The following is a 49,123-nucleotide window of genomic DNA, read 5'->3' on the forward strand; positions in this document are numbered from 1 at the left end:
ACGTCAGACATTGAAACAAAAAGCACATTTTTATTATCAGCTACCATTTCTGTAACGGGCTTCAATTTAATTTCAAGGCAAAAGCGGCCAATTTCCATTGCAGGACAATCAGCATTTTTAGGTTGTGGACGAATTTGTAGATTCCAGGCAAAACGGCATGGCGCGGGTTAAGGCTATTGGCTCTGGTGTATATAACGAGGCTACACTAATTTATGCCGTTACCGATTTTTTTATCAGCGAGCAATTGCAGGCTTTTTGGTTTTTCAGCCATTGGCTTAGCACAAGCAGCTTCCATATTTGCGGATACCTGTTCCATTTGCCAGCCATATGCTCTGTAAGCATGTTGCCTACCTTTTGAATATCTATACCCGGTATGTTTTTTAATTCCGATGGCGAAAGCTGGTCGAGCACATATTCCTTCATTTCATTTTTAAACCATGCTCTCAATGGCACCTTGAACCCCGATTTTGGCCGCTTGAAAAAGTGAGAAGGAACATATTCAAATAAAATATCCTTTAATATCCTTTTCTGCCGCCCGCGGCCAAATTTGTAACTGTCAGGCAATCTTTGCGCGAACGATACAACCCTGTGATCCATTAATGGCGCCCTGGTCTCCACTGCAAACGCCATGGATGCCCTGTCGACTTTAGTATTGATATCGCCATTTAAATAGGTTTTAATGTCAAATGCCGACATTTTTTGCAAAAAGCTTCTTGTTTGTGCCGACCAGATGTCCATAAAAGGCACACGCAGTCCTAATTCTGGTTTCTTAAGCCACGAATATTCCAGACCGCCCAGCATGAGTGCGTAAAGGGACTCGATGTTGTCTGAAGATATACCCATCCCAATAAGTTTATGCCGATAGTCGGGCGATAACCTTAACAATCCTGATACGGCTTTCCGAAATTCAACAGGGCATTTAAAAAAGTAGTTTGTATTGTTTAACCACTTATATCGCGCATAGCCCATAAAACTCTCATCTCCACCATCACCGGTTAGTGCGACTGTTACGTGCTGTTTGGTGTATTTACTTAACAGCAGTGACGGAATAGCGCTTGAATCGGCAAAGGGCTCGTCATAGTATGCGCCAAAATTTTCTATTAATGATATTCCTTCGTTAACATTGCACTCTATAACGTGGTGATCAGTCTGTAAATGCTTCGCAATCTCTCCGGCAAACAGGCTTTCGTCAAAACCTTTTTCATTAAATTTAACGCAAAAGGTTTTAACCTGCCGGGTATTTTGGGCCGCAAGCGCTGCTATTAGCGATGAGTCGATGCCGCCGGAAAGGAAAACCCCCAGGTTAACATCGGCGTGCAGTCGTACTTTTACAGCATCGGCCAACAGGTATTTTAATTCGGTGCGGGCGTCCTGGTAACTACGTTTAAATACGTTTATATTGGTAAGATCAAGGTCCCAGTACTTTTCTGTGTTAAATCTGCCGGTTACTGTATTGAATGTAAAAGTATAGCCAGCCTGCAGTTTTTGTATTTCGAGCCAGGCTGAGCGTGGTTCCGGTACATACCCCCAAATAAAGTATTCGTTAATGGCCTGTTCGTCCGCAGTTACTATCCTGCCCAGGGTAATTTGCGATGGTTGGCTGGCAAATTCAAACCCACGGCCCGAATGGGCATAATAAAAAGGTTTTTTACCAAGTCTGTCCCTTGCGCCGAACAACATCTTTGTTTTACTGTCATAGATCACGAAGGCGAACATGCCGTTAAAATGATTTACACAGTAAACGCCATATTGAAGATAAGCGGCGGCTAGTACTTCTGTGTCTGAATCTGTGTAAAATACATGACCAAGTGCAGTCAGCTTTGCCCGTAACGGACGATAATTATATATCTCCCCATTGAAGACTATTTTTAGATGCCGGTAGGTTAAAGGCTGATTAGAGCGCTGATCCAAATCTACTATAGCCAGGCGATTATGGCCTAAAACCACACCGTCAATGCGCTCAAAACCCGAATGATCGGGCCCCCGAAAACTTACCCTCGCTAATTTTGCCCGAACTAAATCGTCGTTATAATAAATAGTTGATCCGTATATTCCACACATAATAGTTTTTATATAGTTGTATTTAGAGCAATAGGTTCTCGTAGGCTTTGCCAATTTTGTTCAAATCAAAACGTGAGGATATATCGGCTTTAATGGCATCGTGGGACCAAGACCGGGAACAGGCATGGATAATTTGGTTTTTAAAACTCAGCAAATCGCCCTGCTTTACAATAAAACCGTTAAACCCGTTACGCACAATGTCATCAACACCACCGACCCTGAAAGTTACCACCGGAACACCGACCGACAATGCCTCTAGGATGACATTTGGAAAACCCTCTGTAAATGAACTAAGCAGAAGCAGATCATGCTGTGCGATCCGGCTGGGGACATTTGTTATTCTCCCTAAAAAAGTTACACGGCTTTCGAGTTTTCGTAAGCTAACTTCAGCTTTTAAGCCCGCCATCAAAGGACCATCTCCCGCTATGGTCAAAACGTAATTGTCAGGCAGTTCCTGCATTACCGGCAGCAACCGGCATACACCCTTTTCTTCCGAAAGCCGGGCGACTATGATCAGGCGCTTTTTATCCACTACGGAGGAATCCTTTTTAACTACGGGCGTATAAAGCACCGGGTTAGGTATCACCTTCAACTTTGTTTTCCGGATGCCATACAAAGCATTCATCGATTTTTTCATCTCGTACGACTGGCAAACGATAAAATCAAACCGCAGCGCAAAAAACCTGGTAAAAAGGTTATAAAACCGGCTTTTATAGTCGTAATACTTTTTCATCTGGTGCGGGTTATTAGAGGCCCTGCAGATCAGCTTTGGTATCGGCAAAAAACAGGCTACCATCGCAGTTAAAATATTGATGTGGTCGGTTGTCGAAAAAACAGCGTATGGCTTTTCCGACCGGAGAAGATGGTAAATTTTAAAAAAAGCCTTTGATGCTTTTATGGTTTTAAGATCTATAAATTCAACGCCTTCAACATCTGAAGAGAAGCTTTGCTGACGGCCATCCAGCAAGACAACCGTAACTTTATATTTGCTTTTATCAAAGTATTGCGATAATAGCCAAAAAACACGCTCCGACCCTCCTGCACCGAGTGATGCGATGATTAAAAATACTTTTTTCATAAATGCCCGTAATAAGACGTTTAATTAGCTATTGCGATGTCATCAATCTCAAGCTTTTCACTGAGCCCATAAATCTTTGCTGCCTGCATTATGGCAAAAAAAAGAAATAACGTGGGGCCATCGGCCGTAACTAACCACGCATTATGGAACAATGCGTTTGCAGAAACCGCGAGGAAAGAAAATAACAGCGCCAAAAAGAGGCTTCTTTGTTTAAAACGGGTGTGCTTTATGGTAAGCCAGAAAAGTTTAGAAATACGGGAATAAATTCCGAATAACAAACCAATAGCTAAAAAAGGGCCTAAGTAGGTTATAAACATCAGGTAGGCATTGTGCGATGACAGCCCGAGCGGAAATGCCGGATTTCTGTAGCTAACTTCCTCCCAGGTTTTGCCATAAAAAATTAGCCCTAATGGATAATCAGCATATATCTTTAGGTTTTCGCTCGCCATTTCCGCCCGGTCAACCTCAACATCTTCCTTTGCGATATTTTTTGATAAGATATTGTTTTTGTCGTCCGTGTTATCTTTTAAAACATAAAAATAAACAGCGAAACCAATCAATACTGATGCAGCTACCAAAAACATGGCTTTATACCGGTAGTAAATAAACAGGAATAAAACTACTGTGCCTACAAAGGCAACAAACGCAGACCTGTTCATACCCAGGTATATAACCGCAAGGCAAACGAATAACACTAACACCCGTATAAAAATGGCCCGTTTGTAAACACATACCAGCACGAAAATAAAAACCGAGAATGCTGCAACTTGATACCCGAATGTAAATTGAGTAAAGGCCAGCCCTGAAGGGCTTTGCTTAATTTGATCGCCAAGTAACGTTGTGCGCAACGGGTCGATCATGTCCTGGTAACCATGATCCAGTGACATAATCACCATTGAAATGAGCAGCACTGAATAAAAAACGATAACCGACAGGTTAAATCTTAAGGTGTTCAGCCCTACAAAGTAATTGAAGTAACATGCGCACGCTACAATTACAATAAACGTAACAAAAAAGGTTTTACCGTCGTTCATCCCGATAACATAATACAGGAACAGGCTTATACCTAATAAAACAACCTCCTTAAGGTAAGTGAATTTTACCAGGGGCGTTTGAACAAATGGCACTAAACAGGCGCCAAAGATTACCGGTGAAGGTATGGGGAAATAAACCGTCAAAAACAAATTAAGCGTAAGCGTGTACAGATAAAAGGCTACTGCACTGAATACAATGATTTTTTTTATCAGCATTGGGCAGCTAGTTATTTTTTGTTGACGAGTTTTTTTAAAGTGCAGAACAATATTTTTACATCGGTAAGCATATCACGCTGATCGATATAATTCAAATTTCGCTCGATTTTTGAAGGCATTATCCTTTTTATGTAGAGCTTCTCAGGATCTTCGGAGCGGGCAAGCAATTCATTTTCGTTAAAAAATTGAATCGATGCCCAATCCGTAATACCGGGTCTCACACTTAATACCCTTAGTTGTTTAGGTGTATATAGTTTTACATATTTGCTCACCTCCGGCCGCGGTCCCACAAAGCTCATGTCGCCTATCAGCACGTTGAACAATTGAGGCAGCTCATCTAATTTATGCTTCCTCAGAAAATATCCGGTTTTTGTAATCCTTTTGTCTGCGTTTCCTATGGTTAGATAACCCAATCTGTCCGCCCCGACAAGCATCGTCCTGAATTTAATCAGGTTAAACACTTTGCCGTTAAGCCCGATACGTTTTTGAAAATAAAATACCGGCATGCCGGTGTCGGCCATTATCAGCAATGCAATAAGGATAAACAATGGGCTTAGTAAAAAAACACCGGTGAGAGCAAAGCATATATCGAAAATTCTTTTGGCAACCATATAACCAGTTTTTAAATAGCGTAGCCAATTTGTTGAACGGTATCAGTATCCTGTTGAATTGCCTGACCGTTTAGGTAGATAAATTGCTTTTGTACTGCAATTATTACTGTTCTGATAATAAAATTTATCTCAGCATCACTCAATTGCGGGTATATAGGCAGCGATATTTCTCTCGCGTACTGGTGATAGGCAACCGGGTAATTGGCTATCTGGTAACCCAATCCCTTAAAATAGGTGAGCATGGGCAAGGGTATAAAATGCACGTTTACAGCCACGCCCATTTTAGCTATGTCGTCAATTATCATGTCGCGTTGCCCTTCGGTGATGTCTTTAATGCGAAGAGGAAATAAATGATAGCTGGACTCCCGGTCTTTGTCAAACAAGGGCGGGGCGATAAACCAGGGAAGGCTTTTAAAGGCCTTAATATATCTCAGGGCTATAAGCTTGCGCCTTGGGAGAAGATCGTCATCATACTTGCGTATCTGCGCAAGGCCCACAGCCGCGCAAATATCAGGCATATTTATTTTGAGCCCCTGGAAAAGAATGTCGTATTTCCAGCCTCCGCCTTTTGATTTTGAGAGTGCATCCTTGTTTTGCCCGTTTAATGTATACATCCTCAGAAATTGGTACTCGGCCGCGGTATCAAAGTTGTCGGGCAGGTTTAAACAAATGCAGCCGCCTTCGGCGGTGGTGATATTTTTTACGGCGTGGAATGAGAATATAGCCACATCGCTTTTTTTAGAAGCCGGTTCATTGTCAATTTTTGCTCCCAAAGAGTGGGCAGCATCCGCAATTAATAATATCCTGTTGAGCAACTTTTGTTTTGACGTTGCCGGGACAAACATTCTGCGAACTTCCGGACTTGTAATAATTGCATTTAACTCATCGTAATTGCATGGCCAACCTGCAATATCTACGGCTATTATTGCTTTTGTTTTTGAAGTTATGGCTTTGCGGACTTGTTGATGGTCGATACAAAAATCATCGGAGATATCTACAATCACGGGGGTAGCACCGCAGTGCAACACACTCAACGCCGTTGCACAGTAAGTGTATGCCGGGATAATTACTTCGTCGCCTGGCTTAATGCCGAACCACTTTAGCATCAATATGGCGCCTGATGTCCACGAATTAACGCATATAGCTTTTTGGCACGATGTGGCTTTAACCATTTCCTGCTCCAGGGCGACAACTTTCGGCCCGGTGGTGATCCATTTTGAATCAAGGGTATGCATCACCTCGTCGATAACCGACTGATCGATGTATGGTGGCGAAAAAGGAATATTCATAATATTTTGAATTAAGGATGTAAAAAATAAGCTCTCACTTTCCGATTAAATGCTTTAGGGTTGCTAAATGCCTTTTTGCTTGTTTATGCAAAAGCCGCTTATAAATATTGATGTAGTCTTTAAAGTAGTCCAGGCCGGAGTAAATGCTATAGGTCAGGTCAGGCAGCGATACAAAATTTCCGTGGTGTTTTTCTATAAATTTTTCCAGCCTGCAAAATGCCTCCTTTGTGCAGGTCTCCGGGTGATAGTTGAATGTCCAGGTGCCGCGGGTTTTTAATGTAACTTCGGGCAGTTGGGCGGGAATCCATTTAAACCCCCATTTTATGTAAGGGGACGGCAAAAATCCGTCGCTTATAATTTTTATCTCCGTGCAGCGGGACAGTGCCAGCAGCGTATTACGATCGAAAGAGTGGGCTGGGGCTACAAATACAGGAGTATGTACATTTTGCTTCTTAAATATTGCCGATGCTGCCTTGATTTTCTCTTCCTGTATATTTAAAGGTAAACCGGCAAATTCTGACCGCGGGTTCCGTTTTAACAGACCGGAATTGCCGGTTTGATACAAGTGTTGAAACCCATGCATCCCGATTATATAGTTTTTTTCCTGCAGTTTTCTCACGATCGTCCAGTAACCGGGGTTATTATCGCCGCAGGCTTTTAATTTAGGGTCCCGGTTATCTGGGATAACTGCTATTATTGGTTTGATGCTATAGCGGTCAAACAGTTCGAAAAATCTTTCCCATTTTGGTAAATTGTTTGTTGGGCATAGGTCATCCAGGCGTATCAGAAATTGCACCATAGTGTTATCCTGCTAAGATTTGCAGATCTGCTGCGTGTAATTTATTTGTTATCTGCCGGGAGGTGGTTTAGCAGCCTAAGATCAGGCCGCTCCATTGTTTTAGAACTTTTTCGGCACTATTCGTATCGTTTATCTTTTTGGCATTATCTCTTAAAGTATCCGCAAGCGCTTTATCTTCAATTAGGTGTTTTATGCCACCAGCTAATGCCTCTATGTCGCCATTGCTAACTAATAATCCGTTCTGTCCATCAACTATAATCTCAGCCGGACCGAATTCACAATCCATTGCAATACAAGGGCAACCAAAACTCATTGCTTCTACAAGCGCATTGGGGTAGCCTTCATTTCTCGACGGCAACACAAATACTGCTGCCTGGCTATAAAAATCCTGCAGGTTGCTCTTTGCACCGGCAAATATTACCCGGTCGCGCAAGCCAAGGTTATAAACCTGGCAAACCAGCCCGGCCCTTTCAGGACCATCGCCTACAATCAACAAATCCGTGTCATACAGGTTCGCTACGCTGAATGCTGCTATCAGCTGGTCGAACCCTTTAACATGAGCCAGCCGGCCAACGCCAAGTATAAATTTTCTTTTATGGACTTTTACATCCGTTACCGGATCAAATTCCGTAACGGCGTTGGTTATCTTTTTAATGTTTTTAAGGTTCTTAAATGCCTTGTTCTGGCGCAGGCAATCTTCAACAGCTTGCGTGCCAACCACTACAGCTTTCGCTTTTCTGTATATTGAGCCAGTTAAGCTATTTACGATGAAGTTAAACTGGTTAATTGTTCTTTTTGGCGATGTCCTCTCTGATACAATGTAAGCCGTGCGTGTAATATTGCAGGTTATACCCGCCCAGATATTAGCAGAGGTTATGAATGATAAAACACATGCAGGGCGATGTTTTATCAGTAAAAACAGCAACTTATAAAAAGTAAGCAGCATATAATAAAACCTGTGAGGCAATGTGCTTCTTTTACGCTTTAATAAATTTATTACCATTATCTCATTATCGACGGGATAGGCCGGCACTCCATGGTTGAGTGCTATTAATATTACTTTAACCTGCTGTTTGTTAAAATAATTAGCCAGGTTGATCAGCACTCTTTCGGCCCCCCCGCCCAACAGCGATGGTACAATAAAAATTAAAGGTCTTTTTTTACCCAATCCGGATTTTAATTTCATTTTTTTCGTAGTCCGGTTTACAATAAATACTTAACCGTATTATAAGCCTTGCGGACCTGACGGCGCCGTAATTCAAACAACAGGTACTTTTTTAAATAGAGCAGCAAAAGCCGTTTTTTCTGAAATTTTGGATACGAAAAATTTTTAATAATCAGGTTAAAATCGCTTATCATTCTTTCCATTCGCACTTTTGCGTCAATCATGCTCCAAACGCCTCCCAAATGATTGCGGTAACAGCTCATAACTTCGGGCATCACATAAATTTTTTGTCCGGTGGACTGAGTAGCAAATAGTTTAAAAATTTTATCGCCGGCATAGCAGTTATAAAACCAGGCCCTGGCGAATAATTGATGTATTTCAGGCACATTGCGGTATAGTACAGTCGCAGTCTTGGTTTCTTCCTGCTTACCCGACAACAGGTCTAAATAAGAATGTTCTAACGGGATAGGGTTAGGATGAACATACAATGTTTTATCATCTTCATTTATAACCCTGGTATAGTGACAGCAGATTACATAGTCAGGGTTTGTTTCCAGAAAATCTACCTGCTTCTGCAGTTTGTACGGGTCTGTCCAAAAATCATCGCCCTCACACAACGCTATGTATTTGCCTTTGCATAAAGCCGTGCAACTGATCAGGTTGGCTATAGTACCCCCATTTTTTTCAGACGAGACAACCTTTATTTTACCGGGATATTTTTGCTCGTATTCTTTAATAATATCCGGGGTTCGGTCAGTTGAGCAGTCGTTACCGATCACTATATCGAATTCAAAGTTAGTCTTCTGCATCAAAAAGCTGTCGATAGCCTGGGCTAGAAATTTTTCATGGTTATAAGTTATACAGCAAACGCTTACCAGTAATTCAGGGGTAGTCATAGTAATATTTTAGATTGTATAAGGGGAGAGGGTATACCCGTCTTTAATTTTTTAAATTCATTAGCAACATGTAACAGTTAAGCAGGCGGTAGTCAATATTTAAGTTACTATTGATATTCAGGGTTCGCTTCTAGAAAATTCACTTGTTTTTGTAGCTTATCTGGTTCTAACCAAACATCCTCGCCGCTACAGAACGCTATATACTTGCCCCTGCACAGTTTGGTACAATTTATAAGGTTCGGCAGGGTGCCTTCCTTTCTTTCTGACGAAATCACTTTAATTTTACCAGGATGCTTTTGCTGATACTGTTGAAGAATCTGCGAAGTTCCATCGGTAGAGGAGTCGTTAGCAATTACGATATCGAAGTCGAAATCTGTTTTCTGCATCATAAAGCCGTCAATAGCTTTCGCTAACAAACGCTCGCTGTTGTTGGCGATATAGCATATACTTACAAGTAGTCCCTGGCTCATATCAATTTACATTAATGCGGTGGTTGTTTATTTTTAATGCAATCTGGGGTAGTTCTATATTGCTAAAATGAGCGGGCTCTTCTTTGCGGTTGCCATCGAAATTCTGAATTCTCATTAACATCCTGGCGATCAGGTCCAGATCAGAAGTTGCTAAACTATGGTACAATGGCAGACAAAGAATCCGGCTGGCAATTGATTCACAAACCGGCATTGCACAATTTTTTACGTAGGGCAAAGCTGAAAGTGAAGGATAAAAATACCGCCGGCAATAAATTTGAGCCAGTTCAAGCTTTTCCTTGCTTTCCAGCATTAGTTTTTCGCTTTTAAATACCACAGGGAAATAAGCATAATTGTAATCATCGGGGTATTCAATCTTTTGAAACCGCACCTCCAGCTTGCTCAAACGATATAGGTAATGCATGTACAATTTTTTCCTTTTTTGAAGCAGACTATCAATATGGGGCAGATTACACAGGCCCATAGCTGCGTGCAGCTCGCAATTTTTTGCGTTGATGCCCTGCTCAGAAAATGTGTCCACGCCGGAGTAGCCAAAATTCCGCATGATAGCCATCTTTTTCAGCAATTCCGGTTGTTTGGTAAAAACCCCTCCTCCTTCTATCGTATGAAACAACTTGGTGGCATGAAAACTGGTGACGCTTATATCGCCGTATTCAAAAATCGATTTGTTTTTGTAGCGAACGCCAAAACAGTGTGCGGCATCATAAATTACCTTAAGATTGTGCTTGTCGGCTATTGCCTGTATCGCTTCAATATCGCAGGGGTTACCAAAAACATGTGTGGCGAGTATTGCCGTGGTTTTAGGGGTAATTGCCGCTTCAATCTTGGCCGGATCAATATTAAATGTTTCGGCATCGATATCTACAAACACAGGCAAGCAGCCCTGCCAAACAATACTGCTGGTTGTTGCAACAAACGAAAACGGGGTGGTTATTACTTCTCCGCTCAACTCTAGTGCTTTTATGGCTAATTGCAGTGCAATAGTGCCGTTGGTAACATACAATAAGTGGTCGAGGCCCAGATACTCCTTAAGCTTCAGCTCAAGCGCATTTACCAGCGGGCCGTTGTTAGTTAGCCATTGCCGCTCCCAAATAGTTTTTACATAGCCTTTAAATTCTTTTTCGGCCGGCAAAAAAGGTTTTGTTACAGGTATCATCGTTTCAGGATTAGATATTTGAAATCATTTATAGCAGGCAATTTGGTCAGCCGGCTTAGCGCATAGTAAAGTATTGGGTAGATGGCGCCGATTATCGTGATACGGACCACATTTGATATTGAACGGACAGTAAGACCAGAATCAATAAAGTAGCAGATCGCACCCGCAATTGCCGCCATTATTATTATTGGTAATATATCTTCGATTTGTTCTTTTACAGGATATTGGATAAGCCGGCCACTGTAAAGCGAATTGATATAATAGGCCACCAGGTTAAAAAACAGCTGAAAGTACAGCAGCCCATAAATCCCATATGAAATAAAAATCATTATCCCGGCTATGCTAAGTACCTTTTTAATGATCTCCAGCCTGAGGAACAGGCCGCTTTTACCCATTACCTTTAAAACATTCAGGTTGTAGGCATGCAGCGGGTACATAATGCCGCTGATGCACAATATTTTAAAGTAAGGCACAGCCGGCAGCCACTTGTCGGTGAGCAAAAGGCTAAACAGCGGTTCCGCTATCAAAAACAGCAGGATTAAAATGGGAGCATTCCAAAAAAGCACCTGCTGCATTAGCTTTTTATAAACGTTTTTAAGTTTTACCGGGTCGGCAGCTATTTCGGCGAACATAGGATAAGCTACCTTATTAACAGCCGCAGAGATATTCCCTATAGGTAATTGGCTAATAGTATCGGCCCGGGAATAATAGCCCAGTTGCGCTGCCGAAAAATATTTACCTATAATAATCAGGTACAAATTTTGATAAACGGTATCCAACAGGCCCGATAGTGTCATTTTGTAACCAAAATGAATATGCTTGCTGAAACACTTACGGTCGAACAAAAGCCCAGGACGCCAGGGGGAATAATACCAGTGCATGACGGTTGACAAGAGTGAAGTACACAATCCCATCCATACCAGGCTCCAAACTCCGTAACCCATTTTGGCAAGCAAAATGCCTAATAGCCCTCCGCCAATAGCAGCCGGGATCTGGATATTTGTTTGTTTTCTGAATTTCAGACTTTTAATCAATAAGGTGCTTTGTACACCGTAAAATGCGTTGATGATAAGCGTGAGGCCATAAACTCTTACTATTTCTTTTAGCAGTAGCTGATTATAAAATCCCGCGATTAATGGCGCGGCGAAAAAAAGAATCAAATACAGCGCGATACTTCCGGCGAGGTTAAAATAAAATATAGTTGAGAAGTCACGCTCATCCGCATCAACAGTACGTATCAGCGAAACGGTCAACCCCCCGTCTAACAAAGTAGTGCCCACTGCGATAAAAAGCGACAGCATGGCGAGTAAGCCAAACTCCGCCGGCTGAAGCAGCCGGGCCAAAAAAATTGAGATACAAAAACCTATTATCTTCGAGCTGAATTGCTGCCATAAAGACCATAACAGGCCTGAAACCGCTCTTTCTTTTAAACTCATACAGCAAAAGCTTACAGGCGGGCGGTTACAAGGTTATCAGGCAAAAAAGCCTTCAGATCGTACAATACTGCGTTCGGCTTGCGTAGTTTTTCAAGGTCGATATTTTTGAAATCTTCGTGTGCAACTGCCAGTAAGATACCGTCGTAGCGGCGGTCTTTCGATTCTCCGTTTTCGCAGATTATTCCATAGCTGTTTTTAGCATGGTCGGCATTGGCCCACGGGTCATGAACATGCACTTTAACATTATATTCTTTAAGTCTGTTCACAATATCAATAACACGCGTGTTGCGTACATCCGGGCAATTCTCCTTAAACGTAAAACCAAGTATCAGCACTTCTGCATTTATAACAGAGGTGCCCATACATATCATTTTCTTGATAAACTGGTCTGCTACGTAAGCGCCCATTCCATCATTTATGCGCCTGCCTGCAAGTATTATCTCCGGATGGTAGCCCACTTCCTGCGCTTTTTGGGCTAAGTAATAAGGGTCGACACCTATGCAGTGCCCACCAACAAGGCCTGGCTGGAAATTCAGAAAGTTCCACTTTGTACCGGCGGCCTCTAACACTTTGTGGGTGTCTATACCCATCTTGTTAAAAATCATGGCTAACTCATTTACAAAAGCTATGTTGATGTCGCGCTGCGCATTTTCAATTACTTTTGCTGCTTCTGCAACTCTAATTGAATCGGCCTTAAATGTGCCGGCCGAGATAATGGATTTATAAAGCTGATCAACGATTTCGGCTGTTTCCGGGGTGGACCCTGAAGTAATTTTACGAATTTTTGCTACGGTGTGCGTTTTGTCTCCGGGGTTAATCCTTTCAGGCGAGTACCCTGTAAAAAAGTCAAGGTTATGCTTCATTCCCGATGCGCTTTCTAATGCGGGTACACATTCATCTTCAGTAACGCCCGGATATACTGTTGATTCGTAAATCACAATATCACCCTTTTTTAATATTTTTCCTATTGACAAACTGGCGTTGATCAGCGGGCTTAGATCCGGCCGGTTGTTTTTATCCACCGGCGTAGGCACGGTTACTATATAGATTGAGCAGGGTTTTAATTGCTCGATATCATAGGTGCAATACAGGCCCTTCGAGGCCGAACAGTCTGCTGTAATTACCTCCAGCAGATTTACAGGGTCAATCTCTTTGGTATGATCAAAGCCTGTGATAAGCTGTTCGATGCGTTTATTACTGATATCGAAGCCAAATACTTTGTATTGTTTTGCAAATTCCACCGCCAGTGGAAGGCCGACATAGCCCAGGCCGATAATACCGATCTGAGGTTTATTATTAATCATTGTGTTTAATATTTAATTGTGAATTGCGATTTGTTGAAACGGAATGCGGGTAACAAGGGCGCAGTTGATATTTTCAAGTACCATCAGCACGTTCTTGCCATTAATTTGAACAATTTTGCCTACTTGATTAGTAAAGGGGCCATCTTTAATCATTGCCCTGTCGCCTACTGAAACGTTTGCCAGGTTAACAATCTCAACATCTTTGTAAGCAATTAAATTCCTTTTTATTTCGTCAATAACACTGTCCCTTACTACCGCAGGGCTGCCCATATAGTAAACAAAGCCAAGCACCCCCATGGTATAAAGCACCGACGACTCTTCCCGCCGGGAAACGTGAACAAAAACGTAGGAGTTAAATAATGGGAGGCTTACTTCCTTTTTTCGGTCGGCCCATTGATTTTGAACTTTCCTGAGCGGGCAATACGACTCTATACCTCGCTCTTTTAACAATTGATCGGCCTTTTTTTCCCACCTGGGCCTGGTATAAATCACAAGCCACCTTTTTTCATGCAAATTAAGGTGTGCCGTTTTTGCGGTTGTTGATAAGGATTCCATTATATTTGAGTAAAAAGCTTAGGGAGCGGCAATGGCTTCGCCATATCACTTACATGATCCCCTTTTTGAAAATTTGAATTTTAAATTTGATTAGCGGCAACCGATAGTTCTGCAAAACATACTGCCGTTTTTCTGCAGTTTATTTCAAGCCACTCTGCATCTCTTAAGGCTTGTGTAATGTGTTATTGTAGCCTTCAGTTACATGTATGGCTTCGCCATGTCACTTACATAATGACCCTTTTGAAAAAATGAATATCAAATAGATTAACAGTAACGGACAACTTACAAACAATATGTTTTCCAATCCTCCGTACCTTTTCAGCCCCTGATTCTGTTGCGCTTATAGTATATAATACATTCTATTATGCTTTACAGCTATAAACTAACAGACTTTTCTTACATACCGGCTCTTAGCCAGTTAATTAAACAATTGCAACGAGGTTATGTTCGCTGGTTAAACTCCGGCTGTTACGCATATCCATATCCAGCGTATCCGTAAGCCGGTCTGTTTTCCTTTTTTGCATCGTTAAATACAACCATCAGGTTTTTAAACCTTTCATTCTCATAAATATCCTTTAGTATTTCCAGTTGCCCGATATTGGTGTAATTGTACCTCACCAGGTAGATACTTAAATCAGTATATCGTGCCAAACTAAATGCATCAGCAACATGACCAACCGGCGACGTATCCAGTATAATATAGTCAAACTGTTCTTTTAAACCGTTAAACAAGTCGTCCATGCGGGGCGACATCAACAGTTCAGCCGGATTCTTAGGTAATGAGCCACACCCCAAAACATACAGACTACTGTTCTTCGGATAAGGCTGTATGCTATCAGCCAGATGCACAATGTCCCCCTGCAAAAATTCAGCTATGCCCGGCCTTTGCGACATTCCCATTTTTTTTAACAGATCGGGTTTGCGCAGATCGAATTCCATTATTAACACCTTCTTATCAAGAAGCGCAAGCGTGAGCGCTAAATTTATGCTGACAAATGTTTTACCCTCGCCCTGCATGCACGAAGTAACCAGCATTACTTTATTATGCGAATATTTATTTATAGCATCCAGATTAGTACGGATATATCTAAAAAGCTCCGATATCATGGTTTTACTGCCATGCTGCACGGCTATCTGCCCTTTAACATCGTTATGTGTAAGTTCACCAAGTATCCTGGCCCCGGTTATCTCTTTTAAAACAGCCGGATTTTTAACTTTTATATTAAATTGCTGCCGGGTAAAAATAAACATGGCCGGAACCAGCAGACCAAAAATGCTGCTGCACAGATACATGAGTTGTTTCCTGGGATATTTCGGCACCGGGTCAAATGAAGGCTTGTCTACTATTTGAGCCGATGGTATGGTGGCGGATAATGATAAAGCCGTTTCCTCACGTTTCTGCAGCAAATACTGATATAAAGCAGTTTTTACCCCCTGCTCGCGCCCCCGTTGTAACAGTCCGCGCTCAAGTGAAGGTACCGAACGCACCTTGCTGTCGTAACGAGCATAGTTTCGCGCCAGCAGGTTACGCTGAATGGTGAAGCCTTTTTTGATATTGGCCAGGTTCTCCTGGATATTGACCCTAAGACTGGATATTTGGTCACTTAAATTTTGCACCAAAGGGTTGCTTAAATTTGCATTGCGCAATAACCGGTTTCGTTCAAGCTGCAGGTCATTAAACCGGGTTATCAAATTATTCAGCACCGGGTCTGTTAAACCCATTGTACTGGGCACGGCGTTATATTGGTTATTGGTGTTACCAAGATACGCTTCAATTGATTTTACTATGCTTAGCTGAGTATTTGATTCGCCCAGCATCTGGTTGTATTCGGCTGTTTTAGCCAAATTTATTTGTGCCCCCGAACTGGCCTCTTCGGCGCTGTTTTGTTTCTTGTAGTTCTCTATGTCCCCTTCCGCATAAGAAAGTTCCTGCTCCATGGATTTTAACCGGTTGTCGATAAACATAATCGTATTTACCGCCGTCGTATTTTTCTTTTGAACATTTTCAGCGTTATAAATACTGATTATATTTGAAAGGATGTCGAGCCCCCTGGCCGGAACGGGATCAATGAGCGTTAAGATAATTGTGTTCGATTCTTTTATAACCGGGTTTACCATCAAGCCGCCGGCGCTGTAGGCAGCAGCCATTACCGATAAATTGTTAAATTTAACAGTTAACAGCCGGGGGCCATACAAAAATGCGGGGCCTTGGGTCACTCTTAGGGTATAGTCGGCGTGCCTTATTTCCTGGCCATATTTATAGGTCCATTGTGCTAAGCCATCGTGCAGCACAAATGTGCTGTCGGTTAGTTTTTCGAGTTGCAGTTCCTTCAGATACGCAGTTCTGAATAGTCTTATAACATCTACTTTTACGGGCAGTTCCTCTCCGTACAATTCCTTTGTTTTAAAGCTCCCCTCGTTATAGAAGTACGACACACCAAGATTGAGTTTCTTCAATACGCCATATATAAGGTCTTTAGAGCGGATAACCTCCATTTCGTTGTCCACAGTTTTGGTTTCCTGGAACATATTCAGGTCACTAAATGCTGTCGCTTTAAGTATCCCGTCTCCCTTTTTGTCATCAGGTATAAGCAAAGTGCTGGTTATCCGGTATTGCGGTGTAGCATAGCCCAGGTAAAGCCACATAATAGCTACACTAATAATTAATGATAACAGGAATACGTACCATCGCTTTGCATAAGGTGCCATTTTGCTTTTAAAATCAGCCGGGCGATTGGTTGCTTTATGTGCGTTTGTAATATCCATCACAATCTGTTTTGATAGTTTTCTTTTATCCGTTTTTTATCTTCTGAGCAGCACTGCAGCCAAAACCGCCAGCGCTGATATTGCAGCTGTAACAAGTGGCATCAGCCTGGTATTCTGACTGTATTCAACAGCCTTGGACCGGTCCGGCTCCACGTAAACTATATCATTTTGCTTAAGGTAGAAGTATGGGGAGCTCAATACCTCCTTGTTATTCAGATTTAGCTTTCTTATGGTTTTACCGCCTCCTTCGCTGCGGATTACCAATACGCGCTCCCTCTTTCCGTACACTGTCATATCTCCTGCCAGGCCCAGCGCTTCAAGCACATTTACCTTTTCATCGGGTATTAAAAAGCTGGATGGCTTATTAACCTCGCCTATTACGGTTATCTTGAAATTTATTATCTGGACATCCACAACCGGATTTTTCACCTGTTTGCTAAGTTTAGCGGCTATGGCTGAATCAGCCTGCTCTATGGTCATGCCCTCAATTTTAAAATCACCGATTAACGGCATATGTATCATGCCCTCTTTATTTACGCGGTAACCCTCCCTTTTTGCAGTACCATCAGCAGACACGTTTTTATTATTTGCAAAAAGAAGGTCGGATTCGGGACTGGAACTGTTCATCGAGACACTTACAATATCATTTTGCCTGATGCGGACATCCTGCCCCTGCAAATCATTAACCGAAACGGTATTGGCAAGGTCGCTAAAGTATACCAGGTCCCTTCTGGCTGCACATGAACCTAAAAGGATTATCAGTAGTAAACAGCCGCAGCTAAATGTTCTTTTTGTCATCGGTGAAAAATATAATTAGTTTATATTTCTGTTATTTGATATAGCAAATCTATTTGTTTGTAAATCAATTAAGTACGGATTATTTGAATTGAAATTTTATTGTAAATAACCCCGTTTATTTTACATATAATGTAAAAAATGCGTGTATTCCCGTTTACAAACGCTGTAAAAAAGCCTGTAAAATCTGTGTTTTTACAGGGGGAAAAAATTGGTTCATTTCTTTCCGCCGCTAATCTTTTTTTGCATTTTTTTTGGGGATGACAACTCAATCATTACGGAAAAATATCGCGGGGTTACTTAGCAGACAAACGGCTTATAATGCCCGGGCAACGGCGGGTTAAAATACATTGCGAAACAGATACGGTGACAGCTTTAGCTTTTGCCAAAAAGACCGGCCGCCTGCCTGATCGTGGTCTTAAACGAATGCAGACGCCGCTTTAAACCGGTATTTAAATGACGAGAAGAAAAACTCTGCCCGCGCTTGCGGGGCACAGGTATGATACAAAAAAGCCAACTGGATGGAGCTTCCAATTGGCTACTTAAAACTGATGATATTATTGAACAAAAGGCTTAGGTCGGGTTATTTAAGTTAGTATGTTATTCAACAGTGACTGATTTGGCAAGATTGCGCGGCTGATCGACATTGCAGCCCCGCATTGCAGCAATATGATATGCAAGTAACTGTAGCGGTATAGTAGCCAACAGCGGCAAAAAAGCTTCGTCTGAATCAGGAATTTCGATGTAATCGTCCGCCATTTTTGAAACAACTGTATCGCCCGCAGTAACAATTGCAATTACCTGCCCTTTGCGGGCTTTAACCTCCTGGATGTTGCTGATGACCTTTTCGTAAGATGAATTTTTCGTGGCTATAAATACCACCGGCATATTGGCATCTATTAAGGCGATCGGGCCATGTTTCATCTCGGCAGCCGGATAGCCTTCAGCGTGTATGTACGAGATTTCTTTTAATTTAAGTGCGGCTTCCAAAGCAACCGGGAATCCGCATCCTCTGCCCAGGAACAAGCAATTGCCGGCGCCCTTCGTTTGGGCGGCAATATTCTTTATCAGTTCGTTTGATTCCAGCACCATCGTTATTTTTTCAGGTATGGTATCAAGCTCGGTCAGCAGGCTGGTTATTTTGCCTGGCGACAATGTATTCCTTTGCTGTGCAATGTATATTGCAATAAGTGTAAGCACCGTAACCTGCGCAGTAAATGCTTTTGTTGAGGCAACGCCAATTTCGGGCCCGGCGTGGGTATAAACTCCGGCGTGGGTGATACGGGGTATCGATGCGCCGGCAACATTACATATTCCTAAAATTGTAGCGCCGCGCTCTTTTGCTATTTCAATGGCAGCCATAGTATCGGCCGTCTCGCCGGATTGCGATATGGCAATTACTACGTCATTATCATTTATAATAGGATTGCGGTATCTGAATTCTGATGCATACTCAACCTCCACCGGGATACGGGCAAATTCTTCGATCAGGTATTCACCAGCCAAACCTGCATGCCACGATGTGCCGCAGGCGAAAATAATTATACGGTCGGCGTTTCTCAATTTTTCGGCATATTCCTTTATCCCTCCCAATTCCACTTTGCCAAGCCCGGGATAGATGCGGCCTCGCATGCAATCTCGTACAGAGCGTGGTTGCTCAAATATTTCTTTAAGCATAAAATGGTCAAACCCGCCCTTTTCAAGCGCTTCAAGTTTTAATTCCAGCTCATGTATCAGGGGAGACTGAACAACGTTGCCCAGATGTTTTATTAAAATTCCGTCCCGCTTTATTAAAGCGGCTTCGTTATCATTTAAATAGATCACATTTTTAACATATTCAACAATTGGTGTTGCATCAGAACCTACCAAATATTCGCCCTCGCCTACGCCAATAACCAAAGGGCTCCCTTTTCTGGCTGCAATCAACTGATCGGGGTTTTCGCGGTCCAGTATTACTATCGCGTAAGCGCCCACCACTTCTGCCATTGCCAGTTGCACTGCCTCCAGCAAATCTACCTGCTCCATCCGCTGTATTTCTTCAACCAGGTGTATCAAAACCTCCGTGTCGGTGTCGCTTTCAAAAATGTGGCCGCGGCGGGTCAGTTCCGCCTTAAGTACCGGGTAGTTTTCAATTATTCCGTTATGAATAATGTGCAGGCGCTTATCGTTCGAACTATGAGGGTGTGAATTCCGGTCAGACGGCACACCATGGGTTGCCCACCGCGTGTGGCCTATTGCAATTGTACCGGTGCGGTCTTTACCTTCTGTATACGATTCCAGTACCGATACCCTGCCTGCTTTTTTATAGACACTAAAACCGCGGTTATTAATAATGGCTATTCCGGCACTGTCATAACCGCGGTATTCCAGTCTTTTCAAACCTTTTAACACTACCGGCCATGCTTCGCGGTAGCCAATGTAACCTACTATTCCACACATATTTTAAAGCTTTTACTTTTAGTTCGGGCCGCCCTTCTTAAAAAGAGGACGACAATCCAAATCTATCCTATTAACTATCAATATGATACAGGTTTTATCAGGTTGATATTAAATTGTAAAACAGCCGTGATTTTTCACAAGCCCCGACACATAAATTACCGGCATGGTTTACATTTTTCGCAAAACTAATGCACTTTCCGGGTACTTTTCCACTGGCTCATGGCTTGTCGCGCCAGGCTATAACTATAAGTATAAGTTAAATCAGGCGGATATGGCAGGCTTCAAAAAATGTCATCTCTCGCTGAAATTTCCAAGGTAACCTCTCTTGCGTTTGCTTTACAGGAAATAATTTACTATTCATTTAAAGAGAATGCCCAGCTGTATAAAAGTTGTAAATATTTTATACAGCATTGTACGCAATTACGCCTCACCTGATGCCGGTCATAAATTTGAATACTTATAAAAGCTAATTTTAAATCACTGATAAACAGCAGCTAATTTTAATAATCGCCTTGCATATTACTATTGGCGCATAGCTGAATTACACTTGATAAATAGATACATTATGCTTTTCAATTCATTTAGCTTCGCGTTATTCCTGCCGGTGGTTTTTGTTTTGTATTGGTTTGTCGCCGGTAAAAGTCTAAGGAATCAGAACATGATATTACTTGTCGCAAGCTACTTTTTTTATGCATGCTGGGACTGGCGCTTTCTGTTTCTGCTCGTGTTTTCCACTTTGCTTGATTACTTTACCGGAATTAAAATGAGCGGGACCGGCACCAAAAAAGTCAAAAAGAGATGGTTTTGGCTTAGTGTAATTGTAAACCTCGGCTTTTTAGGTGTATTTAAATACTTTAATTTTTTCGCTGCTTCCATGGCCGTTGCAATGGCAAACATAGGCCTGCACGTCAACCTCTGGACCTTAAAGGTTATATTACCTGTCGGCATTTCATTTTACACTTTTCATGGCCTGTCATATGTCATTGATATTTATAAAGGCCGGATTGAAGCCGAAAGACACTTTATCGACTACTCTTTATTCGTGAGCTTTTTCCCATTACTGGTAGCGGGGCCTATTGAAAGGGCTACTCACCTTTTGCCCCAGGTAAAAAAAGCAAGAACCTTTGACTACTATGCGGCGGCTGATGGTTTAAGGCAGATACTTTGGGGATTGTTCAAAAAAGCAGTGATCGCAGATCAGTGCGCCGAATTTGCAAATACTATTTTCAACAACTCTTCGGGTTACACAGGCAGTACGCTTCTTTTAGGCGCTCTGTTTTTTACCTTCCAGATCTACTGCGATTTCTCAGGTTATTCGGATATGGCGCTGGGTATTGCACGGCTTTTTGGCATCGATCTTTTGCGCAATTTCGCTTTCCCCTACTTTTCGAGGGATATTGCTGAATTTTGGCGCCGCTGGCACATATCGCTGTCATCCTGGTTTCGCGATTATTTATACATACCGCTTGGCGGCAGCAAAGGCTCTACCTGGGCTAAGGTGAGGAATACCTTTATCATTTTTTTAGTGAGTGGCTTTTGGCATGGCGCCAACTGGACATTTATAGCCTGGGGCTTACTAAATGCCATCTATATAATGCCGTCAATTATTTTTAATACCAATAGGGTTAACCTGCAAATAGTTGCCCAGGGCAGGGCGCTGCCGTCGCTAAGAGAATTTTCCCAAATTTTGCTGACCTTTTCATTGACTGTGTTTGGCTGGATTTTTTTCAGGGCCACCAGCATTGCCCACGCCTTCAGTTATATCGGCCGTATCTTTTCGAAGTCATTATTCACTGTTCCTGCGTTTGATGCAAGTCGTGCAATGGTCTTTGAGACCCTGGTATTGATAATAGGATTTATTGTAGTTGAATGGAACGGCCGTGAGAACCAATACGCAATTGCATCATTGGATAAACTTAAAAAGAGAAGCTTCAGGTACGCCTTTTATTTCTCGTTGGTACTCATCATTTTCCTTTTCATGGGGCGCGAGCAACAGTTTATTTATTTTCAATTTTAAAACGATGACTAAATTCATAAAGAAAACGGTTTTATTTATAGCAGCCAGCGCTTTTATACTTTTAGCCATAATTTTAATACCTAATTATGTCATCAGTAAGAGGTCACGGTTTGCTATAAATAACAAAGACCGAATTGTGCTGTTTGGCCATTCGCACCCGGAGTGTGCGTTTGATGATACCCTAATCAGTAATTTAAAAAACCTTTCCCATTCAGCTGAACCCTATTTTTACACTTACCAAAAGGTTAAAATGGTGCTGCAGCAAAACCCGCAGATCGAGACTGTGCTGGTTGAGTTTACCAATAACCAGATTGATGCTAAGATGAATGACTGGACATGGGGTTACACATACATGTCGAGCATGTTCCCTAAATATATCCCGTTTATGGACAAGGCCGATATAGGTGTTTTAGCAGAAAACAATCCCAAAGACTTCATGAATTGTCTTTCCGTTTCCGCCAGGAACAATTTAGTAAGAGTTCTAACCTCGGATTATGAATTTACAAGCATTATGGGAGGCTATTTTCGGATCGACGCTTCCCGAACCAGCTTAACCGCCGACTCAATAAGTTCCGGTCAAGGTGAAATGGTCAGACCAGGTGTCTCATTAGTCAACCTGCTTTATCTGAAAAAGATTATTGCATTTTGCCGGGAACGCCATAAAAGAGTTTTCCTGGTTAGGAGCCCGCAGCACCACAGCTACGAATATTTGAAAAACGAAAAGGATTTTTTAAGAATTAAACAGGCTATGTTTTCATCAACAGAGTTTTTGGACTTTGGCAAGTTTCCGTTACGCGATGACGAATTTGCCGACTTCGGGCACCTTAATTATAAAGGCGCTACAAAATTTTCAAAGTGGTTTGGTGCAATGCTGAATTCCGGCCTATTAAAGACCGTTAATAAGCAACTTTTTATTGACCAAAGCATTTCGGGAATAACTACCCGCAATGAAACTTTTAACCGAACAGCTAGCCGATAACTATTATCAACGTGTTACCGATCGATTAATGAATATTCACATGATTTACACATACATATTAATATTATTCAATGTTAATAATTTATTAACACCCTAAATTTATATGTTAATAACAAAAAAATTGGGATGCTTATTTTGATTAAAACCAGTGTATTCAGACTTGCCGGGTTGTATTCCGGAGGCATTTTTATCTTTATTTTTCGTTCTGGAACAATTAAACTAAAAACATTCAGACAATAACGATAACACCGCGGCGTTAAAATGGAAAAATATCTTATAAACGCCTATCAAACACGGACTTATACAGGTAAAAGTTGACCTTTTATAGGTTTATAATTATTTTTTTAAGATGATATATTTATATTAATAATTGTTGAATTGGCCAAAATTATAAATACTGTGCCATTTAAAATCTAGCAGTATTTTTAAAGCCTGAGTTTTAATAATAGCAAAAAAAAAGAAACAGGAATAGTTGCAACAGATGTTAATAAAGTCAAGGTTCCTGAAATATTTGATAAGTTACATAAGTATTGATATCTCCCCCGGAGATCTAAAACGGGAATAGATTTGCTGATAAAATAAAGGTTATAATTTTTAGAAGTTAGTTATGCAAAACCAAATTGATTATCCGGTCCTTTCTTACAACGGGAATCTTGCCGGATCCAGCTTAGAGTCGCCAAAAGTACACATGGGCGAGGTATTAGAGCGCATTGTACGGCGCGATAGAATGGGCATTAGTGAACTTGCACGACGATTAAATGTTAGCAGGAGAACCATGTACAACTGGTTCGAAACCGAACGCATAGGCATCGAAGTGATCCGCAGGATCGGCCTTATAATCGGGCATGACTTTTCCATTGAATTTCCGGACGAGTTTGCAAAGAGAAGTGATTTTGCCGACGGAGAGTCATTTGTCGATGCCTCCGGCGCATCGGATCAGTCTGCAACCGTGGTTTATTATTGGATGGATAAGTACATCAAATTGCTCGAAAAATTTAACACCGTTTTAAGTCACGACGCAAAGGTTAAAAGTGAAGGCCTCTCTGTTCTTTTGCTGCCGGCATTTTTTGAGATGATAGTTTGTTCGTGTTACTGAGATAAAAAGCCTATATCTGTCACGCTACTTTAATCAGGCCGGTGGGCCTTACTACAAGCTGCTGTTCAATAAAATTTATGTTTAATTGACATTTTTAGTAGTTGCTATTGTAAAGATCAAATGACTTGTAAATCCCTAAGCCAGAAGCATTGGTCAGATACATGCGCAACTGCATAGCCCAGGTTATATGATTTCCGGATTTTATGATAGTACTGGCCGGTTGACATTCGCGGCCCCCCTTTAGATATTTTTTATAAGCGTAATATTGGCATCCAAGTGCCCCTAATCGCTTTAAACTACTGCCTGTCAGTGGCTACGCCGGAGGCTTGGTAATGCGTCTTGCTATTGGCTATCACGATAACTGCATGCTGATTTCGGCACGAGCCCGTATGTACCAGCAGCACAAAAAAAAGTGATTAGTGGCATTTTTTTACCATTTGCTCATAGAGATATTCGCTCTTGTTGTTTTTATTCAGTTGTTTAACATTAATTTAACGTGAGTTTGGTGTAACAGCCTAAGGCCTTCATCGCTAAAAAAAAAGAAAATCGTTGAAAAGTACCGTATACAATAATCTTTCCGGCGCAGGTTCTTTTGGTGTAGCAGGGCATGAAAGCTATACAGGATAGTCATTATCCCGGTTCACATTAATTAACTATTAACGTACTGACAGGCCATGTCAAATTAAAAAATGGAAAAGGACGCACTGAGAGGATCGCGCGTTAGAGCTGCGGAAAATCCTGACACAGTATTTGCCTATTGGGATAAAAATCTCATTTGCCGGTTCGCGAGCAATAGCTTTGTAGACTGGTTTGGATTTAACCCAAATGATATGGTAGACGTAATGCATCTCCGGCAGGTACTGGGGCCAATTTACGATGAAAGCCTGGTGCATATTAAAGCTGTATTGCGTGGTGAAGAACAGAATTTTGAGCGGACAATTGTCTCGCCCAATGGCCAGTCAAGGAAAGTGAGAGCAAATTATTATCCGGATGTTGCGGATGGCAAGATTAAGGGTTTTTTTGCACACGTTGTAGATATTAGTGCTACGCTGGCAGATAATCAAATTGATGATATTTCCATTAATGGCCACGGCGCTCATTTTAATTCAACTGACAGGATTTTGAGCGATGTTGTTGAGACCCTGAAGGATAATCTTTTAAACCAATTTCCGGGCATACCCCATTTGTCGAAAAAACATTTTATATCAGAGTCTAAACTAAAGCGGGACTTTAAGCAAAAATATAACACCACTATTTTTAACTACTACCGCGACCTGCAGATGGATATTGCCCACCAATTTATTACCGAAAAAAAATATAATAAAAGCCAGGTGGCAGCACTGTTAAATTTCTCAAATCCGTCAAATTTTTCGGCCTGTTATAATAAATACCTACAGGCGAGTGTAACGCAGCGCCTGATGGATAAAATAAAGAAGGAACACGAAGACCGGTACAAAATTCTTGTGGAACAAACGCCGATAGCTATAGCGTTAGTTGATAAAGAACTGCGTTTTTTTGCAGCTTCGCAAAAATGGATCAGCGATTATAATTTAAACAGCAAAGACTTTATTGGCGAACGTTTATATGATGTGTTTCCGGGATCAGAAATAACTTACAGCGATATGTTTGCGTCGTGCTTAAAAGGCGATATTAATAAATGTGACGAAGAATTTATTGATACGCTGGACGGCCGGCCGGCCTGGATGCGGTGGGATATACGCCCCTGGTATAACGATGCAGGTGAAGTAGGGGGACTATCAATCTTTATGGAAAACATTACTCCTCAGAAAATTAAAGAGAGCGAAATTATCGAAGTATCGGCGATCATGGATAAAACCCATGAAATTGCCCGGATAGGGGTATGGCAACGGAATTTTAAGACTAATACGGGTATCTGGAGCAAAACATTAAAAGATATCCTGGAGGTTCCTCATGACACCGATCCACCGGATTTTCAAAAGGCTTTTCAATTTTATAAAGAAGGGGCCGACCGCGGAATGGCAGAGAATATTATTGGAAATGCAATTAAAAACGGAGAACATTTTGACTTTGAATCGCAGCTTGTTACTGCTAAAGGCAATTTAATAACGGCCCGCGTTATAGGGTATCCGGAGTTTATTGATGGCGAGTGCTTTAAATTGTCCGGTATCTTACAGGAGTTATCAAAGCTGGAACACCAGGAGGACAAAACCAGATAAACAGTTCTGAGACCAAATTGGCTGCTGATCAGGAAGATTCAGGCAGATGGAATAATACATCCTGCTTTTTAGTGCTTATGTTTGTTTTTACATATTTTTTACCGTCGGTACTAAGCGCCGGTATCAAATAATATTTATCGCCGCTATTATTAATAATATAAGCTTCGCCCTTAAAGTCCTTTAACCAATCATGCAGCTTTGCACGGTCAGTCACCCCGTTAATTCTTACACGCTCGTTAACCCACTCAAAACTATCAATTGCCAGGTATGGATTTGTATCCGGCGGGTTGCTTTTTTTCAGCGATACTATACGGACAGCCATTGCTATTAAATTAATCAGGGAACGGAACAAAACAATATTAAAGGCAATTTGCCGGTAATACCATACCATTCATGGATATTAGCAACTCATTAACAACTTTTAACCTGCTTAAAGTTGCTAGTACCGCCAAATGCTTTGTATAAATTTACCAGTTAGCCCTAAAAGTATTAAACTCATTCAGGGTCAAAAAAAACCTGTAAAAGGTAGTGTCACAGGTAAATTCCGGCTTTATATCACTCCTGCTTACCGGGCGATTTCTAGTCTGTATGCAGTATCGCCAGAAAAACTGAACTCCCGGCTGGCCATCTGGCTAATGTATTATTACGGACTGGCTTGAAGGTCTGCCTGTTGATCATTTACTTGTGGAAACGTTACCGTAAAGGTTGTGCCCTCACCATCTTTGCTAACGAAACCAATATCGCCGCTTATCAAATCCACATATCTTTTTACTATGTGAAGCCCCAGGCCGGTTCCCTGTATATTCCGGGTATTGTGCGCCCTGAAAAACCTTGTAAACACATTGGCGTGTTCCGCTTCAGGTATACCAATCCCGCTATCCTGCACAATTAACTTAACCTTATGGTCTGCTACGTAGGTGAACAATTTTATTTCTTTACCCTCACCTGAATATTTACATCCGTTTGATAGCAGGTTTAGCACAATATGCTGTAATATTTGGTGATCGGTGGTTACTTCTCCGTCACCATTGTGCTGATATTCGATAACCTGGCTATTTTTTTTCATGGGGGTAACTTCCTCTATCAAATCAGTGCATAATTCCGGCAGATTGAAACTTACTGATTGAACTTCAACTTTTCCGCTCTCCAGTTTTTCAATAGACAGAAATTCATCAAGAATCATAACAAGGTTTTTGATAGACAACTTTATCCGGCCCAGGTGCTTCTGCAGCTTTTCAGTGTCACCCGTCTGCACATATTGTTCAATAAGCGTGGTACTTGACAGCATCGAAGTTAACGGTGTGCGAAATTCGTGAGAGGCCATGCCGATAAAATCAGACTTTAAGGTATTCAGCTCCTCCGCCCGGCTTAGCTGCGACTTTATTTCCCGCTCGTGAGCTTTTATCTGTGATATGTCTGTTATAATCGATAGTAAATGTTTCAGCAGCCGTTTTTCATCCTTTATTGCTTTGAGCTTTATTAATGCAGTAAAAACAACACCATCTTTTTTTTTGATCTCGCACTGCATCCGCACCAATGCTGCGTTCTCGATGGCGCGGCTCATATGTCTGTTAAAAGTATCCAGGTCGTTATCAGTATGAAGAAATATTGAAAACGGGTTATGCAGAATATCTTTTTTGGCCATGCCCAATTGCCGGGAACCGCGCTTATTAACCTTTTCTATAATACCACTTTTATTTAGTATAAAATACCCCACCGGCGAATGTTCAAATAAATCTGAATACTCTTTCAGAGCAGCCTTAAATTCCCGCTGGATTCTAATTAACCTCTCATTTTGCGCTCGCAGACCGGCTTCATTGGTGCTGGGTTTAACCATAGTTTCAGGCGGGTCTATCTTAGCCTTTCGCTGCCGTAGGGCTTTTGCAGCTTTTTTGCCCGGTTTAGGTAGTTTATTTTTTTTTGCGCTGTCATGCTCGTTTTTAATTAACCTATTTACAAAGTGTATTGGTAACAGGTTGGTAATTAGTCTTCGGGTTTAGGTTTATCGCAGAGAATAATAATCTGTATTAGTATAGCCGGATCTTAATTGTCAGTAAATGGATCTTTCTGCTTCGGCAACTGCAACCTTTGTAACCCTGGGCCCTTTATATTTTTTAATCAGTTTTTTAAAAAAAATATTCGACGGCTTATCAATCAATTCATAAATCAGCGCGCTCACCAAGGCAACCGAGACCATCGCAAAAATCACTTCGGAAAGGTCAATTAGTAATAAACCCCGCGTAACCGGTATTTTGGGATAAACCACCCGCAAAAGGAAATATATTACAAAAGGGTGGAACAGATACATAGCATAACTGGCGTCCCCTAGTTTTAACCACACCTTCACAATCCGGTTTTTTTCATTTATCCAGCCTTCCAGAACAACAAATGCATTAACAAACAATAATGACGGAATGCCATAACGAATATTCCTTGGCGTCCCTGCCAGGCTGTTACTTAAATCAAAATAAATCATCAGGGCAAAAGCAACTAAACCGGCGCCTATCATAATCGCGTCGCCGGTCTTCGTCTTATGAGTTCGATGATAATCCCAGAAATAATACAAGGCGAGCCCATAAATAAATTCGGGAAGCAGCCCATTTCTGTAAAAGCGCAATACGTGGCTATAAGCGGTAATTGTGTCCTTATTAAAACTATTGAGCACGATTAATAATAAGATCAACATGCCGCCGCAAGCTGGAACCAGGTACTTCTTTTTTTTGAAGATAATTATGCATAAAAACATCGCCACGTAAAAAAACATTTCGTTATTCAGCGTCCAGCCTGAAGATAGTATCGGGCCGCTTCCTTTAATTTGATAAGGGATAAACAGAATAGTTTTAACCAGTGCTTCGGTACTGATGATAACGTGGTTAAACCATTGAGGCCTTATAAAAGCCAGTGCCATGGTTAAAAAGGTAGCTAAAAAGTATAACGGAGATATCCTGATGATACGCTTAACCATAAATTGCCTGGTGGATTGATTGACCATATAGGCTATTATAAAGCCACTGATCACAAAAAAAATATCAACACCAAACGTGCCGGTTTCAATCTCACGGAAATGACAGTGAAAAAACACAACGGATAATGCCGCAACAGCGCGTAGTAACTGAATACCCTTTATCATTTATTTATCAGCGTTTATAGTTCTGTAAAAGCAAAATTAGTTGTTTGGCAACCCGTTATGCCACGTTTTAAGAATTGGTACCAAACTGTAAACCTGACGCTGATTTTTGTGCAAAAAGTGTGAAATAATCGTTTCTGAAACGCTGTAACGGGAGGATAATGGCACGCTGATAAAAAAATGCGTTCCGTATCTCACCCCGGAACGCATCTCGCCATCAAAGATGGGTTCAACTAAATTACAATTAACATTGTTTTTCCTATCTGTAATTAGAAAGCAGTATTTGCGTTCGCTGCATCCACGCCTGGTCAACGCCTTCCATGCGGGTATCAATGCCGCTTCCGTCAAAATTGCAAAAAGTATAATAGCCGTAGTTGGTGTTATTGCGCAGCTTACTGTTCATATAATCGATGTTTTGCTGGGCATAGTCAAGCCATGCGGTATTACCGTCAGCCTGGTACAACCTGATCATAGCCTGCGAGCCCCAAACGCACCAGGCCGGGTTGATGCGTCCATCGGTCGTATTGAAGATATAAACATGATAAGTGCTGTTCCATAAGTTTGTGTTCATGGCGATACCCAGGTTTTGCGCTTTGGTGACGTAAGCAGGTGCGGACGCAATGGAAGCATATAGCAGGTCGGCTTCCAGCATAATGGCATTATCATAAGTGAATTTCTCGGTATGCTTTGTTCCCGATCCTGCCCCGTCAATTTTCCAGATGTATAAACCGGTGGTGCTGTCGTACATGTTCCCTTCCAGCCATGCGCGCACTGAGTTTGCCCAGCTTAGGTAATAGCTTTGCCCGGTTACCTGGTACAGCTTCAAAAACAACTGCATAGCCAGGCCGTTTGTCTGAGTTGGTTTTAAATCGTGGGTGCCGCTGTGCCACCAAAAACCGCCGCCATATGTGCTATCCCAAAGCCCGTTATTCATCAGCCAGTTTGCAACAGCCTTCGCCGAATTTAAATAGTTGGTTTGCGTAGTGCCGGTAGTAACGGCATAAGCATCCAGGTAAGCAAGGCCTGTTAGCGAATTATCGTCGACATATTTATCGCCACCCGCGCCGGAACCATCGACATTTGCCGACGAAAAGTAGCCGCCGATAGAGGATCCGCTATCCCACATATGGCCCATCCAGCTGTAGCTGTTGTTCATATAAGCGTTATAGCGCGTGTCTCCCGCCTGGATCATCGCAGCATCTGCGTAAATCTGGCTTACGTTATACCATTCGTAGCAGCTGTTGGTGGTAAGGTTTACCCGGTAACTGTTATAACTGGTCAATATATTACCAACTACAAATGCGTGCGTATCCTGCGCCTTACTGTAATACGCTGAACTTGAATTAAAAGCCGCCGACCGGTTTGCGGGTAATTTTTGAGATGTGGTTGGTAAGGGCTTATGCAGTGCATCTTTTTTGCACGAACATACTGCGGCTGCCAGCAACAATGCCGAGGCGGCGCTGAAAAAGTGAGTTTTCTTCATCATATTGATTTTAATTTGGTTTCTCCTTATCAATCAAACTCACAGTGCCGGGCCGATTGCCGTTTTAACTAATTATGTAATAATGTATATACATATTAATATTTACAACCACTTGTCACCTCATTCCACCGCTGTTCAGTGTCCTCTGCTGCTTTCAAGCGAACTCAACCTGGCGTACAATTCAGCTATACAGGCTTCATCAAGCAACCACTTTGGGGCAGCTATGTCTTTAGCATCGGTCGTCCAGCTTTTGGTCAAAAGGCCGTACTTGTCGCGGCAGTGTTGCCAGCCATAATCAAGATCTTTACTGATTGCGGCGATATAGCTATAATCGCCGTCGACTTTATACAGCGCTTCATAGCCCCGCACCAATACTGTTAAGAACCAGGGCAGATCGATTTGCAGGGTAAGATTGGGGTCATGTGGCTTGTCCGCGAAATATTGATAAATACCTTTGGCGCTTGTTTGCGCATCTTCCAGGTAAGCTTTATCCTTTGTGAAAGCGTATAACAACATCGCCGATTCAATCATCGAGCCTGTATTATACGTCCAGTAAGTTTTATTTACGCTGCCGTCCGCAGTTTTTTTATCGTTCCAATATGCTCCGGCAGAGTCGCGCAGATTGGCATGCATCCAGTTATAAAACTGCTTTCCCCATTTTAAATAATAGGGATCATTTGTCGCCTTGTAAAGTTTTAGAGCAACAAGGGTAGCCATGCCGTTACTGCAAGCCGGTTTCTGATCTTTATGCCCCTCAAGCCAGGTAACACCGCCACCAAGAGCATCGCTCCAGCCGCTGATAATAAATTTAAAAACCGTTTTTGCACGGTTCAGGTAAACCGGATTCCTGGTATTGAAATAAGCCTCAAGGTATTCAATCCCGACCAGGCCATTATCATCGTAATAACGGTCTGATCTTTCAAACACAGGCGGATAGGCCTGATAACCGATGGGTTTGCGGCTATCGTCACGGTAGGCCTCCATACCCATAGCCATACTATCCAGCAATGGAAGGTATTTTTTACGCGCTGCCGGAATATGCAGCATAGCATTAGTTGCCGAGAACATTCCTGAATAGGGCCACAAAAAGCTCACTTCTTTTGCCTTTGCTTTATCGCCCTGCAGATAGTTGAGCGAGTCATGCGCGGATGAGGGATAATTCTCGGAAAACAGGTATTTATGCGTCGACACCCTGTAATATTTCCAGATGCGGGTGTACATACTGTCAGCCCGCTCACGGTAAATTGATGCTTTATTTCCTTGAGCGATGACCTGTGTAGCGCTTGCCGCCAGCCCAAATAATACAAGCGCTATTTTTATTTTATGGTGATAGATCATTTGTTACGCAGATATAATTATTGCACTGATGGCGGCGGAACTTTACTTCCCCAAGCTTTATTGGGTTTGCTGCCCATAGTAAATATCATTTTGCCCCCTTTCATCAGTTCGTCGCGGTACAGCCAGCAATTGTCGAGGAGCTTGCCGTTAAACTCAACCGACTGTACATAGACATTGGTCTTCGAGTTGTTTTTCGTTTCAATAACCAGGGTTTTATGATTACCAAGGGTGATGGTCGCCTTATCAAAAAGAGGGCTGCCCAGTTCAATTATCGGACGCGAGTCTGTGAAACCCTTTACGTCAAATAAGCCCAACGCAGTGATCACATACCATGAACCTAACTGCCCCTGATCTTCATCCTGCCCGTAGCCGTAACCGTGGATAGGCTCAATGCCATAAAAGCCGTCGGATATGGCCCTTGTCCATTTTTGTGTGAGCCACGGCTTGCCGGCGAAGTTAAACAGCCAGCAAATATGCAGGCTCGGTTCGTTACCATGGTTATAAATGGCGTTAATGCCGGCAAAGGCGTTGATGACCTTCCCGCCTCCGAAGCCGTCTTTCTCGGATGCTGTAAAAATACTGTCCAGCTTAGCGCTGAATTTTTCCTTCCCGTACAGGGAAACTAATGCAGCGGGGTTTTGCGGCACATAATAGCTGTACTGAACAGCATTGCCTTCCTGGTAGCCGCGCCATGGAGCATAAGGGTCAAACTTATCTATAAATGTGCCGTCTGCTCTTTTGGGTTGCAGCAATTTATTGGCGGGGTTATACAACATACGCCAGCCGTTGGAGTATTTGATGAACTTTTTATAATCGTCGGTCTTTCCAAGGTCTTTTGCCATTTGCGCAGCAGCAAAAGCACTGAAACTATACTCTAAAGTGTGCGAGGCTGAAAAATGTGCCCCTGTCGAATCCGTTCTGTCCTCATCTATAAACGGAGAATAGCCGTGTTCAAGGAAAGCTTTGGTGTCCATTTTACCCGAGCCAACCTTACGGTTTTTATAGCCAAGCTCATTATTTTTTATTGCCTGATAAGCCAGGTTTACATCATAATTACGTATGCCGCATTGATAAGCCCCGGCGATGGCCAGTCCAACAAAATTGGTGCCTACGCCTGATACATACTCGCTGTTGGCAATGCCATCGCCAAACCAACCTTTGTCTTTATAAATTTGCAACTGCGTGTGCACAAAATCTTCGTACCACCCGGGATACGACAAAGCCCAAAGCTGCGTCAAATCCCAAAATCCGCCCCAGATGGCATCGGTATTCATAAAATTATAGCTCAGCTTTCCATGAATGTCCAAATGCAGCTGGCCCACCTTTCCGCGGTGCATTGGGTAAGCGCCATTTACATCGCTGGCAATACCGCGGCCCAAAAGCGAATGGTAAAGTCCGGTGTAAAACTTTACTTTAGCAGTATCATCTTTGCCTTCTACCCTTAACCGGTCAAAATCACGCTCCCATGTTTTTTGTGCATTAATTTTTGCCTGAGCAAATGTTAAGTGCGCCGCTTCAGCCAGTAGATTTGCTTTGGCGTTTTTTGCAGATGTATAAGAAAGGCCTACTTTAATTTCTATCGCCTCCCCTTTGGCGGTTTGATAATTCAGAAATAAACCGGCGCCCTTCCCATTCGCGGCAGATGAGTTTTGTTTAATGCCGCTGGCAGTAAACGAACCAACGCCGGCTGGTTTTTTATTGAGCTCGCCATAAAAATACATGTTAACGCGCCCGCCCTCGTCGTAAATCTTTACATACTTCGGATAGGTAATTACAAACCCTTCAAAATGAGTATCGTCAAGCATCTTTATGCCGGCGTCCAACACAGGGCCGCTTTCGCCCTGTACATTCCCGATGTCTAAAATAATATGTGCCTGATTACTTGCAGGGAAGGTGTACCGGTCGAAGCCCACTCTTTTTGTCGCAGTCAGCTCAGCGGTAATGCCGTAATCATCCAGCAACACTTTATAATATCCCGGCTCGGCCACCTGGTTCTTGCGGTTGAAATAAGAGCGATAGCCGGTGCCGGGTGTGTCCAAAGCGCCGGGTCTCACTTTAATCGGGCCGGTGGTTGGCATAAAGCTTACACCGCCAACCTGCCATTCATGAAAATGGGCAAAGCCCTCTATCGAGTTTTGGCGGGTATCGTATCCAACTGCTTCCCATCCCTGGTTATTGCCATAATGCGCATTAGTGGATGGGCCCAATTTAGCCATACCGCCTGGCACAGCTGCGGGGGTATAAAAAAACCACCGGCTATGCGCGGTACCGATATCCGGGTCGACGTATTTTAATAAGCTTTGTGCTTTAACATTCCCTAAAGTCAGTAATGCTGCGGATGTAAAAGCAATCGATTTTAAAATTTTCATTCAAAAAATATAATTACGTATAAGTAAGCTGCAATTATTTGTATTTGGACAGCAGCACCTGTACGCGCTGCATCCATGCCTGGTCCACCCCGTCCATACCGTACCGGTTACTTCCGTCAAGGCCGGCATATTGCCAGTATCCGTGACTGGCAGCATCTCTCATCACTACATTTATCGCATCAATATTTCCTTTGGCGTATGTTAACCAGCTCGGGTTATTGTCTGATTCATAAAGCCGTATCATAGCCTGTGATGCCCACCCGCAATAGGTAGGGTTTATCCGCACATCGGCAGTATTGAAAATGTAGACATTGTGCGATGCATCCCATAAAACACTATTCATGGCGGCACCCATAGCCTGTGCTTTTGCCAGGTAACCAGGTTCGCCCATTACTGTTGCGTAGAGCAAATCATCTTCCAGCATAATCGCGTTATCGTAAGTAAATATCTGGCTGTCAACTTTGCCATTGGCTTCAATCTGCCAAAAATAGAGGCCTTTGGCGCTATCGTACATTTTCGTGTTTAACCAGGTGTTTACTGATACGGCCCAGTCATGATAAACCGATTGCCCGGTAATTTTATACAGGCGTAAAAACATCTGCAGGGCAATGGCGTTGGACTGCGTGGGCTTCACGCTTTTCTCGGTACTCCACCAAAATCCGCCGCCAAAAGTTGTATCCCATAAGCCGCTTTTTATAACCCAATTGGCACAATTTTCGGCTGCGGTAAGATAATCTGACTTAACGGTACCGGTACTTACTTCCCATGCATCCAGGTAGGCAACCGCCGTAAGCGAATTATCATCAATATATTTTGTGCCGGAACTTCCTGTGCCATCCAGGTTGGCAAAGGCAAAATAGCCGCCGTTAGGGTCCGATTTATCCCAGAGGCCATTCATCCATGCAAAAGTGGCGTCCATTCCCGCGTGATATGATGCATCTCCTGCGGCAATCATCGCTGCATCGGCATAAATCTGGCTCGCATTGTACCATTCATAGGCAGTGTTTGCGTTGGCGCCCGTATTAACGCGGTAGCTTTTATAAGATGTTAGCAGGTTATTTACAATGTAGTCATGGGTTTCCCTTGCTTTGGTCAAATAGGCTGAAACCACCGGCGTGGTATCGGGCGGAGTCGTCCCTCCCGTTCCGCCCTGCGGGGTAACCTTTTGCTTGCTGCACGATGCTGTTAAAACAATTAACGCAGTCCCTAATCCGTACAAAATATTTTTCATGGTATATTGGTATAAACGCACCTGCAGAGTGAACCGCAGGTGCGTTATTTAAGATTAAAGTGTGGTGACCACCTGGGTATACGGGCCGTCAGCTTTAAAGTAAACATCAACTTTTACATTGTGGTTATCGGCAGATGGATCAAACTTGTATGTATTGCTCCATTGGTCATTAGTAACGGGCAATAAGTAAAAGTAATCGGCCGGCTGTCCTGCGGGGGGCACATTGTCGGCATGTTCGCTACCCCAATATTCAAGGCCCGCCGGTGTATGCACAATGTATTTATAACGTTCATCACGTCCCCATGAGAACTGGTAGAATACAACGGGTATACTTGCAGCTTCCCAGGTTCCGTTACCCTTATAGTCCAGTGTACCTATCTCGGTATTATACGCTGACATATATAAGCCTATCGACTGTATTTCTGTTGACGAGGTGGTAGCTACATTCATATCAAAACCTAAACGGTACACCTTAGCAGCGCCGCTTACAGTTGTTGCCGAATTGCCCAATTGTATAACGCCATTAGCATCCACATAATATTTCGTTCCGGTGCCATCTGGTTTATCGGTCAGCTGGTAGCTGCCGGCCTGCAGGCTTGTATAAACCTCAAATACACCGTCCGAAGTCTTTTTAAGCGGTATCGCTTTGCTTACATCGGCGCCACCTTCAGTTGCCGTACCGGTAAGATAGAGTGCTGCAGGTAATACTGCAAAGCCTGCCGGTCTTTCAATAGTAAGCGTGCGGCTGGTGGTGCTCAATTTAGTATTGGTTGCCTTCGACGCGATGACCGCCCATTTTACCTGGCCGGAGCTCGAAGAAGCTATACCCGCCAGCGAGGCAATCTTGTTCATATCTTTTTGTGTTATAGTGGCTTGCGCCTGTACACCCGAGCCATCAGAAACAGTTTTGTAAACCGGCTTGCTGAAATTGCCGCCGACTTTGTCAAAAACTATTTCATAAAGCACCAGGTCGCCGTCTGCTGCTTTGGTAGCGTTCCATTTAAACACCAGGCTTGCCCCGGTTGCGGGCTGCAACTTAATATCAGTCCCATCCGTTGGCGTATTTAAGGTATTCACCGGATCCAGATCCAGGTTAAGCGGCCTTACGTCTTTTTTACAAGAGGCGAAAGCAAGCACCGCCGCTATCGCCATAAAGCTGAATTTTAAATATTTTTTCATCTTTTATATCTTAATAGAATTATCAATAACCAGGATTTTGTGTCAGGTTTTTATCCAGGCCGAGGTCGTTTGCAGGAATAGCCCACAGGTAATCCCTGGCAGGGTTAAACTGCCGCTTCTGGGTACGGATGTAACCATTGTCGGTACTTTGATCTGCCGAAAATTTCGCGCCGTGCGCGTAGCCGTTCATTACAATTTCAGCTATTTTCCATCTCCTGATATCGTCAACACGCAGACCTTCCATTGCGAACTCCACCCGTCTTTCGCGGCGAATAATGTTTGTCATGTCGGCATTTCCGGGATAGTTCAAGGCGCCCGGATCAGTAAACCCGGCCCTTGCGCGCAAAGCGCCGATAGTTTTACCCCAAACCGCTGCATCCATCTGGCCAAGGCTGTTTTTTGCCTCAGCGTAGTCCAATAATATTTCGGCGTAGCGGAATAAATGTAGATTGTTACCTGACACAAAGCTCGCTTGTGCGCTCGGATCAAAATATTTACGCCAGTAGTAACCTGTTGCCGATGAGCTTTGCGAAGTTGGGGTGTATTCGTCGGCGCCCGGCTGTACAGGGTCTGACCCGGGCTTGATGTAGATGGTTTTTGTGGTGCCGTTAACGCCGCCGCCATTATCCCAATGGTATCCGTCATAAACAACGGTTGCGGTTAAGCGTGGGTCGCGGTTCGCGTAAGGATTAGATTCATCGTAGCCTGAACCCGCATCGCCAATTGGCTTGCCATTCAGCATAATGTATGAATCAACCAATTCCTGTGTTGGCGCCATATTACTCACGCGGCCACCTACTGATCGTGGGGCAAAGTCCCAGAAATCCTGCCAGGTGCGGATATTCGGTACATATTGCAAAGAAAGTATGCTCTCCGGGTTGTTTTTATTTACCGAAGGCGTACTAAACAACGCGCTATAGTCCGGGTTTAACGAATAAGTACCATAAGTGGCCTGGTCGTTCATCAGCTTTTCACAAACGGCAACCACATCAGCCATCCGGTCGCCCTGGTATAACAGCACACGCGCTTCCAAAGCCAGCGCAGCCCCTTTGGTAATGCGGCCGTTTTCGGCTGCGGGAATTGCATCTTTCGATGGCAGATCTGGTAATGCTGCATTCAATTCATCCAGCACGAACTTTACCACGTTCGCCTTTGGTGAGCGAGCCACTACTTTCGCTTCTTCAGGCGTTTCGTCATGGTCCCAAATCGGCACATCGCCATACCATTTGGTCAGATTAAAATGCTCAAAAGCACGAATAAAGCGGGTTTCGGCTTTCAGCCTGGCAACGGTAGCCGCTGGCAGCGTAGTGTTCTGGCCTATATTGGCCAGGAATATATTACATGATTTTATAGCCGAGTAATAGTACGACCAATCGCCCGCAAATTTGGCTGTGCTGGCGGTAGCCTGGCCGCTGGCGATGAGGTTAAGATCACCCGCCGGAGAATAGGCATTGTCAGACAGCGCCTCGGGGTTAAAATAAAGGCCGCTGTTATATATCAGGCTGTAATTGTTATATAGTGCGCTGTAAACATTGGCATCCACTTTCCAAAAGGTAAGGTCAGAGAATTTATCGGTGGGGGCAATGTCCAGTTTCTTACATCCCGAAGCAGCGACTATCGCCAGGGAAGTAATAAGGAGCTTCTTTAAAAATTTCATGTCTGTATTTTTAAAATATTTTATTAAAAAGTTACGTCAAGCCCAACGCCGTAAAATACCGGCAACGGGTATGCTCTCGCGCTGTTTGAGTAGGCATTTGTATTCAGGTTATTGCCAAATTCTGATGTTTCAGGATCGATAAATTTCAGTTTGGTCAGCGTCAGCAAGTTTTGCCCGATCACAGATACCCTTAACCTGTCCATACCAATTTTCCTGGAAATATTCTTTGGGAAGGTGTACCCGATATTCACATTTTTTAACCTTGCATAAGCAGCATTGAATTTATAAAGATCAGAACCGGTACGCCAGTTGTAGGTGTTTGACGGCGAACCGATAGCTGCCAGCCTTGGAAACCTTGCGTCAGGATTTGCGGGGGTCCAGAAATCCGTCTGATGCTCATATAAAGTCTGTCCGTAGTTGTAGTGGAATGGTTCAACCAGTTCTCCGCGTAAAAACTCATCCCTTTTACCAACGCCCTGTATAAACACCTGCATATCGAACCCGTGGGTTGCAATTCTGTAAGTAAAACCGAAAGTATATCGCGGGAAAGGATTGCCCAATACAGTTTTATCTTTATCATCAATCTTACCATCACCATTCAAATCTTTAAACTTCAGATCACCGGGGCCAACTTCTGCGCCTGCAATTTTGGGTGATGCGTTGATATCAGCCTGGTTTTGGAAAAAGCCGTTGGTTTCGTAACCATAATATTGTGTTATCGGTTGGCCAACTTTCCTTATCAGCTGAAATACATCCTGGTTGATGATCTGCTGCGTGGTTCCGCCGGTAAGCTGCAGCAACTTATTCTGGTTATCAGCAATGTTAAGACTGAAGCTTTGTGTAACGTTTTTACCGCGCAGGTTATAGGTTAACGAAGCTTCCCAACCCTTGTCTCTTACTTTTGCTACGTTGTAGTCGGGCAGTGCCGCTCCAAATAGCGAAGGTACATCATACCTTGGCTGCAAAATATTGCTGGTAGTTTTACTAAAATAATCAAACGAAGCGCTTAGCTTATCATTAAATAAACCTACATCGATACCTACGTTAAAAGATGCTGCTTTTTCCCACGTAAGGTCGTGATTTGATAACAGTGTGCCCGCACCGCCTACCGATACATTGTTAAATCCGTAGGCGCTCGGATAGTTAAAGTAAGTGGTTTGGTATTGGTAGTTGCCCACATTCTGGTTGCCGAGTACGCCGTAAGTTGCGCGCAGTTTCAGGTTATTCAGTGTGTTTTTATAATGCTGCATAAACGGCTCGTCTGATATCAGCCAGCCACCGCTTACCGATGGGAAGAAGCTGGCGCGGTGCCCTTTGGCAAATTTCGACGACGCATCGTCACGCACGGTCGCTTCAAAAAAGTAACGGTTCTTGTAAGAATAATTTACCCTCGCAAATGCCGAGAGCAGGCTATTTGCATTAACTGCGATGCTGTTATACGAATTAACGGCGTCAATAATAGTCCCGGTTGTGGGGGTGCCTAACAATGGGTCTGTCAGTGTTTTTTGCAACTGAAAGCCGCTTTGTGAGTAGTTTTCGCTTGATACGCCGCCCAATACCTTAAAGCTATGTTCGCCAATGGATTTGGTGTATTCGGCAAATACCTGCGTATTAAGCAATAACGATTTTCCGTTATTATCAAATACAGTACGATCGTCGCCATAAACTCCCGACGGCAGGTAATTTACCTGTGTCCTCCTGAAGAAATTGCCGTTGTTCTGGATAGTACCACCAAAAATGCCGGTAAGCTTTAAGTCTTTGGTTATGCTAAGCTGACCATTGAATGCGCCATAAATTTCATCGTTGTCTGCCTGGTTGTAGCCGCCTTTCTGAAGCACGCCGTACTCATTGTATTGCGACGCTACTTCGTTAGTCAGGTAGTTGCCGTTGGCGTCGGTCCAACTGAAATTATGCGGAACGCGGTTGGCATCAGCAAAAATATTGTTATCGCCAACGCTGTTGGTTTTATTGCGTGTTTTGGTATAGTTAAGAATAACATTAGCCTTCAACTTGCCGATAACCGAGGTTTGGTTTAAGCGCAGGTTGTACTTCTGATAACCGAAATCGGCGCCTGAGCCGCCATTGCCAATCAGGTTACTGCCCTGGTTTTGGAAACCGGCAGATATAAAGTATGAACTGGTTGCACTGCCGCCGCTGATGCTTACGTTTTGCGACTGCTGCGGCGCCTTCTTTAACAAGTGTTCTATGTCCCAGGTACCATTACCGGCTGCCTGCAAAGCCGCGATCTGGTCGGGCGTATAGGCGGGCGGTAAACCTGAATTTACCAGCGATTCATTTTTGTAATAAGCATTTTCAGCTGCACTAACTTTATGTACCAGCACCTGTGCATCCTGTATACCATAGCTGCCGTTATAAGTTAACGTTGGTTTCTGGTTCAGGCGACCGCTTTTAGTGGTCACTAAAATAACTCCGTTTGCAGAACGCGAACCGTAAATAGCTGCCGAACCGGCATCCTTTAATACCGAAACACTTTCGATATCATTCGGATTGATGGTGTTGAGGTTGCCACCTATAATACCGTCAATTACCACCAATGGGGTATTGTCACCAAGCGTACCAACTCCCCTGATGTTAACGGTAACATTGCTGCCCGGATCGAGTTGCGTTTGCTGTATAATTAAGTTCGGCGATTCACCCTGCAATGCCTGGATGGTATTTAATACCGGTTTACTTTCGATATCTTTTGAGCCGATAGTACCTACCGCGCCTGTAACGCTGACCTTTTTCTGTGTACCATAACCAACTACCACCACCTCGTTCAGCTGGCTGGCGCCCGGCTTCAACGATACATTTATTGTCGTTTTATTGCCGATGGCAACATCTTGTTTGGCATAGCCCAAAAATGAAAAAGTCAGTGTTTTTGAGGTGTAATCGTCCGGAATGCTAAGCGAGTAATTTCCCGAAACATCGGTTACCGTGCCTATCGTTGTGCCGGTTATGCTTACGCTTACGCCAGGCATCGGATCGCCATTCTCGTCAACCACCTTTCCTTTTATAGCCACCTGGGTATTCACCCCCGCATATAACTTCAGGTTGCTCCCCGCTGCGCCATAGCTTGCCGGGGCCGAGGCCATTAAAACGGCCGCCGGTAGCACCATAGGCAGCCATTTAATTTTCCCTAATTTGTGTAGTAATTTAATTCTCATAATTATCAATCGATTAGTAGTTTGGTTGGTTATTTATTTATCTGTGTTATTGAATTAAAGAATTTGTTTATAGTCTTTGAATGTTTGTTTCCAGTAAGCTTCGATGTTTTCGAGTGAGCGGCCTTTGGTTTCGGGTATGAGTTTCCAGGTTAGCCATAGCGCCGGGGAACAGCAAATAGCAAACAGCCAGAATGTCCACGATGAGCCAAGCCCTTCCAGCATAAGGGGCGTAAGCTGGCCCACAAAAAAGTTACCTATCCATAAAGAAAGCGTGGCAAGCGCCATGGCCTTGCCGCGTATGGCATTCGGGAAGATCTCGCCGATAACCACCCAGCAAACCGGGCCGAACGAAAAGGCAAAACAGGCGATAAATGCCAGGATGAAGATCAATATCCAGGGGCCTGAAGTAAGGCCGGCGGCAAACAGCAGCCCGATAACTATCAAAGAAATCACCGCGCCGCCAATACCCACAAACAGCAGCGGCCTGCGGCCCCATTTGTCAATAGTAAAAATCGCGACAAAGGTAAATACCACATTTACTAATCCGATAGTTACCTGCCCGCCCAGCGCATTATTAAGCGTAAAGCCTGCCTGTTCTAATATTCTCGGGCCATAATAAATGACCGCATTAATACCGCAAACCTGCGACAAAAACGGCAACAGCAAACCTATCCACATCGCCTTGCGGTAAACAGGAGTAAACAGTTCTTTAAGCGACCCTGACTCCTCCCCTTTACCTGCCTTAAAAGCGGCCATTTCACTTTTAGCTGCATCCGGACCGTCAATTCTGATCAGTATATCTTTTGCTTTTTGTTCCCGCCCCCGCAGCAATAACCAGCGCGGCGACTCAGGCACCATAAACAACGAACCCAAGAAAATAGCTGCCGGCAAGGCCCCCAGACCAAGCATGGCCCGCCATACCTCGGCAGAAAATATTTTATTCATTCCCTCGCTGCCAAATGACTGCCCTGCATGGTTCACCAGGTAAGCATTTGAAAAATAGGCCAGCACAATACCAACAGTTAATGCCAGCTGATATAGCGACACCATCATACCACGGAAACGCGACGGCGAAAACTCCGAGATGTATAAAGGCGATACCATCGAGGCTACCCCAATACCCAGGCCGCCTATCAGCCTGAACGCTATCAACGATGTAAACGAGCCGGACATCATACAGCCCAAAGCAGACGCCAGAAACAATATTGCTGAGAGGATCAGCACTATCTTGCGGCCATATCTATCGCTCAATTTGCCCGACATACTTACCCCGATTATGCAACCGAGCAGGGCGCAGCTTACAAACCAGCCTTCGTAATTGGCATTTAAGTTAAAATCATGCTTCACCAGGCTCACTGTACCGGATATCACGGCCGTATCAAAACCAAATAAAAAGCCGCCAAGCGCTGCCACCAGGCAAACAAGGTACAGGTAAATATTACTTTTTTTGGTTGGAGTATTTGTCATGGCTGTACTCATCGGCTTACTTTAAGAATGCTTTAATAACTTTCGCACGAGACTGTCCCATATTGGTTAGCTTATAGCTTTTTGCCGCCGCCGGTATCACAAATGTTTCGGCATAAGCGAAGGTCTGTTTGGAGCCGTCCTCAGTCTCCACCAAAACAGATTGCCCCTCAACCAGCATCATCACATGGCAATTGTTATCGTTTTTAATAAATATTTCGCTGTTGAAATCGATGCGGTGCACATCGTAAAAATGCTCAGCATGAGTAGGCAGATGTACCAATTCCCAATCTTCTCCATTTTCAATAACCCCAGGTTTTGATATAAGTTCCTCTTGTACACGGTTTCCCTTACGGCTAAAATCTAAGTTGTTGAATGCGTGCTCAATATTTATAGGCCGCGGGTTGCCGTCAAGGTCAAGGCGCAGCCAGTCGTACATTTTAAAAGTGAAGATATAAGGCGTGGCGCTGATCTCCAGCACCATGTTGCCGGCCCCTGCGCTATGAATGGTGCCATTTGGTATCAAAAACAAATCGTGCTTTTTGGCAGGATGCGACTGAACAAAGCCAGTTATCTCCAGTTCAACACCCTGGCCCTGGCTTTTTTCCAATTCAGCCCTGAAGGTTTCGGGCTTGATATCGTCCTGGAAGCCAAGGTACACATTGGCTCCTGCCCCGCAATCCAGAATGTAATAGGTTTCATCCTGGGTAATGGTTTCGCCGAAAACGTCTTGTATATATTTTAGCTTCGGATGACACTGGATAGAAAGGTTGCCGCCGTCATAAGTATCTAAGAAGTCGAACCGGATGGGGAACTCATCGCCAAATTTTTCAGCATGTTTGCCAAGCACCTGCCGCTGGTTGCTGAACATTAAGAAATCGAATGATACTTCAAGCACGAAGCCATCGCTTTCAAACAATAAACCATTCTCAGGCACGATGAGTTCGAACGACCATGCATAATTAACCACATCTTCGTTCACACCCGGGATATGCTGCTTTATCCATTGCCCGCCCCAGGCGCCGGGCTCAAACCAGGGCCTCACTCGTATAACTGACTGGCTTATTTTGTCCAGACCTTCACGCAAGCTGGTCATCAGGGTCCAGTTTAAATCTGTTGGCCACTGACCATCGGCAATAACTGTTATTTTGTCAAGAATCTCTTTTTTATGCTGATTGAGCATTACCCAATCCACAAAATAAAACCGTTTATACATTACAAACGGTTCAGCAAGCGCGCTGCTTCCCAGGTTATGTATGGAGCCGGCCCGCATACGGAATTGCAATTCGTTTTTCGGCAGATCGATATAAATGACTGGTGCATTCCAGCCGGCTAAGGCGGCACCTGGACCGATAACAATATTGATATCGAATGCCCCATCGGGTAAGCAGTTAGCGAGTGCGGCAATATCGTAAAGGTCATGCAGTTTTAAAGTAGTCCGTTTACCCCAAACCGAATCAGCTGAACCCAAAAAGGGTTGAACCATTGCCTCAATTTCATCTTCCGGTTTTAAATAAGCTGATGTATTTACCCAGTTTACCGTTAAACCTTTATCATTTAATTCTTTGCACAATTCTGCCGATATGGTATCGTAAAACACGCCTGCATAACCATCTATTACTACGGTTTTTTCTTTGGCTATCCACGAGGCAAGCGAGGCGTAGCCATTAAATATTTTATTATTGCCCAGGTTACTAACCGGGTACACGTCATAAACGCTATCAGCTAATGCTTGTCCAGCCAGACGCACGGGCATCAAAAACTGCGACGACTTACGCAGCTTGCTTATATTGGTTTTATCAGTAACAGCATCAGTAGTAATATTTAAACTCATATTTTATTTGTAGTAATGTATATACATATTAAACAACATATAAAAATTGTTGAAATTATAGTGATATACCCGGAAAATTCAGAATTGGTTTATATGTTATAATGTACAAACATATAAATTATTTTATAATTGCAAATAAATTATTAAGATTTTTAGTCGGCCCCAACCAATGCTTAGCTAGTTAGTGCTACATTAAGGGCAAAAACATGTACATACAATAAAACTAATCTGCAAAAATGTTTACTATTGTAAACTATTAAACCGATGAAGTATTCTATTGATCACAAAAGCCCTGTTCCGCTTCATGCGCAGGCCGAGACAATTTTGCGGCAATTAATAGCCGACGAGGAGTATCAGAACGGCAAAATGCTGCCTAATGAGGTAGACCTGGCCAAGAAGCTGGCCATATCGCGCACTACGTTAAGGCAGGCCATTAACAAATTAGTTTTCGAGGGCCTGCTGGTCCGCAAAAAGCGTACGGGCACCAAAGTTGCGCAAGCCGCTGTTAGCTCCAAGTCGAACAATTGGCTTAGTTTCTCGCAGGAAATGAAATTGCGTGGTATTCCTATAAAAAATTTCGAGCTGCATGTTACATGGGTGTACCCGGATGAAGCATTGGCAAACTTTTTCGAGATAAAAACCGACCGGAAGATATTAAAGATGGAGCGGGTGCGGGGTAAACCCGAGGAGCCCTTTGTTTATTTTGCATCCTACTTTCACCCGCGCGTAGGCTTAACCGGCGAAGAGGATTTTAAGCGGCCGCTCTACGAAATGCTGGAGAATGAACATTCGGTTATTGCCACCTTATCAAAAGAGGAAATAAGCGCCAAAGCTGCCGACGCATTCATTGCCGGCAAACTCAAGGTACCGGTTGGCAGCCCTGTTCTTTTCCGCAAACGCTTTGTGTTCGACCAGGGTGAAAGGCCGATTGAATATAACCTGGGGTATTACAAGGCGGATAGTTTTGTTTACTCGGTAGAAAGTTCGCGATAAACAGCGAGTAAGTCCGCCGGTTTTATGTATCGCTGAGTTCAGCTTAACGAAGGAATTACTTGTTGACCAGGAGATGCACAATCCGGCAAACGCTGCCTGCGCTCTTATTGTTATGATCTTTCAGCATTTTAATATGGAGGGTATGATTGCCCGCAGGCAATGCGCTTCCTAATAGCAAATACCATGGCAAATGCAGGCCGGAACTCCATTCTGTAAAAAGGTCAATAGTCTTTTCCTTATTGCTGTCAACATGGTAGGAAATAATACCCGCGTCAGGGCCTGAAATCACTGCTATTCCAACGGCAGTACCATTAAAGGTCAGCGTTAATTCCTCGTCCGGCATTGTATTAGCCAATACAGGAATATGAACAAAACCCTCCCTGGTTCCCGCAGAATCACCTGGCGACCAATCTGTAAACAACTGCCACCCGGAGGTATATTTTGCTTTGGCGACATCTATGTAAGCCCCGCCGCTAAAGTTGTGGGCATCAAGCGGTGAAGGCAACCGTATATCTGGCACCGGGCGATTGTTTTTAAGACAATCGGCCAGTAATTTTTTAATGTTTTCGAAATACAGGCGCTGCCCGAAAGGCGATGGATGCAGGTCCTTAAAATCTTTATCCCAACTGAATTCCCGGCGGGCTATTTTATCATGTACCTCTTTCGCCAGGTTGATAGACGGAATTTGATAGTGAGCCGCTACCAGTTCATGATTTTTTATTTCTACGGGTATCTTAGCTTCATCGTAGTCCTTGTTTTTGTAGGGATCCGCAAATTCCATTAAAATTATATCGATATCAGGATTGCTCCTTTTTGCATGTCGAACTATACCCTCGATGCCGCGCAGTTGAGTCAAGCTATCTGTTCCGTTTACCCTGTCGTTAACGGCTGCTTCCAAAAATAACAGGTCTACTTTTCCGCTGTCGAGCACATCCTGCTGCAAACGAAAAGCATGCGGCAGGCTACCAAGAGAGGGTATGCCCGCCGCAATAAAATGAAATTTTACAGCCGGATATTGTTCCCTCAAATAATCACAAACCATCGGCCGCCAGCCGGGATTATAGGTTATTGAACCCCCAAGGAATGCAATGGTTACATTCTGATGCTTTTTAATTTTTTGATACAAGTGAGGAAGCCCGTTTCTTGCCCGGTAAAAATCAGACAAAGGCAAGTCGCTTTTTCTTATTCCGGCGCTGTAGTTAACCTGGGCGTTTGCCGGATAGGCCGAACCCAATAACATGGTAATCATTAAAAAAAGACTGTTTCGGAAGGAAAGACACATAATCTGAAATTAAATAGCATGACCAATCTAAAGTTCCGGCGGGTAACTAGCAAATTTACCTGCAAGATAGCTGATGTTTTTCATATTGGGTTTATTGCAGAAGGGTGGAACGATAGCGATAAATTGCGGTGATTGCAACCGGCGCTTTTTCCGGGTCAAATAAGCATTAAAACAAACTTATTCTTATACCCCACAATTATTCATCTTAAGCCGCGATTTAGAGTAAATTATGACGGTTTGATATACCCACAAAAACCCTGCAAACTTTGATTTGCAAGGTTTAGCGTTTTAATATTGTTTTTGTTGCCGATAAGTTACCAAGTCGAACACTTTTGAGTATGATTTTTACTATTTAACAATTTATGTCTGTAAAATCCACTTGCTAAAAATCTACAAGCTTATTAGCTGCTCTTAATTGAAAATACTGAATCCAATTTATTATCACCGGCAACGTAAACCCTATTGGAATACACATCAGAGGCATTTTCGTATATATATAACCGGCAATTATTAAGATTGTTAAAATTAGTAAAATGTAAACAGCATTCTTCCTTGCAAGGATAGATGTTAAATGAACGATTCCAGCCTGACTTTGGGTGTTATAGCTTTCAATTGCCGATTCAAGATCTGTTAAGAACAATTGTAATGGTTTAACATCACAAAAATTATTATTTGCACTCATTTTGAATTTAGTACCATCTGATAATCCCAAAGTGAATACAATTCCGTTTTTGCCGTTATATGAATAATAGTATTTTAAAGTATCGAAGCTCAAAGTTTCGGTATCTGACAACTCTATAACGGCTTCCTTATCTGACAAACTCGCTTTTCCGGTTTTTTTAATGCGTTGCTTATTTAAGAGAAAAAATACAACACCGATTATGATGGGAAAAATTATATCAAGCAATACATAATTACTCATTAGCCTGCCCAGCGCTATCGAGGAAATAGCAATTATTGCAAACGATGCGAAGAAAAGAGCATAAGCAATCCCTTGTTTGGTATACTCGAAATTATACTCCTTCATTTTATTTAATGGAATGAGTGTCATGAAATGGTGTTTTGACAAAAACTAAAAACCATATAAACCTTTGATTTTCGATGATTTAGCATCGTTTAACACTATTTTTAGTACCTTTAAAGCTACTAAAAATCGAACACTTTAACAGATGATTTACAAATATTATATAGATTAGCTGCCGCAGAACCAAACTAAGTCATATGGCTAATTCATTTCACATCCAATCCGACTTTAACGCAAATTTTGGTAAAGAAATGGTGTCATCAACCAGCGTTTACGATCAGCGCCGTAAAAGTGGTATGAAAGATTATTCTTTAGCGGTGTACGATTTCATTTTTATTTCGGATGCTCATGAGAAATTAAAGTTATTGGGCGATTTCTTATCTTCTAATTATAATTATCAAATTAAAGAGATAGCTCTAGGTAATGGACATTACGAATTAACTGGCGACAGTACGCAGTTTCCGGTTGATGAAGAAAATTTAATGTATTGGGCTCTTGATTTGTATTGTAAAGGTTATGAGGGCTCATGCGGAAAAGTTGTGGGATTGAAGCCTACGCATAGATATTAGCTAATCTGAAAAGGAAGAAAGTTGTGTC

General features: G+C 43.0%; 37 protein-coding genes (1 of these 37 running past the window's edge). 6 read left to right on the plus strand and 31 right to left on the minus strand.

Annotated elements, in window-relative coordinates:
* From Q3W13_RS20480 to glmS, 17 genes are all read right to left on the minus strand, one after another.
* On the minus strand, positions 1–65 hold the beginning of the coding sequence (locus Q3W13_RS20480) for a glycosyltransferase (RefSeq protein WP_302867079.1). Its footprint begins 1,024 nt before the window's first position; only the first 65 of its 1,089 coding nucleotides appear in the window; its start codon is at positions 63–65; the stop codon falls past the left edge of the window.
* Between the two features lie 145 nt (positions 66–210).
* Positions 211–2,061 (minus strand): asparagine synthase (glutamine-hydrolyzing), encoded by a 1,851-nt coding sequence (asnB, locus tag Q3W13_RS20485; RefSeq protein ID WP_302867082.1) that lies wholly within the window; start codon positions 2,059–2,061, stop codon positions 211–213.
* A gap of 22 nt (positions 2,062–2,083) precedes the next feature.
* A complete protein-coding gene (locus tag Q3W13_RS20490) occupies positions 2,084–3,139 on the minus strand; it encodes a glycosyltransferase (RefSeq protein ID WP_302867084.1) in 1,056 nt (351 codons plus the stop codon).
* A 20-nt stretch (positions 3,140–3,159) separates the two neighbouring features.
* On the minus strand, positions 3,160–4,389 hold the full coding sequence (locus Q3W13_RS20495; protein WP_302867086.1) for an O-antigen ligase family protein: 1,230 nt from the start codon (positions 4,387–4,389) through the stop codon (positions 3,160–3,162).
* 11 nt (positions 4,390–4,400) lie between these two features.
* Positions 4,401–5,000, minus strand: coding sequence for a sugar transferase (locus Q3W13_RS20500; RefSeq protein ID WP_302867088.1), 600 nt, complete (start codon positions 4,998–5,000; stop codon positions 4,401–4,403).
* Between the two features lie 11 nt (positions 5,001–5,011).
* Entirely contained in the window at positions 5,012–6,289 is a 1,278-nt protein-coding gene (locus Q3W13_RS20505) for a DegT/DnrJ/EryC1/StrS aminotransferase family protein (protein WP_302867090.1), read from the minus strand.
* A gap of 34 nt (positions 6,290–6,323) precedes the next feature.
* On the minus strand, positions 6,324–7,088 hold the full coding sequence (locus tag Q3W13_RS20510; protein ID WP_302867091.1) for a DUF2334 domain-containing protein: 765 nt from the start codon (positions 7,086–7,088) through the stop codon (positions 6,324–6,326).
* A gap of 67 nt (positions 7,089–7,155) precedes the next feature.
* A complete protein-coding gene (locus Q3W13_RS20515) occupies positions 7,156–8,274 on the minus strand; it encodes a glycosyltransferase (RefSeq protein WP_302867092.1) in 1,119 nt (372 codons plus the stop codon).
* Between the two features lie 17 nt (positions 8,275–8,291).
* Positions 8,292–9,149, minus strand: a complete 858-nt coding sequence (locus Q3W13_RS20520; protein WP_302867093.1) for a glycosyltransferase — start codon at positions 9,147–9,149, stop codon at positions 8,292–8,294.
* Between the two features lie 107 nt (positions 9,150–9,256).
* Positions 9,257–9,619 carry a glycosyltransferase family 2 protein gene (locus Q3W13_RS20525; RefSeq protein WP_302867096.1) on the minus strand — a complete coding sequence of 121 codons (363 nt, stop codon included), beginning with the start codon at positions 9,617–9,619 and terminating at the stop codon, positions 9,257–9,259.
* Between the two features lies 1 nt (position 9,620).
* The gene (locus tag Q3W13_RS20530; RefSeq protein ID WP_302867098.1) at positions 9,621–10,793 is read right to left on the minus strand and encodes a DegT/DnrJ/EryC1/StrS aminotransferase family protein; all 1,173 of its coding nucleotides are present in this window, start codon (positions 10,791–10,793) and stop codon (positions 9,621–9,623) included.
* Positions 10,790–12,229, minus strand: a complete 1,440-nt coding sequence (locus Q3W13_RS20535; protein WP_302867100.1) for a lipopolysaccharide biosynthesis protein — start codon at positions 12,227–12,229, stop codon at positions 10,790–10,792. The genes Q3W13_RS20530 and Q3W13_RS20535 overlap by 4 nt, the downstream gene beginning before the upstream one ends.
* Before the next feature lie 11 nt (positions 12,230–12,240).
* Positions 12,241–13,533 (minus strand): nucleotide sugar dehydrogenase, encoded by a 1,293-nt coding sequence (locus Q3W13_RS20540; protein WP_302867102.1) that lies wholly within the window; start codon positions 13,531–13,533, stop codon positions 12,241–12,243.
* Between the two features lie 12 nt (positions 13,534–13,545).
* The gene (locus Q3W13_RS20545; RefSeq protein WP_302867103.1) at positions 13,546–14,088 is read right to left on the minus strand and encodes a UpxY family transcription antiterminator; all 543 of its coding nucleotides are present in this window, start codon (positions 14,086–14,088) and stop codon (positions 13,546–13,548) included.
* Positions 14,089–14,556: 468 nt separating this feature from the next.
* Positions 14,557–16,854 carry a polysaccharide biosynthesis tyrosine autokinase gene (locus tag Q3W13_RS20550; RefSeq protein WP_302867105.1) on the minus strand — a complete coding sequence of 766 codons (2,298 nt, stop codon included), beginning with the start codon at positions 16,852–16,854 and terminating at the stop codon, positions 14,557–14,559.
* Positions 16,855–16,890: 36 nt separating this feature from the next.
* The gene (locus tag Q3W13_RS20555) at positions 16,891–17,652 is read right to left on the minus strand and encodes a polysaccharide biosynthesis/export family protein (protein WP_302867106.1); all 762 of its coding nucleotides are present in this window, start codon (positions 17,650–17,652) and stop codon (positions 16,891–16,893) included.
* Positions 17,653–18,249: 597 nt separating this feature from the next.
* Positions 18,250–20,088 carry a glutamine--fructose-6-phosphate transaminase (isomerizing) gene (gene glmS / locus Q3W13_RS20560; RefSeq protein WP_302867108.1) on the minus strand — a complete coding sequence of 613 codons (1,839 nt, stop codon included), beginning with the start codon at positions 20,086–20,088 and terminating at the stop codon, positions 18,250–18,252.
* Between the two features lie 565 nt (positions 20,089–20,653).
* Between glmS and Q3W13_RS20565 the strand changes: the two genes are divergently transcribed.
* From Q3W13_RS20565 to Q3W13_RS20580, 4 genes are all read left to right on the plus strand, one after another.
* Entirely contained in the window at positions 20,654–22,105 is a 1,452-nt protein-coding gene (locus Q3W13_RS20565; RefSeq protein WP_302867111.1) for an MBOAT family protein, read from the plus strand.
* 4 nt (positions 22,106–22,109) lie between these two features.
* A complete protein-coding gene (locus tag Q3W13_RS20570; protein ID WP_302867112.1) occupies positions 22,110–23,084 on the plus strand; it encodes a hypothetical protein in 975 nt (324 codons plus the stop codon).
* Between the two features lie 607 nt (positions 23,085–23,691).
* Positions 23,692–24,180, plus strand: a complete 489-nt coding sequence (locus Q3W13_RS20575) for a hypothetical protein (RefSeq protein ID WP_302867113.1) — start codon at positions 23,692–23,694, stop codon at positions 24,178–24,180.
* A gap of 689 nt (positions 24,181–24,869) precedes the next feature.
* The gene (locus tag Q3W13_RS20580) at positions 24,870–26,378 is read left to right on the plus strand and encodes a PAS domain-containing protein (RefSeq protein ID WP_302867116.1); all 1,509 of its coding nucleotides are present in this window, start codon (positions 24,870–24,872) and stop codon (positions 26,376–26,378) included.
* Positions 26,379–26,406: 28 nt separating this feature from the next.
* Here the strand turns inward: Q3W13_RS20580 and Q3W13_RS20585 are convergent, their stop codons facing one another.
* The 12 genes from Q3W13_RS20585 to Q3W13_RS20640 form a co-directional block, all read right to left on the minus strand.
* Complete coding sequence (locus Q3W13_RS20585; RefSeq protein ID WP_302867118.1) at positions 26,407–26,700, minus strand: hypothetical protein; 294 nt, start codon at positions 26,698–26,700, stop codon at positions 26,407–26,409.
* A 321-nt stretch (positions 26,701–27,021) separates the two neighbouring features.
* On the minus strand, positions 27,022–28,215 hold the full coding sequence (locus Q3W13_RS20590; protein ID WP_302867121.1) for a PAS domain-containing sensor histidine kinase: 1,194 nt from the start codon (positions 28,213–28,215) through the stop codon (positions 27,022–27,024).
* A gap of 213 nt (positions 28,216–28,428) precedes the next feature.
* Positions 28,429–29,508 (minus strand): acyltransferase, encoded by a 1,080-nt coding sequence (locus tag Q3W13_RS20595; RefSeq protein ID WP_302867122.1) that lies wholly within the window; start codon positions 29,506–29,508, stop codon positions 28,429–28,431.
* A gap of 256 nt (positions 29,509–29,764) precedes the next feature.
* Positions 29,765–30,991, minus strand: a complete 1,227-nt coding sequence (locus Q3W13_RS20600; protein WP_302867124.1) for a glycoside hydrolase family 76 protein — start codon at positions 30,989–30,991, stop codon at positions 29,765–29,767.
* 132 nt (positions 30,992–31,123) lie between these two features.
* Positions 31,124–32,326, minus strand: a complete 1,203-nt coding sequence (locus Q3W13_RS20605) for a glycoside hydrolase family 76 protein (protein WP_302867125.1) — start codon at positions 32,324–32,326, stop codon at positions 31,124–31,126.
* Positions 32,327–32,343: 17 nt separating this feature from the next.
* The gene (locus Q3W13_RS20610; protein ID WP_302867126.1) at positions 32,344–34,695 is read right to left on the minus strand and encodes a GH92 family glycosyl hydrolase; all 2,352 of its coding nucleotides are present in this window, start codon (positions 34,693–34,695) and stop codon (positions 32,344–32,346) included.
* A 34-nt stretch (positions 34,696–34,729) separates the two neighbouring features.
* The gene (locus Q3W13_RS20615) at positions 34,730–35,926 is read right to left on the minus strand and encodes a glycoside hydrolase family 76 protein (RefSeq protein ID WP_302867128.1); all 1,197 of its coding nucleotides are present in this window, start codon (positions 35,924–35,926) and stop codon (positions 34,730–34,732) included.
* Between the two features lie 54 nt (positions 35,927–35,980).
* Positions 35,981–37,105 carry a SusE domain-containing protein gene (locus Q3W13_RS20620; RefSeq protein WP_302867131.1) on the minus strand — a complete coding sequence of 375 codons (1,125 nt, stop codon included), beginning with the start codon at positions 37,103–37,105 and terminating at the stop codon, positions 35,981–35,983.
* Positions 37,106–37,127: 22 nt separating this feature from the next.
* Complete coding sequence (locus tag Q3W13_RS20625; RefSeq protein ID WP_302867133.1) at positions 37,128–38,762, minus strand: RagB/SusD family nutrient uptake outer membrane protein; 1,635 nt, start codon at positions 38,760–38,762, stop codon at positions 37,128–37,130.
* A 23-nt stretch (positions 38,763–38,785) separates the two neighbouring features.
* A complete protein-coding gene (locus Q3W13_RS20630) occupies positions 38,786–41,881 on the minus strand; it encodes a TonB-dependent receptor (protein ID WP_302867135.1) in 3,096 nt (1,031 codons plus the stop codon).
* Between the two features lie 102 nt (positions 41,882–41,983).
* Entirely contained in the window at positions 41,984–43,408 is a 1,425-nt protein-coding gene (locus Q3W13_RS20635) for a sugar porter family MFS transporter (RefSeq protein WP_302867137.1), read from the minus strand.
* 4 nt (positions 43,409–43,412) lie between these two features.
* Positions 43,413–45,227 (minus strand): class I mannose-6-phosphate isomerase, encoded by a 1,815-nt coding sequence (locus Q3W13_RS20640; RefSeq protein ID WP_302867139.1) that lies wholly within the window; start codon positions 45,225–45,227, stop codon positions 43,413–43,415.
* Positions 45,228–45,491: 264 nt separating this feature from the next.
* Between Q3W13_RS20640 and Q3W13_RS20645 the strand changes: the two genes are divergently transcribed.
* Positions 45,492–46,220, plus strand: a complete 729-nt coding sequence (locus Q3W13_RS20645) for a GntR family transcriptional regulator (protein WP_302867140.1) — start codon at positions 45,492–45,494, stop codon at positions 46,218–46,220.
* Between the two features lie 55 nt (positions 46,221–46,275).
* Here Q3W13_RS20645 and Q3W13_RS20650 read toward each other — a convergent pair whose 3' ends face one another.
* Entirely contained in the window at positions 46,276–47,469 is a 1,194-nt protein-coding gene (locus tag Q3W13_RS20650) for an SGNH/GDSL hydrolase family protein (protein ID WP_302867143.1), read from the minus strand.
* 415 nt (positions 47,470–47,884) lie between these two features.
* The gene (locus Q3W13_RS20655; protein ID WP_302867144.1) at positions 47,885–48,553 is read right to left on the minus strand and encodes a hypothetical protein; all 669 of its coding nucleotides are present in this window, start codon (positions 48,551–48,553) and stop codon (positions 47,885–47,887) included.
* A gap of 170 nt (positions 48,554–48,723) precedes the next feature.
* Here Q3W13_RS20655 and Q3W13_RS20660 point away from each other — a divergent pair, with 170 nt between their 5' ends.
* Positions 48,724–49,095: a hypothetical protein gene (locus tag Q3W13_RS20660; RefSeq protein ID WP_302867145.1), complete on the plus strand. Its 372-nt coding sequence runs from the start codon at positions 48,724–48,726 to the stop codon at positions 49,093–49,095.
* Positions 49,096–49,123: the final 28 nt, after the last annotated feature.

Source organism: Mucilaginibacter sp. L3T2-6, from assembly GCF_030519355.1.
Classification (GTDB): domain Bacteria; phylum Bacteroidota; class Bacteroidia; order Sphingobacteriales; family Sphingobacteriaceae; genus Mucilaginibacter.

Coding starts and splice junctions, on each gene's coding strand:
- asnB (WP_302867082.1), bottom strand. CDS start 2,061: ATGTGTGGAATATACGGATCAACTATTTATTATAACGACGATTTAGTT.
- Q3W13_RS20490 (WP_302867084.1), bottom strand. CDS start 3,139: ATGAAAAAAGTATTTTTAATCATCGCATCACTCGGTGCAGGAGGGTCG.
- Q3W13_RS20495 (WP_302867086.1), bottom strand. CDS start 4,389: ATGCTGATAAAAAAAATCATTGTATTCAGTGCAGTAGCCTTTTATCTG.
- Q3W13_RS20500 (WP_302867088.1), bottom strand. CDS start 5,000: ATGGTTGCCAAAAGAATTTTCGATATATGCTTTGCTCTCACCGGTGTT.
- Q3W13_RS20505 (WP_302867090.1), bottom strand. CDS start 6,289: ATGAATATTCCTTTTTCGCCACCATACATCGATCAGTCGGTTATCGAC.
- Q3W13_RS20510 (WP_302867091.1), bottom strand. CDS start 7,088: ATGGTGCAATTTCTGATACGCCTGGATGACCTATGCCCAACAAACAAT.
- Q3W13_RS20515 (WP_302867092.1), bottom strand. CDS start 8,274: ATGAAATTAAAATCCGGATTGGGTAAAAAAAGACCTTTAATTTTTATT.
- Q3W13_RS20520 (WP_302867093.1), bottom strand. CDS start 9,149: ATGACTACCCCTGAATTACTGGTAAGCGTTTGCTGTATAACTTATAAC.
- Q3W13_RS20525 (WP_302867096.1), bottom strand. CDS start 9,619: ATGAGCCAGGGACTACTTGTAAGTATATGCTATATCGCCAACAACAGC.
- Q3W13_RS20530 (WP_302867098.1), bottom strand. CDS start 10,793: ATGATACCTGTAACAAAACCTTTTTTGCCGGCCGAAAAAGAATTTAAA.
- Q3W13_RS20535 (WP_302867100.1), bottom strand. CDS start 12,229: ATGAGTTTAAAAGAAAGAGCGGTTTCAGGCCTGTTATGGTCTTTATGG.
- Q3W13_RS20540 (WP_302867102.1), bottom strand. CDS start 13,533: ATGATTAATAATAAACCTCAGATCGGTATTATCGGCCTGGGCTATGTC.
- Q3W13_RS20545 (WP_302867103.1), bottom strand. CDS start 14,088: ATGGAATCCTTATCAACAACCGCAAAAACGGCACACCTTAATTTGCAT.
- Q3W13_RS20550 (WP_302867105.1), bottom strand. CDS start 16,854: ATGGATATTACAAACGCACATAAAGCAACCAATCGCCCGGCTGATTTT.
- Q3W13_RS20555 (WP_302867106.1), bottom strand. CDS start 17,652: ATGACAAAAAGAACATTTAGCTGCGGCTGTTTACTACTGATAATCCTT.
- glmS (WP_302867108.1), bottom strand. CDS start 20,088: ATGTGTGGAATAGTAGGTTACATTGGCTACCGCGAAGCATGGCCGGTA.
- Q3W13_RS20565 (WP_302867111.1), top strand. CDS start 20,654: ATGCTTTTCAATTCATTTAGCTTCGCGTTATTCCTGCCGGTGGTTTTT.
- Q3W13_RS20570 (WP_302867112.1), top strand. CDS start 22,110: ATGACTAAATTCATAAAGAAAACGGTTTTATTTATAGCAGCCAGCGCT.
- Q3W13_RS20575 (WP_302867113.1), top strand. CDS start 23,692: ATGCAAAACCAAATTGATTATCCGGTCCTTTCTTACAACGGGAATCTT.
- Q3W13_RS20580 (WP_302867116.1), top strand. CDS start 24,870: ATGGAAAAGGACGCACTGAGAGGATCGCGCGTTAGAGCTGCGGAAAAT.
- Q3W13_RS20585 (WP_302867118.1), bottom strand. CDS start 26,700: ATGGCTGTCCGTATAGTATCGCTGAAAAAAAGCAACCCGCCGGATACA.
- Q3W13_RS20590 (WP_302867121.1), bottom strand. CDS start 28,215: ATGGTTAAACCCAGCACCAATGAAGCCGGTCTGCGAGCGCAAAATGAG.
- Q3W13_RS20595 (WP_302867122.1), bottom strand. CDS start 29,508: ATGATAAAGGGTATTCAGTTACTACGCGCTGTTGCGGCATTATCCGTT.
- Q3W13_RS20600 (WP_302867124.1), bottom strand. CDS start 30,991: ATGATGAAGAAAACTCACTTTTTCAGCGCCGCCTCGGCATTGTTGCTG.
- Q3W13_RS20605 (WP_302867125.1), bottom strand. CDS start 32,326: ATGATCTATCACCATAAAATAAAAATAGCGCTTGTATTATTTGGGCTG.
- Q3W13_RS20610 (WP_302867126.1), bottom strand. CDS start 34,695: ATGAAAATTTTAAAATCGATTGCTTTTACATCCGCAGCATTACTGACT.
- Q3W13_RS20615 (WP_302867128.1), bottom strand. CDS start 35,926: ATGAAAAATATTTTGTACGGATTAGGGACTGCGTTAATTGTTTTAACA.
- Q3W13_RS20620 (WP_302867131.1), bottom strand. CDS start 37,105: ATGAAAAAATATTTAAAATTCAGCTTTATGGCGATAGCGGCGGTGCTT.
- Q3W13_RS20625 (WP_302867133.1), bottom strand. CDS start 38,762: ATGAAATTTTTAAAGAAGCTCCTTATTACTTCCCTGGCGATAGTCGCT.
- Q3W13_RS20630 (WP_302867135.1), bottom strand. CDS start 41,881: ATGGTGCTACCGGCGGCCGTTTTAATGGCCTCGGCCCCGGCAAGCTAT.
- Q3W13_RS20635 (WP_302867137.1), bottom strand. CDS start 43,408: ATGAGTACAGCCATGACAAATACTCCAACCAAAAAAAGTAATATTTAC.
- Q3W13_RS20640 (WP_302867139.1), bottom strand. CDS start 45,227: ATGAGTTTAAATATTACTACTGATGCTGTTACTGATAAAACCAATATA.
- Q3W13_RS20645 (WP_302867140.1), top strand. CDS start 45,492: ATGAAGTATTCTATTGATCACAAAAGCCCTGTTCCGCTTCATGCGCAG.
- Q3W13_RS20650 (WP_302867143.1), bottom strand. CDS start 47,469: ATGATTACCATGTTATTGGGTTCGGCCTATCCGGCAAACGCCCAGGTT.
- Q3W13_RS20655 (WP_302867144.1), bottom strand. CDS start 48,553: ATGACACTCATTCCATTAAATAAAATGAAGGAGTATAATTTCGAGTAT.
- Q3W13_RS20660 (WP_302867145.1), top strand. CDS start 48,724: ATGGCTAATTCATTTCACATCCAATCCGACTTTAACGCAAATTTTGGT.